This is a genomic window from Pelagibius sp., from assembly GCF_028289705.1.
Taxonomy (GTDB): Bacteria; Pseudomonadota; Alphaproteobacteria; order Kiloniellales; family Kiloniellaceae; genus Pelagibius.
The window spans coordinates 1-57,671 of sequence record NZ_JANQOI010000183.1 but is presented as its reverse complement, the minus strand read 5'-3'; the positions used below and the strand labels follow the sequence as shown (position 1 = coordinate 57,671).

The window sequence follows — 57,671 nt, the reverse complement described above, 5'->3', positions numbered from 1 at the left end:
CCGGGTTCCGACTCACCCTAGGGCCTGTTGACTCATGAGCGACGACGCGCCAAACGACGATACGGGACAGCCCAAACGCTACGGCGTCCTGATCGCCAGCAGCCAGTTTCCCGAAGAACCGAAGCTGAAGGATCTGGCCTGCCCCGAGAACGACGTCGACGGGCTCTCGGAGGTTCTCAACGATATCGCCATCGGCGGCTTCAGTGACGTCGAGGTGGTGAAGAACCAGCCCAGCCACCAGGCGCTGCGCAGCGTCCACAAGGTGCTGCGCAAGGCCGGGCGCGACGACCTGGTGCTGATCTACTATGCCGGCCACGGCAAGCTGGACCGCGCCGGACGCCTCCATCTCGCGACCACGGAGACCGTCAACGCGGAGCTTGAGACCACCTCGATCCCAGCACAGCGCATCCGCGACCTCATCGACAACGCCGACTCCACCAAGATCGCGCTGATCCTGGATTGCTGCTACAGCGGGGCCATCGAAAAGAGCTTCCTGCGCGGCGATGTCGAAGAGCAGTTGCATGCCGTTGCCGGCGGCCGCGGGACCTTCATCATGACCGCCTCCACCGACGTACAGACCGCGCGCGAGGAAGTCCGCGACGGCTATGGCGTTTTCACCAAACATGTCATCGACGGCATGCGCGGCGGTGCCGATGCCGACGGCGACGGCATCGTGACGATGAACGAGCTCTACGACTACGTGCACCGGCAGGTCCTGGCGGACAGCCATCAGGTGCCGATGAAATGGAACCTCAATGTCGAGGGCGAGATGATCATCGCCCAGACCGGCCGCAAGCCGCGCGAGGAACGGCGTGCGGCCATCCGCGCCCGGCTCTTCGTCCTGGCCGACAAAGGCCTGCTGCCCGACGAGGTGTTCACCAAGGCCCTCGAGGTCTCCAATCTCTCGTTCGCGGAAACCCGAAGCGGCGCGGGTGCACAGTACGACGGGCTGCTGGATCAGGTGCTCGAAGAAGATCTGCGCGTCGGGGACTTCCTCAGCGCATGGCTGAAGGTGCCGCCCGACGATACGCCGGAGCCGGAGCCCGAGGCGGAGCCGGAAGCGGAAGCTGCGTCTGAGCCTGAACAAGAGCCGGCAACAGACCGGCCAGCGGAACCGCAAAAGCCGGAACCCACGGCCGCCCCCAAAGACGAGGATCTGGAGCCGGAACTGCCGCCAAACTGGCAGCGGGCGCCGGTGGGCTGGTTCTGGAAGTTCATGGTCTTTCCCTACGAGGCCACGCAGGAGAACCTGGACCGCCATCCGCTCTATCGCTTGACCCACGGGCGCGCGGTCAGGGAACGGGAGATGGCCCGGATGGCCGCCGGACAGAAGGTCGGAACCAGTTGGGGCGACGTGCTGATCTTCGTTGTTTGGCTTGTATCCGTCATACCCGTCGCCGGCGGCCTCGGCGAGTTCTATCGGATCAACGATATCAGCTACTTCCACAGCTACGACAACGTCTGGCGCAGCGACTTCGAGTCGGGTGCCATGACCGGAACCCTGGCCTGGTCGGCCGCCGGCTGGCTTCTGATGAAGCGCGCCAGCTATCGCCTCAACGTCTTCGTCAAGGTCCTTTACTGGATCGGCATTCTCGGCGGCCTCTTCGCGACCGGTGTTTTCATCAGCGAGACGTGAACCGGCACGCGGCCGGACGGTCAATCCGTGAGGCTGCTGAGGGTCGCGATGCCGAGTTCTCTTGCCGCGGCATCGAGTTCGGCCAGGGTGTCTTCCGGGATGACCACACCGTGGCGCCGCTGGCGCTCTTCCGCCCGCGCCTCCAATTCGCCGGGATAGTGGATCTCCTTGACGCCGGGCGCCCGGGGGACGGCCTTGATGTCCGCGATCAGCCGCTCCATGTCCGCCGCGAAATCGGCGTTCGGGCGGAAGGCTTCGATGTTGAGGGCCATGACCAGGTGCCCGACGCCGCTGCGGCCCTCCGGCACGTAGGGCCCGACCACGGCCCCGCCGAAGCCGCTGCCGCTCAGCACGCCGGAAAGCACGTCCATCATGGCGGCGATGGCATAGCCCTTGTGACCGGCCATGGGCAGGATGTTGCCGGCAATCCCCGCAGCGGGATCGATGGTCGCCCGCCCCTCCGCATCGATGGCCCAACCCTCGGGGATGGTCTCGCCGCGCTGGCGGGCGAGGTAGAGCTTGCCGCGGGCCACCGCGGTGTTGGCGATGTCCAGCAGCATCGGCGGATGGCGCCCGGCCGGCGCCGCGATGGACCAGGGGTTGGTCCCGATGAGCTTTCGCCTGCCGCCCCAGGGCGCCATGGCCGGGCTGGCGTTGGTCGAGAGGAAGCCGATGCAGCCGTCCTCCGTGGCCGTGCGGGTGAAGTACATCGCCGTGCCGAAGTGGCCGGAGTTACGCACCGCGACCGCGCCGATCCCGTGACGCTTCGAGCGGTCGACCGCCTCGCGCATCGCCCGCGCCGTGATCACCTGGCCGATCCCGTCGCAGCCGTCAAGAACCGCGACCGCGCCGCCGTCCACCACGACCTCCGGCTTGGTCACCGCTCGCATGGCCCCGGACCTGAGTCGTTCGCCGTACCAGAAGGTGCGCATCACGCCATGGGACTGATGCCCCCAGAGATCCGCCTGGACCAGGGTGTCCGCCAGCAGCGCGGCGTCCGCCTCGGGCACGCCCATGGCCCTGTATGCCGCCGCCGCGAAGGCGGCCAGCCGCTCGGCTTGGATCGGATGGTCGCTCATCGCTGCTGTCCCCCGGGACCGGCGGGGAGCAGTTGTCCGGTTCTCCCCGCCCTCACCCCAGCATGCGGGTGCGGGCCGGATCGAACAAGGGTTCGGGCTGCAGTTGTACAGACCGGCGTTCGCCGATGATCTCCACTTCGAAGTGGCCGTTCCGGCTCGCCAGTTCGCTGGGTACGTAAGCCATGGCGACCGAGCGCTCGGCGAAATGGGCATAGCCGCCGGAGGTCACCCAGCCCACCACTTCGCCGTCGTGCCAGACGGCCTCGTCGCCGCTGACGTCGGCGACATCGGCATCGCTGCCGTTGGCATCGACGGTGAGGGTCACCAGCCGCAGCTTCGGGCCCCGCTCCTTGTCTTCCAGCACGGCATCGCGGCCGATGAAGGCGTTCTTGCGCAGGTCGACGAAGCGGTCCAGCCCCGCCTCCGCCGGTGTGTAGATCGGCCGGTACTCCCGCGCCCAGGTGCCGAAGCCCTTTTCCAGGCGCAGCGCGTTCAGCGCCCTGAGCCCGAAGGGCCGCAGGCCCAGGTCGGCCCCGGCCTCGGTGAGCTGATCGTAGAGCCGCAGCATGTAGTCCGGAGACACCCAGATCTCATAGCCCAGGTCACCGGTGAAGGAGATGCGGCCCACCCAGGCCGGCACCATGCCCAGGTCCATGCGGCGGAAGGCCATGAAGGGAAAGGCCTCGTTGGAGACGTCGGCGTCGGTCAGCCGCGCCAGCAGGGTGCGAGCCTTCGGCCCGGCGATGGAGAGGCCCAGCATCTCGTTGCGCAGGGAGCGCAGGGTCACGCCGTTTTCCGGCAGATGGCTTTCGAACCAGCGCAGGTGATAGCCCTCGGCGGCGCCGGAGCCGAAGATGAAGAAGCGTTCCGGCCCCACCTTGGCCACCGTGAAGTCGCCGATCAGCTTGCCGCGGTGGTTCAGCATGGGCGACAGCAGGATGCGGCCCTCCCGCGGCATGCGGTTGGCCAGGATTCCGCTCAGCCAGCCCTCGGCATCGGGGCCCGTGACCTCATACTTGGCGAAGCCGGAGGTCTCCAGCAGGCCCACGGCCTCGCGCACCGCGCGGCACTCCGCCTTCACCGGCTCGAAGGCGTTGGAGCGGCGGTAGCCCGGCTGCTCGACAGGCTCCGCGCCTTCCGGGGCGAACCAGAGCGCCTGCTCCAGGCCGTAGCCGACGCCGAAGACGGCGTTCCGCGCCTTGAAGCGCTCATAGATCGGCGTGGTGCGCAGCGGCCGGGCGGCGGGCAGTTCCTCGTTGGGAAAGGTGATCTGGAAGCGCCGGCCGTAGTTCTCCCGCACCTTGGCGTTGGTGTAAGCCATGGTGGCGAAGTCGCCGTAGCGCGAGACGTCCATGGCGAAAACGTCGAAGCCGGGATCGCCCTCGGTCATCCAGGCCGAAAGCGCCAAGCCGACACCGCCGCCCTGGCTGAAGCCGGCCATCACCCCGCAGGCCACCCAGTAGTTCTTCAGGCCGCGCACCGGCCCGACAAGCGGATTGCCGTCCGGAGCAAAAGTGAAGGGGCCGTTGATCACCTGCTTGATACCCGCCTCCGCCAGCGCCGGGAAATGCTCGAAGGCCACCTCCAGATTGTCGGAGATGCGGTCGAGGTCCGGCTGCAGCAGCTCGTGGCCGAAATCCCAGGACGTCGTCTTCTCCGACCAGGGCACGCCGTGCTTCTCGTAGGTGCCCATGACCAGGCCGCCGCGCTCCTGGCGCATGTAGATCTCGCCGCCGAAGTCGATGCAGTGGGGCAGCTCGGTCTCGCGGCCCGCGACCTCCGGCATCTCGTCGGTCACCAGATACTGATGCTCCATGGCCAGGACCGGCAGTTCCAGGCCCACCATGCGGCCGACCTCCCGCGCCCAGAGGCCGCCGGCGTTGACCACGTGCTCGGCCCGGATGGTGCCCTTGTCGGTGATCACCTCCCAGCCGCCGTCGGGCAGAGGCTGCAGGTCGGTGACCCGGGTGAAGCGCTCGACCTCCGCCCCGCCGATGCGCGCCGCCTTGGCATAGGCATGGGTCACGCCGGAGGGATCGACATGGCCTTTCAAGGGTTCGTAGAGGGCGCCGACGAAGCACTTTTCGTTGATCAGCGGCAGCTTCTCCTTGGCCTCGGCAATGGACACGAAGTCGTTCTCCATACCCAGCACCCGGGCCCGGCCCTGCGCCACCTTCAGGTAGTCCAGCCAGTTCTCGGAGTCCGCCAGCAGGAAGCCGCCGGTCAGGTGGACACCGCAGGACTGGCCGGAGATCTCCTCGATCTCCTTGTAGAGGTCGATGGTATAGCGCTGCAGCTTGGCGACGTTGGGGTCGCCGTTGAGGGTGTGCATGCCGCCGGCGGCGTGCCAGGTGGAGCCGGAGGTGAGCTCGTCGCGCTCCAGCAGGACCACGTCTTTCCAGCCCGCCTTGGTGAGGTGATAGAGCACGCTGCATCCGACGACGCCGCCGCCGATGACCACTGCCTGCGCATGAGATTTCATTTGCCTGCCTCGCTGCGTAGAAGCACTTTCCCGCGACCCTGCCAATTGTTGCCATCGGCCAGAGGCCGTCCAGAGCACACCGACGGCATCGGTTTATTCGATGGGCTTAATCGCTGCCGGTGAGGTCTAGCGCTGCCGTGCCCCCCGTTCCGGCCAACAAGCGACAACCAATGACGCCCGAATCCCTATCGACGCCCCGGCTACCCTTGGGGAGGGCCCTGGCCACCCTCTGCGCTGTCCGTGAAGCCCGACACGAAACCGGTCGTTCCCCGCCATTTTTCGCCGCATTGACGTCCACAAAATGACCGTGGCCGGGGGTTGGCGCCGCCCCTAGATTCGAGCCGTCCGTTGGGCTCCCGGGCCCGGCGGCGGCCGATGCATCACCCTTCTCAGGCGAAGACGAAGAGGCTCCCATGCCCGCACCGCTCAGCCGACGCGCGACCCTGCGGCTCGCCGCTGCCATGGCGGCGGCATCGGCGCTTCCGCCCCTGCCTGCCCAGGCCGCCCCTTCGGGCCTGCGTCTGGGCCCGGCGCGGCCCTTCAGCTTCAAGCGGCTGATCGCGCGCGCCGAGGCGCTCGCCAAGGCGGACTACCGGCTGCCCCACCGGCCCGCGCCGGAGGTCGTCGAAGAGATCGACTACGAGACCCACGGGAAGATCCGCTTCGATCCCCGCGTCGCGCTCTTCGCCGAAGGGCCCGGCGCCTATCCCGCGACCTTCTTTCACCTCGGCCGCTACTTTCCGAGTTCGGTCAAGATGCATGCGCTGGAGCGGGGCTTCTCCCGGGAGATCGCCTATGACCCGGCCTACTTCGAGATGCCCGAAGGCTCGGTCGCCCGGAGCCTGCCCCGGGACTCGGGTTTCGCCGGCTTTCGCCTGCAGGAGGCGCGCAACCGCCGGGATTGGCCGACCCAGGACTGGATTGCCTTCTTGGGCGCGTCCTATTTCCGCGCCATCGGCGCGCTGGGCCAATACGGGCTTTCGGCGCGCGGCATCGCCATAGACGTCGCCGCGCAGGGCCCCGAGGAGTTTCCGAACTTCACCGAGTTCCATATCGCCTCCGCCGCCGATCCCGATGCGCCGGTGAACGTCTTCGCCCTGCTCGACGGCCCCAGCATCACCGGCGCCTACCACTTCGCCATCCGCCGCGGGGCGGGGGTGGTGATGGAGGTCGAGACGGTGCTCTTCCTGCGCCGGGCGGTGGAGCGCCTGGGGCTCGCCCCCCTCACCTCCATGTTCTGGTTCGGCGAGGCTAACCGCCGCTACCAACAGGACTGGCGGCCGGAGGTGCACGACTCCGACGGTCTCGCCCTCTGGACCGGCGGCGGCGAGCGGCTGTGGCGGCCGCTGAACAACCCGGAACGCGTGGTCACCTCCAGTTTTCTCGACGAGAACCCGCGCGGCTTCGGCCTGCTGCAGCGCGACCGCAACTTCGAGCACTTTCTCGACGGCGTTCACTACGAGCGCCGGCCCAGCCTCTGGGTCGAACCGCTCGGCCCCTGGGGTCCCGGTGCCGTGCTGCTCGTCGAAATCCCCACCGACGACGAGATCCACGACAACATCGTGGCCTTCTGGGTGCCCCGGGAGCCGGCCAAGGCCGGCGACCGCCTGGGTCTCTCCTACCGCCTCCACTGGCTGGCGGAAGAACCCTACCCCGCGGAGACCATCGCCCAGGTGGTCGCCACCCGCATCGGGCGCGGCGGCGAGCCCGGAAAGCCTCGCCCGCAGGGTCTCACCAAATTCGTGGTCGAGTTCGCCGGCAACGCCCTGGAGGGCATCGCCCACGACGCAAAGCCGGAAGTCAATCTCACGGCGTCCAGGGGCGCGCTGTCCTACATCTTTGCCGAGCGCATTCCCGACAGCCGGCGCTGGCGCGCCCAGTTCGATCTTGAAGCCCCCGGCCGCGACCCGGTGGAGCTTCGGCTCTATCTTGCTGACGGCGATGGCAAGCCCCTGACCGAGACCTGGCTCTATCAGCACCGGCCTGAAGCCGACCCACCCGCCTAGAGCCCGGCGCTGTCGGCATAGCCGAAACGGCGGGCGACCGGGCCGGCCAGCCGTTCGATGGACTCTGTTTCGGCTTGCGTGAAGGCCGGCCGGTAATAGCGCGGCATCCGCATCGTCTCTGCCGCCTCGGCCACCAGATGCGCGCTTCCCTCGAGATGGCAATGATCGCAGACCGCGCTCAGAACCTCGAACGGGCGCTGGCAGAGATCTTCGAACCGCACCAGCTTCACCGCAGCCGCCAAGGCCGGCGCGGCCGCCAGCCGGTCGGCCAGATAGCCATAGAGGCTGGCCCAATAGCGCGCCCAGCCTTCGACCTCTTCGCCGCGGTCCCAGGCCTCCAGGATCACGGGCACGGCACCGTCGCCGAGGTTGACCGGGCGCCGGTCGAGGCCGAACTCGAAGTGGCCGATGCGGCGCATGTGATGGAGCGCCCGCGGATGCGCGCGCTCGCCCTCGCAGAACAGGCGGTGCTGCTTAACCAGCGAGGCGATCTGTCCATGCGGCGCCCGCAACGGCAGAACGAAGCGGGCATCGGGAAAGATCTTCAGCAGGTATTCCAGGCGCGTCACGTTGTAGTTGGCTTTGGCGAGATAGCGGGCACGGCCGCGCACCCGCAGCAGCTTGCGAATATGGTCGCGGTAGAAGCGCTCGAACTGCGGGTGGCTGGTTTCCGCGTCCAGCACATTGCAGTGCCGCGGATCGTGCAGTCCGGAAAAAAAGGCCATCCAGAGCACTTCCTCGAAGGCCTCCGGGTTTTCGGCAGTGACCGCGATTCCATCGGCATGGCTGCGTTCAGCGGCCTCGGCGCCATGGTTCGGGACGTAACTCAGGAACCGGTTCCACAGGAACGGCGTGAAGAGAAAGGGATAGTCCTTGTAGCGGTGGCTGGTGAGGCTGGGGTGACCCGCCAGCACCTCCAGCAGGATCGTCGTCCCGGAGCGCGCCAGGCCGCTGACGAAGATGGGTTTCTCCACCGCGATCCCGGCGATGTCCTCTCTGCGCAGACGGGTTTCCTGATCGCCCAGGCGCACCCAGAAATCGCGGTGGCGGGCCACGAACCGGCCGCAGTGATGCACCCAGGGTGTGACCCGGAATCCCGCGTAGCGGTCACCCTCGCCGGATTCTTCGGATTGCGGCATCGACCGGCTAGACCAGGCGGAAGACCACTTTGATCGCCAGGGAGGCGGCGACCAGGGCGGCGAAGAACACGGATTCCCAGCCGCGCAGCCAGTCCGGCCCGAAACCGAGAACATCCTGGCGCGGCAGGGCGATCTCGATCCGCTCCAGCGCGCCGTCGGGCGGCAGATAGCCGAGGGGATTGGCGATCAGCAGGTTCCACCATCGGCGTTTGTGCAGGCTGGTGACCGCCGCGGTCAGCGCCACCCTCTCGACCATCTGCCGGTCCGGATCGCTCACTTCGATCCGGGCGGCTGTGTCGCTCCCCGCTACCGGCCGGTCCTCCGCCTCGCTCAGCCAGCGGACGATCATGCCCGGCGGTTCGACGCTCAGGTGTACCGAGGTGACCCGGTCCGGAATGAAGTGGCCGTAGGCGCCGCTCAGCCAGACGATCATGAAGAGGATGGGGAGAGAGGCCAGGACAGCCGGCCCCAGAACCAAGCCGAGTTGCGCCAGCGCCCGTTTCTGCATCTGGACGATCAGGGGCATGGCCTCTTTGAGCTGGCCTTCGTAGGCTTCCAAGGCAAAGCGCGCTTCGGCCGCCGCTGCCTTGCCCTCCCGCAGGCGCTGCTGCGGCGACAGGACCGCGTAGAGCGCCATGGAAAGCGACGCCGCCACCAATCCCCAAACCGCCAGACGGCCGGCGGCGGGAATCAGCGGCGCGAGGGACCGGTCGAGCCCCGTGAGCAGCGGCGAAGCGAGGTCAAGCAGTCCAGTCATGGCACGTCATCGGCCGGGCATTTCGATCCAACCCCGCCACACTCAGGGCTTCTTCAGTCGAGCCTCGGGTCTTCGGTCCGCTCGGCCGGGAGCGGGCGCGGCGCGGCCGCCGCCGGCTGGCGCCGGCGCCTCAGCAGCCGCCGGAGCGGCCAGAACAAGAGAAACAGCAGCGCCGCGAGCACCGCGGCGAGGACGCCCCAAAGCGCGCCGAGCAGTGAAAGTCCGGCCCCCGGTCCGATATAGGCCAGCGCCGGCGCCGTCCAGCCCAGCGCCAAAAGCAGCGTCGTGGCTGTCACTCCGATGGCAGGGACACGCGACCGCTCTTGCATCATTGACTGCTCCTCTCCTTTTCTTGCTGCAGCAAGGCCTCGCGGAACCCGGGCTGCAGGCTTTCGGCAGCGATGCGCTGCGCCCAGGAAACGATGGGCAGGATCACCTGGTCCGGCTTCTCCGGGTGGCGGGCCCGGATGGGATTGATGAACTCCCAGACGATCCGGCCGTCGCGGGTCACCTCGAAGATCCGGCCGGCGGTGGATTCGGTGATCAGGGTGTTGCCGTTGGGCAGGCGCTGCTGGGCGGCCCGCACCTTGCTTTCGAAAGGGGTTTCGGCGCTGCCGGCGTAGCGCCAGACTTCGGCCCCGGTCATGGGATCGATCTCGATGACCCGCGACCAGCCGCCCCGGCCGTAGTGGCCCTGGTTGTCGAACAATAGGATGCGGCCGTCCGCCAAGACGTCGGGATCGTGCTGGCCCATCCAGGTTCCCCTGAGGGCCCAGACGATCCGCTCCTGCTCCAGGTCCAGCACCGCGATGGTGTCGATGTCGCGGAAGGACAGCAGCACCTGCCCCTCTTCGGCGAAGGGCAGAACCGAAGCGGCTTCGGCGTCGATCACGTCGATGTTGTTGGTGTGGATGAAGTCGTGCTTGTTGTACCAGGCGACCCGGTCCAGCAGGCGCGCGTAGTCCGAGTTCACCAGGGCATCCAGGATGGAAACCCGCTTCTCCTCGCGACCCTCCGGCGAGAGCACCACCACGAAGTCGTCCAGCCGTGGGACCGTCAGTTGCGGAAAGCCGGCGAAGGTCTTGCGGCGCATCTCGTGGATCAGCGTGTAGACGCGGCCGTCAGCGGCCACGTCCAGGTCATGATGGGTGCGCCCGTAATAGGTCCAGAGAACATTGGACTCCCGGTCCAGCTTCACCAGGCCGTAGCCCCAGGGCGTGTCCCCGGTGGCGACGAAGATCGCCAGCAGATCGCCATTGGGCAGCATCGTTGCCTTGCGCCAGTAGAGGAACTCGTCCGGCTGCGGAGCCTCCACGGGCGACGCTTCCGACCAGAAGGCGCTGTAGGGAAGCTGCCAGGAGTGGACGAGGAGACCGTCCATGGAAAAGAGGAAGGCCTCGCTGCCATGGCCGGAGGTATAGAGGGTGTAGCCGGGAAAGGCCTCGGCGCGGTCGTGGAGGGTGACGCCCTCTTCCGCGCGCCGTTCGGGCGCCCAGAAATCCGAGGTCAGCGGGTCCCGCGACTGATGGATCTTGTCCACCAGCGCCTTGCCGCCGCGGTAGGCGTCGCTCAGCTTTCCAGCCGGGTAGACGTTGCTCAGGATGACGAAGGCACCGCCCAGGAAGCTGAGGAACAGCAGCGCGATCACGAAGGCCGGAAAGGCGATACGGTCGATCAGTGATGGCGGCTCAGGCGCGCCGAACAGCCGTGTCGGGCCGAGAGGCTCCCGCTGGTACCCAGCGAAGTCCGACTCCAACCGGCTAGCCAAGATGCTGGCCCAAACACGATGAACTGACGCCGCGGTCCATGCCGGCCGGCGCACAAAGCATGAATTTCAAAGACCGATCCTCCTGAGAGAAGGACCGGTCCTGGGCATGCTTTATTCCCGCAGTAGGCGGGCTTTCACACCGGTTTCCCCGTGCCGGGACCGCGGCCTATCCCAAGACCCAGGTCTCCACGGTCTTATTGACGACCCAGGGGGCGACGCGCCGGTCGAAGTCCGCGAAGTGGGCGCTGGCCAGATGGCGGTCGAAGGCGGCGCGGTCGTCATAGATTTCGTAGAGGAAGATGCGGTCTTCACGCTCGGGGTCGAAACAGACATCGAAGCGGCTGCAGCTCTCCTCCTTGGTGAGGGAGTTGTGGGCCTGCTCCAAGACGGCGGTTCGGAACGCCCCCGCAGAGTCCGCCTTCACTTCGAAAATCACCGTCACAACGAACATGTCCCCTGCCCCTATCCGAACCGTTTCCTGAGTTCCGCCACCTGCTCCTGCGTCAGGGCGCGCACGGCGGCCCCTCTCAGCAGCAGGAACAGCTTGGCGGTTTCCTCCAACTCCTCTGTGGCGTAAAGCGCCGTCTCCAGGCTGGTGCCGGCGACCACCGGCCCGTGGTTGGCCAGCAGAACCGCATGATGCTTACCCGCCAGCCTGCCGACGGCCTTGGCCAGATCCTGATCGCCCGGCGGGAAATAGGGCACCAGCGGCAGGCGCCCGACCCGCATCACATAATAGGCGGTGATGGGCGGCAGCACGTCTTCGGGATCGATGCCGTCGAGACAGCTCACGGCCACCGAGTGCGTTGAATGAAGGTGAACCACGGCGGCGGCATCGGCGCGTTCGCGGTACATGGCGATGTGCAGGAAGGTCTCTTTCGTCGGCTTGTCGCCGGAAAGCCAATCCCCCGCAGCGTCCAGGCGTGACAGGCGGGCCGGATCGAGCGCGCCCAGGGAGGCGTTGGTCGGGGTCATCAGCCAGCCGCCGTCCGGCAGGCGCTGGCTGATGTTGCCGGTGCTGCCGAAGGTCAGGCCACGGTCGTAGAGGGAACGGCCGGTCGCGCAGATCGCCTCGCGCAGGCGGGCTTCCTCGCTCATGGCAGCAGATCCCAGGCCTTGAGGAAAAAGTCCGGGGCGCCGAAGTTGCCCGACTTCAGGGCAAGGGCCAGCGGCGGCTCGCCGGCGCTGCGGGTCCAGGGCACCCCCGGATCGATCTCCGGGCCGATTTCCAGCGCCTGGAGAGAGAGCCCATTGACCACCGCGCCGGAGGTCTCGCCACCGGCAACGATCAGCCGCCGCACACCCTGATCGACCAGACCACGGGCCACCTCGGCCAGGGTCTCCTCCACCAGCGCGCCGGCCTGGTCCCGCCCCAGTCGATCCTGCACGCCGCGGATGGTTTCCGGCGCGGCTGTCGAATAGATCATCAGCGGCCGGCTGCTGTCCTGCCGGCCGGCCCAATCCAGCAGCGCCGCGGCGGAGGTCTCGCCGCTGGAAAGTGAGAGGGCATCGACCCGGTAGGCGGGAATGCCGGCCTCCTCCGCCATGGCCACCTGCTCCTGAGTGGCCGCAGAGCAGCTCCCCGACAGAATGGCCGCCGGGCCTGCCGGTGCAGCAAAATTCCGAAGCGGGTCCTCGCCCCCCAGCAACCCCCGGTCGCGGAAGTTTTGGGGCAGGCCCATGGCAACGCCGGACCCGCCGGTGATCAGGGACAGTCCGGCCGCGGCCCTGCCGATGGCGACCAGATGGCTGTCGCTGATGGCATCGACGATGGCGATCTCCACACCTTCGTCCCGCGCGCGCTCGAAGCCCGCGGCGATGGCCTCGGCCCCGGCCTCGACGGTCTCGAAAGGAACGAGACCCACCTTGCGGTGCGTCTGCCGGCTGAGCACCGACACCAGGTTCGGATCGCGCATGGGGGTCAGGGGGTGGTCTTTCAGCGGGCTGTCCGACAGCAGGGTCGTCCCGACGAAGAGATGCCCCTGAAAGACCGCGCGCTGGTTGCCGGGAAAGGCCGGACAGGCTAGGGTGAAAGGACAGTCCAGGCGCGCCATTAGGGCTTCGGTCACCGGGCCGATATTGCCTTTGTCGGTGGAATCGAAGGTCGAGCAGTACTTGAAGAAGAGCTGCTTGGCGCCTCCGGCAAGCAGCGCCTCGGCACTGGCCAGGGACTCCGCAACCGCCTCCTCCGGCGGTGTGGTGCGCGATTTCAGCGCCACCACCACCGCATCCGCCGCCGGCAGGTCCGCCGCACGCTGCGGCACGCCGACGACCTGCACCGTTCGCATGCCCCCGCGCACCAGCATCAGGGCGAGATCGGTCGCCCCGGTCAGATCGTCCGCAATACAGCCAAGCAGCATCGAGTCCCCCGCAAGTCCTGAAGTCCGGCCACAGTGATGCCGAACCCCCGGAGGCGAACGACATCAGAAGCGATTGGGTCTGGAATAAATGCATTCATTAATGTATGCATTCAAGTATGATAAGCCCTGAAGAGGGGTCTTGGAGTTTCCGCAGTATCTCAGGAGGCGCCGCTCAAGGCCATGAGAAATCGGGATTCTTTTGGCGAGCGAAGTTGCGCCACCGAACGGGCTGAATTCGACGAGGTGATGCCATGACCAACGTGCCGAAGCTGGAAATCGCTGTCTTCGAGGGCGATGGGATCGGCACGGAGATCACCGCGCCCTGTCTGGATCTGCTGACTGCCGCCGCGGAACAGGTTGGCGGCTTCACGCTCGCCTTCACGCCTCTCCCGGCCGGGGCCGGCACCTACCGCATGGAGGGTATTGCCCTGCCGCAAGAGTCCCTGACCGCGGCTGCGGAAGCCGATGCCATCCTGCTGGCTGCCATGGGGCTGCCGGACATCCGTTATCCGGACGGCACGGAGGTGGCGCCGCAGTTGGAGCTTCGCTTTGCCTTCGGGCTTTATGCGGGCGTGCGCCCGGTGCGCCGTATCCCCGGCCTGGCGCCGGTGCTGACCGACCCGCGCGCGTCGGATCTGGATTTCGTGCTGATCCGGGAATCGACGGAAGGCCTCTTCGCATCCCGCGGTAAGGGTGTGATCGAAGACGACCGCGAGGCGCGGGATACGCAAGTCATCACGCGGCCGGTCTGCGAGCGCCTCTTCGACTTCGCCTTCGCCCTGGCGGCCAAGCGCCGGGCGGCGGGGCATCCCGGGCGCGTGACTTGTGTCGACAAAGCCAATGTGTTCAAGTCCTTCGCCTTCTTCCGTCAGGTCTTCGACGAGCGCGCGGCCTTGCACCGCGACATTCCGGCCGATCATGCCTATGTCGATGCCACCGCGCTGAACATGGTGCGGCGCCCCTGGGACCTCGACGTTCTGGTCACCGAGAACATGTTCGGGGACATCCTCTCGGATCTTGCCGCCGGCCTGATCGGCGGCATGGGCATGGCGCCTTCGGCGGACATCGGCGACGAGCATGCGGTGTTCCAGCCCTGCCATGGCAGTGCCCCCGACATCGCCGGCCAGGGCAAGGCCAACCCGACCGCCATGTTTCTTTCCGCTGCGATGATGCTGGAATGGCTGGCCGAAACCCGTGACGTCCCCCCTTGTGCCGAGGCCGGGGCGGCAATCCGCGCGGCCGTGGACCAGGCCTATGCCGGGGCAACCCTGATCCCCGCGGACCTGGGCGGCAGTTCCGGAACCGCCGAAGTCTCCAAGGCCGTGATGGACGCCCTCTGCCACCCGCAGGTTCCGGTGACCGCGGCCTTGTGAAAGAGGTCCCGGTGAGGAGCGCTTGTCTGTGAGGGTTGCGACCGTCGGCACCGGTTATTTCAGCCAGTTCCAGTACGAGGCCTGGAACCGGATGCCCGATGTCGATCTGGTGGCCCTCTGCAATCGCGGAGCCGAAGGCGCGCGCCGCGTGGCGGAGACCTATGGGGTCCCGGCGACCTACAGCGACCTGGCGGAGATGCTGGCCGAAGAGACGCCGGATCTGCTGGACATCATCACCCCGCCGGTCACCCATCTGGCGATGATCCGCACCGCCGCCGCCCACAAGGTCCCCATCATCTGCCAGAAGCCTTTCTGCCAGAACCTGGAGGAAGCGAAGGAGGCCATTGCCGTCTGCGACAAGGCTGGCGTCCTCTTGGTGGTCCATGAGAACTTCCGCTTCCAGCCCTGGCATCAGCAAGCCAAGGCGGTGATCGAGGCGGGCGAGCTGGGCGATCTCTATCAGGCGAGCTTCCGCCTGCGCCCCGGCGACGGCCAGGGGCCCGAGGCCTACCTCGACCGTCAGCCCTATTTCCAGAAGATGGAACGCTTCCTGGTGCACGAGACGGCGATCCATATGATCGACGTGTTCCGCTTTCTGCTCGGCGAGGTCGAGGGGGTCTACGCGCGCCTGGAGCGCCTCAATCCGGTGATCGCCGGCGAGGATGCGGGGATCATTCTTCTGGACTTCGAGAACGGTGCCCGCGGCCTCTTCGACGGTAACCGCCTGGCCGACCACGCCGCCGAGAATCGCCGCCTGACCATGGGCGAGATGCTGGTTGAAGGCTCCAAGGCAGTGCTGAGGCTCGACGGCGATGGCCACCTCTTCCTTCGGCGTCACGGCCACAACGCGGAACAGGAGGTCGCCTATGCCTGGGAAAACCGGGGCTTCGGCGGCGACTGCGTCTATCGGCTGCAGCGCCACGTGGTCGACCACCTGCTGGACGGTGGGCCGGTGATGAACCGCGCATCCGATTACCTCGCCAACCTGCGCATCGAAGAGGCGGTCTATGACTCGCATCGGGAAGGGCGCCGCCTGCGCCTGTAAGCGGGGTCAGCCGGCGAGAATTGGGTTCAATTTCCTAAACAATTTTGGGGGCCGCGTGGTGCTTCCGGTTGAAAATGAGCTAAGCTCTCGTCGAAGATTCGACTCACGGTGCGGCAACGCGAAACCGACGGAGAGCAGGGCCCTTGGCGACGACCGCCTTGAATGACAACAAGACCACCGGCCGCGGGGGGCAACGCCTCTCGCAGTCCGAGAGGGCCTACCAGGATCTGAAGCAGCGTATCCTGGACAATGAGATGCCGGCCGGCTTTCAGGCCTTGGAACAGGAACTCGCTGAGTTCCTGGGGATGAGTCGGACGCCGGTGCGGGAAGCGCTGATCCGCCTCGCCGACGAGGGCATGGTCGAGATCCGCCCGCGCCACGGCATGCGCGTTCTGCCCATCTCGGTCGCCGACATGCGGGAGATCTATGAGATTCTCACCGGACTGGAATCGACGGCGGCGGAGATCGTCGCCAGTCGCGGCCTGAGCGAGCAGGACCTGGCGGCCCTGCACGAGGCGGTCGGCGACATGGACACCGCCCTCGCCCGGGACGACCTGATCGGCTGGGCCGACGCCGACGAGCGCTTTCACAACCTGCTGGTGGAATACAGCGGCAATGAGCGCCTGCGCACCTGGGTCAACACCTGCCGCGACCAGGCGCACCGGGCCCGCATGGCAACCCTGCGCCTGCGGCCCAAGCCCGTCGCCTCAAACGAGGACCACGCCGCGGTTGTCGCCGCCATCGAGCAGCGCGACGGCGAGGCCGCGCGGCGCATCCACCACCAGCACCGGGTGCGCGCCGGTGCCATGCTGGTGGAACTCCTGGAACTCCACGGCATCACCCAGCTTTAAAGATCTCACTCAAATGAATGGTGTGATTTCAATGGCTTGCCGGCGCCATCCTTAACCACATCGTCACCCTCGGGCTTGTCCCGAGGGTCCATGGAAAGGCCGAGACCGGGACTTCGATGGATTGCCGGAACAAGTCCGGCAATGACAGTTTTTTGGGGTGCCAGAGAGCGGGAACCCATTGGCTGAGAAGGCTTCATCCTGGGCCAGGCATCAAGAAGCCCGGTCCATTAAGCCGCCCAGTCCAGCACCACCTTGCCGCTTTCGCCGGAGGCCATGACGTCGAAGGCCCGCTGGAAGTCGTCGATGCCGAAGCGGTGGGTGACGATGCGGTCGATGGAGAGGCCGGATTCCAGCATGGCGATCATCTTGTACCAGGTCTCGAACATCTCCCGGCCGTAGATCGCCTTGATGGTCAGGGCCTTGAAGATCACCGGGCTCCAGTCGAAGGGCCGGACCTGCGCGGGGATGCCGAGCAGCGCGATGCGCCCGCCCATCACCATCAGATCGACCATCTGGTCGAAGGCCGCCGGCGCCCCGGACATCTCGAAGCCGACGTCGAAGCCCTCCTTCATCTTCAATTCGGCCATCACGTCGCGCAGGTCTTCCTTGGCGACGTTGACCGTCCGCGCATCGGCCACCTGCTCGGCAAGGGAAAGCCGGTAGGGATTGACGTCGGTGAGCACGACATGGCGCGCCCCGACGTGGCGAGCCACCGCCGCCGCCATGACGCCGATGGGCCCGGCGCCGGTGATCAGCACGTCCTCGCCCACCAAATCGAAGGTCAGGGCCGTGTGCACGGCGTTGCCCAGCGGATCGAGGATTGCACCCAGGTCGTCGGAGAGATGGTCCGGCAACGGCACCACGTTGAAGGCCGGCAGCGCCAGATACTCGGCGAAGGCGCCGGGCAGGTTGACGCCGATCCCGCGGGTTTCCGGGTCCAGGTGATAGCGCCCGGCCCGCACGTTGCGACTGCGGCTGCCGATGACATGGCCCTCGCCGGACACCCTCTGGCCCAGGCTCAGGTGGCGGACATTGGCGCCCAGTTCGACGATCTCGCCGCAGTATTCGTGGCCGATGGTCATGGGCACCGGCACGGTCTTCGCCGCCCAGGCATCCCAGTTGTAGATGTGCACGTCGGTGCCGCAGATCGCCGTCTTGCGGATTTTGATCAGCACCTCGTCCGGCGCGACCGCGGGCTTCGGCTGGTCGCCCAGCCAGATGCCGGGTTCCGGCTTCTCTTTGATCAGGGCCTTCATCGTCGCCTCCTGACTGACAGGGAGATTGCTAGATTACACCCAGGTCCCGGCCTGTCGCGGTGAAGGCCGCGACGGCCCGGTCAATCTGCTCCGGCGCCAGGGCCGCCGACATCTGGGTGCGGATTCTGGCCTGGCCCTGGGGCACCACCGGATAGAAGAAGCCGGTGACGTAGATGCCATGATCGAAGAGCTTGGCCGCCATTTCCTGCGCGATCTCGGCCTCCCCCAGCATCACCGGAATGATGGGATGCTCGCCCTCGAGCAGCCGGAAACCGGCGTCCGTGAGGCCGGCACGAAAACGCCGCGCATTCTCGGTGAGCCTTGCGCGCAGGTCGTCGCCCTGACGCACCAGCTCGATGGCCTTGCGCCCGGCGCCGACGATGGGCGGCGGCAGGGAGTTGGAGAAGAGATAGGGCCGGGAGCGCTGGCGCAGCAGATCGATGATCGGCTGGGGCGCGGCCACGTAACCGCCGGCCGAACCGCCGAGCGCCTTCCCCAAGGTGCCGGTCAGGATGTCCACACCGACGCCGAAGTGGGCGCCGGTGCCCCTGCCCTGCGGCCCCAGCACGCCGGTGGAATGGCAGTCGTCGACGAACAGCAGCGCTTCGTACTGATCCGCCAGGCGCCGCATGGTCGGCAGATCGGCGAGATAGCCGTCCATGGAGAACACCCCGTCGGTGGCGATGATGATCCGCCGGGCGCCTTCCTGCCGCGCCTCGCGCAGCTTGGCTTCCAATTCGTCCATGTCGCGGTTGGCGTAGCGGTAGCGCTGGGCCTTGCAGAGCCGGATGCCGTCGATGATTGAGGCATGGTTCAGGGCATCGGAGATCACCGCGTCCTCGGCACCGAGCAGCGGCTCGAAGACCCCGCCGTTGGCATCGAAGCAGGCGGCATAGAGGATGGCATCCTCCTGGCCGAGGAAGGCCGCGATCTCCTGTTCCAGTAGGCGATGCTGGTCCTGGGTGCCGCAGATGAACCGCACCGAGGCCATGCCGAGGCCGTAGTGGTCCAGTGCCTCCTTGGCGGCGGCGATCAGCGCCGGGTGGTCGGCAAGCCCGAGGTAGTTGTTGGCGCAGAGGTTGATGACGGTGCGCTCGGACCCATCCTCGGCAACCCGGATGCCGGCCCCCTGGGGCGAGGTGATGGGCCGCTCGACCTTATAGAGGTGGGCCGCCCGGATACTGTCGAGCTCGGTTCGGATATCCTTCAACAGCATGGTCGTGGCCTCGGCTCAATTACGTGATAGTGGACATTATTCCGTTATTACGGATTTTTCAACGTTTATCGCGCGGCGCGGCCGCCCTTACCGCCGTCAGACGGTCAGCACCACCAGCAAGGCCTTGGCCGGCGCGCCGTCCCGCGCGGCGATGCGGTGGGCGACGTCGGCGCGGTAGCGCAGGGTGTCGCCGGCCTCCGCCGTCTCTTCGCGCAGGCCCGACTGCACGGCGACGCTGCCTTCCAGGATCGTCAGGTGCTCCATGCAGCCCGGCGCATGGGCATCGCTCTCCAGAGCGCCCCCGGCATCGAGTTGCAGCTCATACCACTCGACGCTGCCGGCCAGGGCCGGCGGACTCAGAATCCTTAGGCGGCAACGTTCGCCCTGGCTGTCGATTGTGGGGGTGCGCCGCGCCGGCAAGCGCTCCACCTGGCCACTGGCGGGCGGCCGCTCACCCTCGCCCCCCAGCAGCCCCGCGAAGTCGACGCCCAGAGCCTGGGTTAGATTCCACAGGGTGGCCAGGGTCGGATTGCTCTCGCCCCGTTCGATCTGGGACAGCATGGAGCGCGACACGCCGGAGCGCTGCGAGAGGTCGTCCAGGGTGAGTTGCTGGTCCTTGCGGGCGGTGCGCAGCATCTGCGCCACCTGGGAAACGATGCCCTCGGCATCCACGGGGTTCGGTCTGGCCATCTCTCCACTATAACGGAGAGAAATCCTTTATTCCAGACTGACCCAGCACCCCTCCTCCGCCGCGCGCAGCAGGGCGTGCATCACCCGCTCGGTCACCAGGGCGTCCTCGAAGTCGGGATAGAGCGTCTCCTCGCCGGCCAGGCCGCGCAGCAGGTGCGCCACCTCCACCATCTTCATCTCGTTGAAGCCGAGGCTGTGGCCGGGCGCCGGGATGAACTGCCCGTAGGGCGGATGGGCCGGGCCGCTGAGGATGGTCTTGAAGCCCTGCTGAGCCTTCGGCCCCTCGGCCTGATAGAGCTGCAACTCGTTCATGCGCTCCTGGTCGAATGCGATCATCCCGGCGCTGCCGTGCAGTTCCCAGGCGAAGCGCGACTTGCGGCCCCAGGCGATGCGGCTGGAGGCGAGGCTGCCGGAGAAGCCGGCGCGAAAGCGCACCATGGCCGAGACGGTGTCGTCGTTCTCCACCTCTCCTGTCTCGCCGGAGGTTCCTTCGAGGGGGCGCTCCTTGTGCATGGTGGTGAGCTCGGCTGTCACCGCCTCGATGGGCCCGCAGAGGAACTGCGCCATGTTGATGAGGTGGCTGCCGAGATCGCCGAGGGCACCGCTGCCGGCCTTGGCCTTTTGCATGCGCCAGCTATGGGGCAGTTGCGGATCGGCCAGGTAGTCCTCGTCGAAACAGCCACGGAAATGCACTGGCCGCCCGATGGCCCCCTCTTCGATCAGCCGCTTGGCATGGGAGATGGCGGGATTCTTTGTGTAGTTGTAGCCGACCAGCGACTTGACCCCGGCGGTGCGCACCGCCGCGGCCATGGCCTCCGCCTCCTCCAGGGTCAGCGCCAACGGCTTCTCGCAATAAATGTGCTTGCCGTTGCGCGCCGCCTCGATGGCCATGGCCGGATGCAGGGCGTTGGGCGTGGTGATGGAAACCACATCGACGGCCGGGTCGCTGACCAGGTCGCGCCAGTTGCCGGTGGCACGGGCGAAGCCGAGGGCGGCGGCCTGGCGCGACGCCTGGGCCTCGTTCACATCGCAGAGCAGCTCCAGCCGCGGTCGCGGCGAGAGGCCGAAAATCGTTGCAACGGTGGTGTAGGCAATGGCGTGGCACTTGCCCATATAGCCCGTGCCGATCAGCCCGACCCCAACTGACTCCAAGCGCAAAACCCTTCAGATCGGCCCGGACCCGCCGGGGCACAGAATTGCCCGGGGCCGGCCTGCCCTACACAGAGCCGGCCCCGGGCAGTTGGGAGGACTAGACTGTACCGCCGAGCGATGCGGAGAGCTGCTGCAGTTCCTTGCCGCCGGCCATCAGATTCTGCAGCTCGTCCATGGTGATCTCGTCCTTGGCAAAGTTGCCCAGGGTCTTGCCGCGGTTCAAGACCGTGAAGCGGTCGCCCACTGCCATGGCATGGCGCACGTTGTGGGTGATGAAGATCACCCCCAGGCCCTTGGAGCGCACCTGGTCGACATACTTCAGCACCATGGAGGTCTGGGCCACGCCCAAGGCCGAGGTCGGCTCGTCGAGGATCAGCACCTTGGCGCCAAAATAGACCGCCCGGGCAATGGCCACGCACTGGCGCTCACCGCCGGAGAGGGTGCCCACCGCCTGTTGCGGGTCACGCACGTCGATGCCGATCTTGTGCATCTCCTCGCGGGTCACCTGGTCGGCTTCGTCGAAGTTGATGAAGCGCAGCGGCCCGAAGCGCTTGATCGGCTCGCGGCCCATGAAGAAGTTCCGGGTCACCGACATCAGCGGGATCATTGCCAGGTCCTGGTAGACCGTGGCGATGCCGGCATCCAGGGCGTCGCGCGGCGAGTCGAAGTCGACGTGCTGCCCTTCCACCAGGAACTCGCCGTCGGTCGGCTTGTGAACCCCGGCAAGGGTCTTGATCAGGGTCGACTTGCCGGCGCCGTTGTCCCCGAGCAGGCAAAGCACCTGGCCCCGGCCGACGGTCATGGACACCCCGGCAAGCGCGATGACCGAACCGAAGTGCTTGACCACATTGCGGACGTCGATGAGGACGTCGGCGCCGTTTCCGGCCCCGTTGGAGCTTGTGTCAGTCATCTCACCGCTCCCCCGTCGCGCGCTTGCGAATGAAGTTGTTGAACAGCACCGCAGTCAGCAGCATGCCGCCCAGGAAGACCAGGTACCAGTCCTGGTCGATGGTGGTGTAGGTCAGGCCGATCAGCACCATGCCAAAGATGACGGCGCCAATGGCCGCGCCGATGGCCGAGCCGTAGCCGCCGGTCAGCAGGCAGCCGCCGATCACCGCGGCGATGATGGCCTCGAACTCCTTCTGGAAGCCGCGCCGCGCGTCGGTGGAGCCGGCATCGAGGACGGTGAGGATGGCAACCAGGGCGGCACAGCAGGCCGTGAGCATGAAGAGGATGGTCTTCACCCGGTTCACCGCGACACCGGAGTTGCGCGCCGCATTGGCATCGCCGCCGGCGGCGAAGATCCAGTTGCCGAAGCGGGTGCGCACCAGGACCCAGGTGGCAACGGCGGCGAAGAGCACGAACCAGATCACCTCCACGGGGATGCCCTGAACCATGGGCAGGCCGTTCTTGAAGGTGTCGATCATGCCCATGGAGGCGAACCAGGCGAACAGCCCCTCGAAGGCACCGCCGGAGAAGAGCTGCGCGAACCAGGAGTCGCCCACCGCGTCCTTGACCCCGCGCAACTGGGTCGAGCCGCCGGTGGCGAGCTTCAGCCCGACCAGCGTCATGCCGCGGAGAATGAACAGGAAGGCCAGGGTGACGATGAATGACGGCAGTCCGGTGCGCAGCACGATCTGACCGTTGAGCGCGCCCATGGCCGCCGCAAGAACAAAGGTGATCACAATGGAAAGCGGCAGTGGTATGCCCAGGACCACAAGGCAGGCGGCGAAGATCAAGCCCGCGAAGGCGACCATGGAGCCGACCGAGAGATCGAACTCCCCGCCGACCATGAGCAGCGCCGCGCCGATGGCCAGAATGCCCAACTGCGCGGCCGGCGCCATGAAGTTCATGATGCCCGCCAGGGTGAACATGTTGGCGTTGGCGGTGAACAGGAAGAAGACGGTGACGAGGATCAGGCCGGCGATGGCGCCCAGTTCGGGCCGCCGCATCAGCTTGGTCATCGTGGAGACTTCGCGAAGCCGCTCGTCGGCCTTCTCGGCCGTCTTGTCAGGGGGCTCGGCCGCAGCCTCGCTGCCGCCCTGCATCGTCTTTTCAACCATTTCCGTTCCTCCCTCGAGGGACTGCTCGCTGGCGTCAGCCGGTCTTGCGCCGATTCCTGAGTGCCGGGCCTGCGATACGCAGGGGTTCAGATCCGTTCAGTCTATCCTACTGCGCAACTATGGTTAACAGCCGCCGGCCGATCGGCGCCACAGTGTTGTGGCGCCGATGCGGACCGCAGTCTGGCTGTTAGCGAATGCCCTTCGCCGACAGCTCGACGACCTGTGCGGCCTTTTCCTGGGTGATCAGGTTCGGGCCGGAGGGCACGTTGCCGCCCGGGATCAGGCCGAACTTCGCGTGATTGGCCAGGAACACCACCGGCAGGTAGCCCTGCAGGTATTGCTGTTGGTCGATGGCGAAGACAGCCTTGCCGTCGGCAATGGCCTTCAGGAAGTCGGAGGAAAGGTCGAAGGTGCCGATCATGACAGAGTCGATCTTGCCGGCTTCGTCGGCCGCCGCCAGGGCCGGCTCGCCCGCGGTGCTCGCACCAAGGGCCATGATGGTGTCGACGCTGTCATCGGACTCCAAGGCCGCCTTGACCTTGGCCTTCACTTCGGCCGGGTCCTGGGAGACCGGCAGCACCTTGGAAGCACCGCCGAAGCCGTCGGCAAAGCCGGAGCAGCGCAGGTCGAGCGCCACGTTGCCGACTTCCTGGTTGATGCAGATGGCGCTCTTGCCGCCCAGCGCGGCCATCTTCTCACCGGCCGCCTTGCCGGCGTCATACTCTTCCTGGCCGACATGGAGCAGCGCCCCGAGGCCCTTGGAAACGTCGGAGCCCGAGTTCATGGAAACCACGGGGATGCCCGCGGCGACGGCTTTTTCAATCGACGGACCCAGGGCGTCGGCATCGGGGATCGAGACGATCAGCCCGTCCGGCTCCTGGTTCACCGCCGCGTCGATGAGCTGGGACATGACCACCATGTCGAAGGTCTCCGGCGCGCGGTAGTCGACGGTGACCGCCATGTCCTTGGCCGCCGCGTCAACGCCGTTCTTGACCACCGACCAGAAGGGATCGTTGGCCTGACCATGGCTGACGACAATGATGTTGATGTCCTGCGCCTGGGCGGCCGAGGCAGCCCCAAGAAAAGCGGCCGCAGCCGCCAGACGATGCAAAACTCTCATTCAATCCTCCCCTTACTGAGGTTCTGGTTATTGATCGCTGTGCCTTGAGTGAGCGCCACAGCCAATTCACTTGTCAAGGTTGCCCCGAACCAGCGGGATCGGGCCGAACTTCCCGCTGCGTCACGCCAATCGAGGTCTTCCGGTAGGCCCCCGGCGGAAACCGAACACCCGGCGGCGCAAGGCAAAGCCCTCGCAGCGGATGGTCTTTCCTGGCCAACGGCCATCGCAAATTGGGGCATCTCGCCTTCCCTGGATAAAATCCGGGTCTTCGGCCCGGGATTTCTCTGATTGCCTCAGACGTTCATTCTGGACAGAATAAACCGACCGCTCCGAATTTTCTAGAATTTTTATTCTCCTTCTGGTTCACTCCATTGAGTCATTAGATTTTGTGAACAGCAGGCAGGGACCCCGGGACCCGCAGAAAGGCAGCCCGCAGAAAGGCAGGGGGTGATGGCAAAAGCGGAACCGCTCGCAGACCCGAATGCGCCGCCGCGCGACTTCGCCGGGTTGCGAAGCCTGCTGATCGAACGGCATCAGAACCTGCCCAAGCGCCTTGCCCAGGTGGCCCGTTTCGCGGTCGCCCATCCCGACGAGATGGCCTTCGGGACCGCCGCCAGTATTGCCGAGCAGGCCGCCGTCCAGCCCTCGACCCTGGTGCGCTTTGCCCAGACCATCGGCTATCAGGGCTTCTCCGACCTGCAGGAGATCTTCCGCTCGCGCCTGAGAGAGCGCTGGCCGGACTATGAGGAGCGGTTGGAGAGCCTCAGCCACAGAGAACGCGACCGCGAGGGCGTGCCGGGCCTTCTCGACGGTTTCGCCCAGGCCGGCGCCACCTCCCTGATGCGCCTGCGCGAAAGCATAGATCCCGATCAACTGAGTAAGGCCGCCAGGCTGCTGTCGGCCGCCGACACGATCTATCTGCTGGGCCAGCGGCGGGCCTTTCCGATCTCCTCCTACCTGGCCTACGCCCTCGGCAAGCTGGGGGTGAAGAGCATCCTGATCGACAATGTCGGGACCCTGGGGGCCGAGCAGTCGGCCTTCGCCGGCGCCCAGGATGCGCTGATCTCCATCAGCTTCACCCCCTACGCCCCGGCCACCATAGACCTCACCCGGGTGACGGCGGCCCGCGGCGTGCCGCTGGTCGCCATCACCGACAGCCCGTTCAGTCCCCTGACCGCGTCGGCGGACATCTGGTTCGAGGTGGTGGAGGCGGACTTCGCCGCCTTTCGCTCCCTCTCCGCCTCTTTCTGCCTGGCCATGGCGCTGGCCGTTTCCATCGCTGAACACCGGCGCGGCGCCTGACGCTTCTTCTCTCTAGCCCTCTTTTGCTTGGGCCTTCTTCGCCGGCTCGGTTCCCCAACGGAAGCCATGCGTCTCACTCGAAGTGATGATGCCCGCTTTGCGCGAAGAATAATCGAATACTACGATCATAGGAAATCAAAATCTAAATAGTTTAGTTATAATCATAACAAACATACGTCAGTAACCATAATTACTGTATGCGATTTAAGTCTCTAGAAAGAACATGGAATAAAACAATTCTACCAATTTAATCATAATTTAAATTGTTCTCGCGAATAGTGCCGTCAATAACGCGCCCCAATAGGCGCCCCGCCTCCGTCAAGAAGAGGTCGGGATCTCTTTGCAGCAATCTCCTGGGCTTGACCGACCGCGCCTCTTGTCGGCGCGGTGGATGGAATACGCAGGCGGGCCGCGCCTCGCCGCTCAAACTTGGGGTTAGAGCAGATGTCCAGTGACCATGAACGTGACGTTTCAAAGCCTGAAACACCGCCCGAGGCGGCGAGTACACAAAGCCAGAAAGCCCTGCTTTCCTATTTCACCAACCTGAAGGTCGGATCGAAGATTGCGCTCGGTTCCGGCGTAATCTTGGCGTTCCTGATCGCCGTGGGTGGCGTGGGCCTTTACAGCCTGCTCACCACCGGCAGTGAATTCGGCACCTATCGGCAGACGGCGCGAGAGAGCAACCAGCTCGGGCGCATCCAGGCCAACCTGCTGTCGGCCCGCATCGCGGTGAAGAACTTCATTCTGGAGCAGGATGAAGGCGCAATCACCGTAACCAATCAGCGCATCACCGCCGTGAGGGAACAGATCGACGAGGCCAGGGCGCTTTTCGTCGACCAGGCCAAGCTCGCAGAGTTGCAAAACGCCGACCAGGAAATCAGCACCTATAAGTCCGCCTTCGAACAGGTGATCGCGCTGTTCCGCGAACGCAACGGCTATGTCAATCAGTTGAACAGCGTCGGTCCGCAGTCCGAACGCAGCCTGACCAAAATCATGGAGAGCGCCTATCGGGACGGCGACACCACCGCCAGCCACAAGGCGGGGCTGACCCTGCGTCATCTGATGTTGGCGCGGCTCTATTCCAACCGCTTCCTGGTGGACAACCTGCCCGCCTCTGAGGAGCGGGCGCTGAAGGAGATGGGTCTGTTCCAGCAGTCCGCCGATCAGATGCTGAGCGTTCTGGAGAATCCCACCCGCCGCCAGCTCGCCAGCGAGGTCTCGACCCTGGCCGAACAATACCGCACAGCCTTCGAAAGCGTCGTGACGACCATCTATTCCCGCAACGAAATCATCACGGGAACGCTGGACGTCATCGGCCCGCGCGTGGCGGACAACATGGAACACATCAAGCTGGCGAACAAAGCCTACCAGGACGAGATCGGTCCGAAGATCACCGCCGATCTCATCAATGCCAAGTGGACCATGGGGATCGTCGCCGTGCTTGCCGTGGTCATCGGCAGCCTGCTGGCCTTCGTGACCGGCCGCGGGATCTCCGGTCCGATCACCGCCATGACCGGCGTCATGACGCGTCTGGCTGACGGCGATAAGACAGTGGCCATTCCGGCGACCGATCAGACTGACGAGATCGGCGACATGGCCAAGGCGGTCCTGGTGTTCAAGGAGAACATGATCAAGGCCGAAGAGCTGGCGGCCGAACAGGAGAAGGAGCGTGCCGCCCGGGAAGAGCGGGCCAAGCAGATCGAGCAGCTGACCAAGGATTTCGATACCGAGGTCAGCCGGGTCATCTCCGCGGTCGGCGAGTCGGTCGGTCAGATGAGCGAGACGGCGGACTCCATGGCCGTCATGGCGCAGGATGCCAGTGAACGGTCGAGTTCGGTGGCCGCGGCCTCGCAGCAGGCCTCCGCCAACGTGCAGACCGTCGCTTCGGCCTCCGAAGAGCTGTCCTCGTCGATCAGCGAGATCTCCAATCAGGTGACAACCTCAACGAACACGGCAAACACCGCCGTGGCCGCGGCGGAAAAGGCCAGTGACAAGGTGCAGAGCCTGGTCGCGGCCTCCCAGAAGGTTGGCGAGGTCGTCGACCTGATCAACGATATCGCTGAGCAGACCAACCTCCTGGCCCTCAACGCCACGATTGAGGCCGCTCGCGCCGGTGAAGCCGGCAAGGGTTTCGCCGTGGTGGCGTCCGAGGTCAAGAACCTGGCCTCGCAGACCGCCAAGGCGACGATCGAGATCGGCGATCAGATCTCCGGCATGCACGGTGCCACCAACGAAGCGGTGGCCGCCATCGACGAGATCAACCGCACCATCGCCCAGATCAACGAAGTCGCCAGCACCATCGCTGCGGCAGTCGAGGAACAGGGCGCTGCCACCAGCGAGATCAGCCGCAACGCCCAGGAGGCCGCCAGCGGCACCCAGCAGGTGGACACCAATATCGCCTCTGTCAGCGAGGCGACCTCGAAGACCGGGCAGTCCGCCGGTCAGGTCTCCGAGGCTGCCAAGGAACTTGCCAGCCAGTCGGAGGTGCTGCGCGGCGAGATCGACAAGTTCCTCTCAGGCGTCCGCGCCGCCTGAGGAGCTTTTTTTGGGGGAGCCCCGGTCCTTGCGGCCGGGGTGCAAGGGAGGCCGCCGGGTCTGCACCACAGCCCGGCGGCCTTGCCTTTTGCTCAGGGATCCAGGCTGACCGGCCTGCCGCTGCGCCACGATTGGGTTGCCGCGTCGGCCAGGATCTGGGCCTTGAGGCCATCCTCGCCCGAAGGCGCCGGCGACCGTCCCGCGCTCACCGTCTCGATGAAGGCGGAAAGCTCGGCCTGATAAGCCTCCCGGTAGCGGTCCAGGAAGAACGGAAGCGCCGGATCGCGGCTATAACCGGAGGCCGAGGCCGCCTCGACCGTGGTCGCGCGCTGGTTTCCGGCGCGCAGCAGGCCCTCCGCGCCATGGACCTCGATCCGCTGGTCGTAGCCGTAGCTGGCACGCCTTGAGTTTGAGATCTGCACAAGCTTGCCGGTGGCGGTCTTCAAAGCCACCGTCGCCGTGTCCACGTCTCCCGCCTCGCCGATCGCCGGGTCCACCAGGCAGGAGCCCTGGGCGAAGACCTCCACCGGCTCTTCGTCCAGCAGGAAGCGGGCCATGTCGAGATCGTGGATCATCATGTCGCGGAACAGACCACCGGAACGCGCGATGTAGGAGGCCGGCGGCGGCGCCGGATCGCGCGAGAGGATGGTGACGATCTCCACCGCGCCAATCTCGCCGGTCTGCAGACGCGCCTTCAGCGCGGCAAAGCTGGGGTCGAAACGCCGGTTGAAGCCGATCATCAGCGGCCGGCCGACCTCGGCGACGACGGCCAGGCAGGCCCGGATGCGCTCCGCATCGAGATCCACCGGCTTCTCGCAGAAAACCGCCTTGCCGCCGCGCACCGCGGCTTCGATCAGTTCGGCATGGGTATCGGTCGGCGTGGCGATGACCACGGCATCGATGGCCGGGTCCGCCAGGACCGCTGCAATCTCGCGGGTGGCGGCGCCGGTCTCGGCCGCCAGCGCCTCGGACGCCGCGGGAACGGCATCTGCCACGGCGGCCAACGCGGCCTTGGGATGGGCGGCGATGTTACGCCCATGGATCTGGCCGATGCGGCCCGCCCCCAGCAAACCGATGCGTAGCATGCGGCGTTCTCCCCCTCGACGATAAAATAGAACCTGAATTCCATATTGACCCCTTATTAGATGTTATGTTTCATTCTTCCAAGCGCTCAAAAAGCGCGGCTCTCAAGAAAATATGACCGCGGGCCAGCACAGCCCGGGGGGTCAGCAGAAACGGGAGACGGCCGGACTATGGGCAATGCTGCTGCGCTGGACCTCATCACCATCGGGCGTTGCTCGGTGGACCTTTACGGCCAACAGGTCGGCGGACGCCTGGAAGACATGGGCAGCTTCGCCAAGTACATCGGCGGCTGCCCGGCCAACATCGCCGTGGGATCGGCCCGCCTCGGCCTCAAGGCCGGGTTCCTCAGCCGGGTCGGCGACGAGCACATGGGCCGTTTCGTCCGGGAGACCCTAACTGACGAGGGGGTCGATACCAGCCGCCTGAAAACCGATCCGGAACGGCTGACTGCGCTGGTCATCCTCGGCATCCGCGACGAGGACACCTTCCCGCTGATCTTCTACCGCGAGAACTGCGCCGACATGGCGATCAGCGAGGCGGATATCGATCCCGACTACATCGCCTCGGCCAAGGCGGTGGTGGTCACCGGCACCCACTTCTCCGCCCCCGGCGTCGAAGCGGCCTCGCGCAGGGCGGCGAAACTCGCCCGCGAGGCCGGCCGCAAGGTGGTCTTCGACATCGACTACCGCCCGGTGCTCTGGGGCCTCACCGGCCACGGCCTTGGCGAGGAACGCTTCGTGGAGAACGCCGAGGTCTCCAAGCACCTGCAGACCATCCTGCCGCTCTGCGACCTGATCGTTGGCACCGAGGAGGAGCTGCACATCGCCGGCGGCACCACCGATACCCTGGCGGCGATCCGCAAGGTGCGGGAGCTGAGTGAGGCCACCATCGTCTGCAAGCGCGGCCCCATGGGCTGCGTGGTCTTCCCGGACGCGATCCCGGATTCCATCGAAGACGGCATCAAGGGCCCGGGCTTTCCAGTGGAGGTCTATAACGTGCTGGGCGCGGGCGATGCCTTCATGAGCGGCTTTCTGCGCGGCTATCTGCGCGACGAGCCGCTGGAGACCTGCTGCAAATTCGCCAATGCCTGCGGCGCCTTTGCCGTGTCGCGCCACGGCTGCGCCCCGGCCGTGCCCTCCTGGACCGAGCTGACCTACTACCTGGAGAAGGGCAGCCGGCACCATGCGCTGCGCGAGGACCCGGACCTCAACCGGGTGCACTGGTCGACGACGCGCCGGCGCGAGCACCCCAATCTCTGCATCTTCGCCATCGACCACCGCAGCCAGTTCGAGGATCTGGCCAAGGATTGCGGCGCCGATCTCGCCGCGGTCGGGCGCTTCAAGTCCCTGGCGCTTTCCGCGGCCCGCAAGGTAGCCGGCGGGCGCGAAGGCTTCGGCTTCCTGATCGACGACCGGCTGGGCCGCGAAGCCCTGCATGCCGCCGCCGACGGCGACCTCTGGGTCGGCCGGCCCATCGAACTGCCCGGCTCCCGCCCCCTCGCCTTCGAGGAAGGCCCCGATCTCGGCGGCGCCCTCAACGAATGGCCGCAGACCACCTGCGTCAAATGCCTGGTGTTCTATCACCCTGACGACCCGGAGGATCTGCGCAAGGCTCAGGAAGACCAGGTGCTGCGGCTTTACGATGCCTGCCGCAGGACCGGCCACGAACTGCTTCTGGAAGTCATTGCCAGCCGCCATGGGCCCATCGATGACGGGACCCTCGCAAGGGCCATCGGGCGCTTCTACGACCTGGGTGTGGCCCCGGACTGGTGGAAGCTGGAGCCGCTGGCCGAGGATGCCGCCTGGCAGGCGGTCTGCCGAACCATTGAATCGCGCGATCCGCATTGCCGCGGCATACTGCTCCTCGGGCTGGAGCGGCCGGTCGACGAGTTGAACGCCTCTTTCGCCCTGGCGGCGCGCCATCCCCTGGTCAAGGGCTTCGCCGTGGGCCGCAGCATCTTCGCCGATCCCGCCCGGGCCTGGCTGAAGGGCGAGATCGACGACGCGGCAGCGGTGGAGGAGATGGCCAGGCGCTTCACCGCCCTGGTCACCGGCTGGGAACAGGCGGTGGCCGCCGAGGCCGCATAGCCTCCTGAAGCAAAAAGGGGCGACCAAACCCCCTAACATCAATACGTCCGACTGATCGAGAGCAAGACGATGTCCACCCTCCGCTTGACCATGGCCCAGGCCCTCGTGCGCTATCTGGCCGCCCAGAAGATCGAGTATAACGGCCAGCTCGTGCCGCTGTTCGGCGGCGTCTGGGCGATCTTCGGCCACGGCAACGTCGCCGGCCTGGGCGAGGCGCTTTACGCCGTCCAGGACCGCCTGCCCACCTACCGCGCCCACAACGAACAGGCCATGGCCCATGCCGCCATCGCCTATGCCAAGGCGAGCAACCGCCAGCGGGTGATGGCCTGCACCACCTCCATCGGCCCCGGCGCCACCAACATGGTGACGGCCGCGGCGGTGGCGCATGTGAACCGCCTGCCGCTGCTGCTGCTGCCCGGCGACGTCTTCGCCAACCGGCGGCCGGACCCGGTGCTGCAGCAGATCGAGAGTTTCCAGGACGCCACGGTTAGCGCCAACGACTGCTTCCGCCCGGTCTCGCGCTACTGGGACCGCATCACCCGGCCGGAGCAGATCCTGACGGCCCTGCCCCGGGCCATGGCGGTGCTGACCGACCCGGCGGACTGCGGCCCGGTGACCCTGGCTCTCTGCCAGGACGTACAGGCCGAGGCCCATGACTACCCTGAAAGCTTCTTCGCCGAGAAGATCTGGCGCTTCCGCCGGCCGCGCCCGGACCAGCAGGAGCTGACCCGCGCGGCCGCCCTATTGGCGGAGGCCGAGAAGCCGTTGATCGTCGCCGGCGGCGGCGTCCACTACAGCCTTGCCACCGACAGCCTGCAGGCTTTCGCCGAGCGCCACGGGATCCCGGTGGCGGAGACACAGGCGGGCAAGAGCGCCTTGGCCTGGGACCATCCGCTGAACCTCGGTTCCCTCGGTGTCACCGGCACCTCGGCGGCCAACGACTGCGCAGCGGAGGCCGATGTCATCCTGGCGGTGGGCACGCGCCTGCAGGACTTCACCACCGGCTCGCGCGCACTTTTCAACAACCCCGAGCGGCGGCTGATCCAACTGAACACCGCCGCCTATGACGCCGGCAAGCATCACGCCCGGCCCCTGGTGGCCGACGCCCGCGAGGGGCTCGATACCCTGAGCGCGCAGCTTTCCCAGTATCGCGCCCCGACCGACTGGCAGGACGCCATCAGCGCCCGCATCGGCGCCTGGAACCAGGCGGCGGAAGCGGTGCTTGCGAACGAAGGCGGTAACGGCAGTCTGCCGAGCGACGCCCAGGTCATCGGGGCCGTCAACCGCAGCGCCGACGACCAGGCCATCGTGGTCTGCGCCGCCGGCGGCCTGCCCGGGGAACTGCACAAGCTCTGGCGCAACCCGGCGGTCGGCGGCTATCACCTGGAGTACGGCTACTCCTGCATGGGTTATGAGATCGCCGGCGGCATCGGGGTGAAGCTGGCCCAGCCGGAGCGCGAGGTCATCGTCATGGTCGGCGACGGCAGCTATCTGATGATGAACTCCGAGATCGCCACGGCGGCCATGCTGGGGATCAAGCTCACCATCGTGGTGCTGGACAACCGCGGCTTCGGCTGCATCAACCGCCTGCAGCGCGGCACCGGCGGCGAGTCCTTCAACAACCTGCTGCAGCATGCCCGCCACGAGACCCTGCCGGACATCGATTTCCGCGCCCATGCCGAGAGCCTCGGCGCCGCAGCGGTGAAGGTCGACAGCATCGACGCTCTGGAGGCCGCGCTGCGCGAAGCCGGGCCCGCGGCGGGGCCGCGCGCCGTCGTCATCGACACCGACCCCTTGATCTCCACCGAGGCCGGCGGACATTGGTGGGACGTGGCCATCCCCGAAGTCTCCGAACGCAGCGAAGTGCAGGAAGCCTACCAGGCCTACGCCAGCGCCAGGGCGAAGCAGCGCCTGGCCGACTGAAGACGCGACCGCAGGCCCCGGAGAGAGAAGCAATACCCATGACCGTGAAACTTGGCACCAACCCCATCGCCTGGTCCAACGACGACCTGCAGAGCCTGGGCGGCGAGACGCCGCTGGAAACCTGCCTGCGGGAGGCCCGCGCCGCCGGCTTCGACGGCATCGAGATGGGCCACAAGTTCCCGCGCGATGCCGATACCCTGGGCCCGCTGCTGCAGCGCCACGAGCTCTCCCTGGTCTCCGGCTGGTACTCCAGCCACCTCTTGGAGCGGGACGCCGCCGCAGAGATCGAGGCCCTTGGGCCGCATCTTGCACTGCTGAAGGCCATGGGCTGCCGCCAGCTCATCTTCGCCGAGACCAGCAACGCGATCCACGGCCGCCAGGACGTGCCGCTGTCCCAGAGCCCGAGCGTCGGCGCGGCGGAGATGGAGACCTTCGGCGCCCGGGTCACCGAAGTGGCCGAGCACGTGCGCGACCAGGGCCTGCAACTCGCCTACCATCACCACACCGGCACCATCGTCGAAACCGAGGCCGAGACCGACGCCTTCATGGCGGCCACCGGCGATGCCGTGGGGTTGCTGCTTGATACCGGCCATGCCGTCCTTGTCGGTGCCGACCCGGCGGCGCTGGCCCGCCGCTACGCCCCGCGCATCACCCATGTGCACTGCAAGGACATTCGCGAGGACGTCATGCATCAGGTCCGGGCCCAGGACATGAGCTTCCTCGACGCCGTGGTCGCCGGGATCTTCACCGTGCCCGGCGACGGCTGCATCGACTTCGCTGCCGTGCTGGCCGCCCTGGGCGAGCCCAAGTATCAGGGCTGGCTGGTGGTGGAGGCAGAGCAGGACCCGGCCAAAGCCAATCCCGGCATCTATGCCGCCATGGGCCACCGTAACCTCGCCCGCTACGCGGCAGAGGCCGGCCTTGCATGAACCGCGGCCTGATGCTCGACAACTCCCATCCCTGGTTCGCGCCGCTCTATCGGCGGGTGCTCATCGTCGCCCTCTGCTTTCTCTGGCTGGTGATCGAGGCCATCGCCGAAGAACCCTTCTGGCAGATCGTCGCCTTCGCCGTTCTGGCCTATGCCATCTGGGCCTTCCTCTGGAAGTACGAGCCGCCGAAGGAGCAAGACGGTGAGTAGTGCCGTCAACTCGCCGGCGCTGCGACGCACGGCCAAGGTCGCGGGCCTGACAGCGATGCTCGCCCTTGCCAGCCAGGCCGCCGCCGTGCCCATCCCGGAGGCTTATAGGGACTCGGTTCAACAGACCCAGGCCCTCGCCAGGGCACTCTACGATAAGCAGCGGGCAGCCAGCGCGGCGGAAACTCTGTGGGGCAGCGATGCCCGGGAAAAAAGCGATCTTCGGGAGCGCGGCCAAATTGTTGAAGTGCTTGGTGACGGCCGCCTGCGGGTCAGCATTGCCCAGGGCGGCGCCAATGACCCCGTCGTCTCTCGGCAAGTCGCCGTGAAGGACGGCGCCATCCTGCCCGGCAGTGACACGCGCCTTCCGCAGGGCGCCGCGCCCTCACCGCGAGGGGCTCTGCTCTGGGCGGCCCGGGCCACGGCCCTGGGCGCGCTGCGCCGCCAGGCCCGGCTCGCGGGCATGATGCGCCACTTCACCGACCGATGCCCGGGCTCCTTCCGGACGGTGACCCTTGCGATCGGCGATGGCGCGGCGGCGGAAGCGATTTACGTCTATTTTCTTTGGGAGCCGCGAGAACCCGGATTCATGGTGCTTGGCGGCCACTTCAGGGTCGAGCTCACGCCGGGCGGCGAGGACATCGTTGCGATCAGGGAAAGCGAACTGCAATGCCAACACCTGCTCTCGGCTGGCAGTGGCATCGACCCTGACGATATTGCCTTTCGCCTCGCCATCACCCATGCCGATGCGGACCATCCCAACGAGATTCAGGTTCTCTCGACCATCGGCACACGGAACTCGCTGTCCGTAAGCACCCCGGAGAGCGGCATTCTCTGGCGGGTCGCCAGAGGCCGGATCCGTTTCATCGAATACATATCCTAATGAAGACAAAGCCGGGACAGGCGCTGTCCGTCCGGCAGACTGAAGAAAGAGAGTTCGATCATGCCCAATCTTCTGGTGAAACCTCGGACCCCCGATGCCGACGGCGAGGTGCTTTCCGTCTCGCCGGAGAGCGCCGGCTGGCGCCATGTCGGCTTCAAGGTCTTCAAGCTGCAGCCCGGCCAGAGCCTGTCCCGCGAGACCGGCGAGGAAGAGGTCTGCCTGGTGCTGGTGACCGGCAAGGCGAACATCGAGGCCGGCGGCGAGACCTTCGCCGGCCTCGGCGAGCGCATGTCGGTCTTCGAGGACAAGGCCCCCTACTCCGTCTACGTGCCCAACGGCCAGCGCTTCACCGTCACCGCCGAGACCGATGTGGAACTGGCGGTCTGCTCGGCCCCCGGCAAGGGCAGCCACCCCGTGCGCCTGATCCGACCAGAGGACGTGGGCTTCGAGGAGCGCGGCAGCGGCTCCAACCGGCGGCTCATCTACAACATCCTGCCGGAGAGCGAGCCCGCCGACAGCCTGCTGGTCGTGGAGGTGATCACCCCCAGCGGCAACTGGTCGAGCTATCCCCCGCACAAGCACGACACCGAGAACATCCCCACGGAGTCGAGCCTGGAGGAGACCTACTACCACCACCTCAACCCGCCCCAGGGCTTCGCCTTCCAGCGGGTTTACACCGACGACCGCTCCATCGACGAGACCATGGCGGTGGAGGACGGCACCTGTGTGATGGTCCCCCGCGGCTACCACCCCGTCGGCGCGCCCCACGGCTACGACCTCTACTATCTCAACGTCATGGCCGGCCCGGTGCGCCAGTGGCACTTCAAGAACGACCCCGCCCACGAGTGGATCGTGAAGAAGTAGACCTCCGCCATCATCCCTGCCGATCCGCGGTATCGGAAAATGTGATGCCTTCAGCGCTTTCTGGACGACAGCGGGAGTTTGGGCGCAGATAATCCCCTGAAACGCTGTTTCGAAATGAGCGGCTCAACTTCAGCGGTCTACCGAACACTATCCAGACCCAAGTCGTCACCCTCGGGCTTGTCCCGAGGGTCCATGGATGGACCGAGACCCGGACAGCGATGGATTGCCGGAACAAACCCGGCAATAACGCTATGGCAAGGTGACGGTTCGTAGTGCTTTGACTAACGAGCGCTCGTTTCAAGACAGACACTGATCATCCGGTTGGATCTTCCCGCATGGCCCGCTATTCGGTCTTTTCTCTGCTGAAGAACGCCGTGACCGGCAACCGCGGCTGGCAGCGGGTTTGGCGCTCGCCGGAGCCCAAGCCGGCCTATGACGTGATTATCGTCGGCGGCGGCGGGCACGGCCTGGCCACGGCCTACTATCTCGCCAAGGAGCACGGCATCACCAACGTGGCCGTGCTGGAGAAGGGTTGGCTGGGCGGTGGCAACGTCGGGCGCAACACCACCATCGTGCGCTCCAACTACATGCTGAAGCCCAACGCCCGCTTCTACGAGCATTCCATGAAGCTCTGGGAGGGGCTCTCCCAGGATCTGAACTACAACGTCATGTTCTCCCAGCGCGGCGTGCTCAACCTCGCGCACACGCCGGGCCAGATGGACAGCTATGCCCGGCGCGGCAACGCCATGCGCCTCAACGGTATCGACGCCGAGCTGTTGGACCGGGACGCCGTGGCCAAGTTCGTGCCGGGGCTGGACATGTCCCGCAACACCCGCTTTCCCATCGAGGGCGGCCTGCTACAGCCGCGCGGCGGCACGGCGCGCCACGACGCGGTGGCCTGGGGCTATGCCTACGGCGCTGACCGCCAGGGCGTCGACATCGTCGAGAACTGCGAGGTCACCGGCTTCCTGCGCGAGGGCGGGGCCATCGTCGGCGTCGAGACCAGCCGCGGCACCATCCGCGCCGGCAAGGTGGGGGTGGCGGTCGCCGGCAACTCCTCGGCAGTGCTGGAGAAGGCGGGCCTCAACGGCCTGCCCATCGAGAGCCACGTGCTCCAGGCCTTCGTCTCCGAACCACTGAAGCCGCTCATCGACACGGTGGTGACCTACGGCGCCGGACATCTCTACATCTCCCAGTCCGACAAGGGCGGCCTGGTCTTCGGCGGCGACATCGACGGCTACAACTCCTACGCCCAGCGCGGCAACCTGCCCGTCGTCAAGCACGTCGCCGCGGCGGCGGTGACCATGTTCCCCAACCTGGCGCGCCTGCGGCTGCTGCGCAGTTGGGGCGGCATCATGGACATGTCCATGGACGGCAGCCCGATCATCTGCAAGGGGCCCGTCGAAGGGCTCTACATCAACGCCGGCTGGTGCTACGGCGGCTTCAAGGCGACGCCGGCCTCGGGCTGGTGCTTCGCCTGGACCCTGGCCAAGGAAGAGCCCCACCTGCTGAACGCCGCCTTCACCCTCGACCGCTTCTGTCAGGGCCGGGTGATCGACGAGCGCGGCGCTGGCCCGCAACCGCGGCTGCATTGAGAGGACCGCGCCCATGCTGATCCCCTGCCCCCACTGCGGCCCGCGCGATGTCGGCGAGTTCACCTACGGCGGCGATGCCACCAAGGAGCGGCCGGACCCCGGCAGCGCCAGCGCGAGCGATTGGTGCGACTACGTGTTCGCCCGCGCCAACCCGCGCGGCCTTCACCTCGAGTACTGGCACCATGCCCAGGGCTGCCGGCTCTGGCTGAAGGTCACCCGCAATACCGTCACTCATGCAATCGAGGGCGCGGAGATCGTCGGGCCCTGGGCGGAAGCGGACCAGGACAAACGCCGCAGCGATGAAGGCCAGGACGTGGCATGAGCGGCTATCGTCTCGACAGCGGCGGCCTGGTCGACCGCGACCGGCCGCTGAACTTCACCTTCGACGGAAAGTCTTACCGCGGCTTCGCCGGCGATACCCTGGCCTCGGCCCTGCTGGCCGCCGGCGTCGACATCATGGGCCGCAGCTTCAAGTATCACCGGCCCCGGGGCCTGTTCTCCGCCGGCGTGGAGGAGCCCAACGCCCTGGTCACTCTGCGCGCCGGTGCACGCAGCGAGCCCAACTGCAAGGCGCCTGTCGTGGAGCTTTTCGAGGGCCTGGAGGCCAAGAGCCAGAACCGCTGGCCCTCCCTCGGCCTCGACGTCATGGCGCTGAACGGCCTGGCCGGGCCGCTGCTCTCCGCCGGCTTCTACTACAAGACCTTCATGGGCCCGACCCGCAAGGCCTGGATGATCTATGAACACTTCATCCGCAAGGCGGCGGGCATGGGCGCGGCCACACGGCTGGCCGACCCGGACCGCTACGAGGAGACGAATGCATTTTGTGACCTGCTGATCGCCGGCGCCGGCCCCGCTGGGCTGATGGCGGCCCTGGCCGCCGCCGGCAGCGGTGCCCGGGTCGTCCTCGCCGACGAGCAGGCGGCCATGGGCGGCAGCCTGCGTGGGTCGGCCCTGCAAGTCGGTGACAGCAGCGGCGATGCTTGGTGCCGCTCGGCCCTGGCGGTGCTGGCGGCCCTGCCCAACGTCACGCTGCTGCCCCGCACCACGATCTACGGGTATTACGACGACAACACCTTCGGCGCCGTGGAACGGGTGGCCGACCATCTGGCGGCCCCCACCGAGGGCATGCCGCGCCAGCGTCACTGGACCATCCGTGCCAAGCGCCTGGTGATCGCAAGCGGTGCCATCGAGCGGCCGCTGGTCTTCGCCGACAACGACAAGCCGGGCATCCTGCTGGCCGACGCCGCGCGGATCTATGTCGAGCGCTTCGGGGTCGCGCCTGGCCACCGGGTGGCGCTATTCGCGAACCACGACGGCGCCTACCGCACCGTCGAGGCGCTGTCTGCCGCCGGGATCGAGGTGGTGGCCGTGGTCGACCCGCGGCCCGAGATCGGCGCCGCCGCGCGCGCCGTTGCCGAAGCCTCCGGCGCCGAGTTGCTGACCGGCCAGGTGGTGACCCGGGCCCGCGGCGGCCGGAAGCTGACCGGCATTGAGGTCCGGCCCTATGACCCTGCCGGCGGCGTACAGGACCGGCTGCCCCGGACCTTGGCGGTCGATTGCCTGGCGGTGAGCGGCGGCTGGACGCCGACCATCCACTTGGCCAGCCAGGCCAGCGGTCCCGCGCGCTGGCACGAGGGACTGGCCGCTTTCCTGCCCGGCGAGCCCACCCAGCCCTGGCTCGCGGCCGGCGCCTGCAACGGCGAGATGGCCACTGCCGCCTGTCTTGCCGCCGGTGCCCGTGCCGGTACAGAAGCGGCCCGCGCCTGCGGCTTCGCCATCAGCCCGGTTTCCCTCCCCGCCGTTATGGAGGAAGTCTTCTGCGACGCCGTGCTGCCGGTCTGGGATGCCCGCGCGCCCTCCAAGAACGGCGGCAAGGGCAAGGCCTTCGTCGACCTGCAGCACGACGTCACCGCCGCCGACGTCAGCCTCGCCCACCGCGAAGGCTTCCGCTCGGTGGAGCACCTGAAGCGCTACACCACCCTCGGCATGGCCACCGACCAGGGCAAGACCTCCAACATGGCGGGCCTCGCCCTGATGGCGCAGGAGAGCGGGCTGGCCATTCCGCAGGTTGGCACCACCCGCTTCCGCCCGCCCTACACGCCGGTGACCCTGGGGGCGCTGGCGGGCCAGGCCCGCAGTGCCCACTTCCGCCCGCTGCGGCGCACGCCCATGCACGACTGGCACGTCGCCCAGGGCGCCGACATGATGGAGGTGGGAGTCTGGCAGCGCCCGCGGGTCTACCGCCGCGACGGCGAGAACGTGGAGCAGGCCTATATCCGCGAGGCGCGGCAGGTGCGCGCGGCAGTCGGCATGGCCGATGTCTCGACCCTCGGCAAGATCGACGTGCAGGGACCGGACGCCGCCGAGTTCCTGAACCGCGTCTACTCCAACGGCTTCCTGAAGCTGCCCGAGGGCAAGGCGCGCTACGGGCTGATGCTGCGCGAAGACGGCTTCCTCTGGGACGACGGCACCACCTGGCGCTTGGGCGAACACCGCTTCCTCATGACCACCACCACCGCCAACGCGGCGCCGGTGCTGGCACAGCTCGAGTTCCTGCTGGCCGCGGTCTGGCCCGAGCTGAAGGTGGCGGTCACCTCGGTCAGCGAGCAGTGGGCGGCCATGGCGATCTCCGGGCCGCGCACCCGCGATGTCCTGGCCACCGTGGTCGACGACATCGACATGTCGAACGAGGCATTTCCCTTCATGGGGGTGCGCGAAGGCAAGCTGGACGGCATTCCGGTACTGGTCGCGCGACTCAGTTTCTCCGGCGAGCTGGCCTATGAGGTCTACTCCGGCGCCCACTTTGGCGAGGCGGTCTGGCGCAAGATCATGGCGGCGGGCGAGCCCTTCGGCATCGTCGCCTACGGGCTGGAAGCCCTGGGCACGCTGCGCATCGAGAAAGGCCATGTCGCCGGGCCCGAACTGGACGGCCGCACCACGGCGGAGGACCTGGGCCTCGCGGGCATGACCTCCCGCAAGAAAGCCTACATCGGCAGCGCCATGATGGACCGCGAGGGCCTGGTGGAGCCGCGGCGCCTCAAATTGGTGGGCCTGGTTTCCCGCGACGGCCAGCCGATCCGCTCCGGCTCTCATCTGGTCGAAGCGAACGGCGCCTCGGCGCCGCCGCGCAGCCTCGGCCACATCACCTCCTCCACCTACAGCCCGGCCCTGGAGAAGTACATCGCCCTCGGCCTCCTGGAGAATGGGCGCGACCGCATCGGCCAGCACCTGGTCGCCAGCTATCCGCTGAAGGGCCACGAGGTGGGCGTGGAGGTGGTCGCCTCCCACTTCTTCGATCCGGAAGGGAGCCGCATGCATGTCTGACCGGATCTCTCCCCTCCAGGGCCACACCGACCCCCGGATCGTCGCCGCCGGCCAGGGCGAGGCCGGCGTCGTTCTCAGCGAACGGCCCATCGTCAGTTTGGTCCAGGTAGCCGCCTGGCCCGACAGCCTGGAACAGGTGGAGGACGCGCTGGCCTCCCTCACCCACTGCGCGCCGCCGCAACGGCCCTCCGGCTCCAGCAGCCGCGAGGCCACCACCATCATGGCCATCGGCCCGGGCCGCTTCCTGATCGAGAGCGGCGACCCGGCCTTGCCGGACAAACTGGGCGCGGTGATCGGGGCGGACCTCGGCGCGGTCACCGACCTCGGCCACGCCCGCTGCTGCATTCGCGTCACCGGTCCGAAAGCCACCTGGGTGCTGGCCAAGGGCCTCGCCCTCGATCTGGATATCGAGCGCTTTCCCCCGCTGGAGGTGGCCCAGTCGGTGATCCACGAAGTCGGCGTGCTGGTGCGTCGGATTTCGGCTGACAGCTTCGACCTTTATGTCTTCCGCGGCTTCGCGCTATCGTTCTGGGACTGGCTCACCGAGGCGGCATCGGAAACCGGTTATCGCGTCGACCCGCCCGGCAGCGCCTGACCACGGCCGCGCAGCGGCCTTCGTCCCGGGGGCCGCTTCGGCTGATTTCTTATGGACCTGCCGCAAGGCTTTGATCTAAAGGCGATTCGTGTCTTCGTCCTGGTGACCGAGACGGGCGGAATGACCCAGGCGGCGAAACGCCTGGGCCTCACCCAATCCACCGTCTCCCAGATCGTCGGCAACCTCGAAGAGGCTCTGGGCTGCGCGCTCTTTGACCGCTCGGTGCGGCCTCTCGCCCTCACCGCCGCCGGTACTGGTCTCTACGAGCGCGGCCGGGTGATGCTGGCCGAAGCCGGAGAGCTTCTGCGCAGCCTTCGGGACCGGGAGACGGAACCGCTGAGCAGCCTGACCCTGGCCATGGCCGACAGCGTCGCCAATGCCGTCGGCCCGGCCCTGGTGGCCGAACAACGGCCCCTGGCCAAGCGCTGGCGCATCTGGGCCGGCATCTCTCCCGACAATCACGCCGCGCTGATGAACCACACGGTGGACGCAGTGGTCACCACCACCGACGAGCTGGACGGCATCGAGGGCCTTGAGGCCCACCCCATCCTCACCGAGCCCTTCGTCCTGGCGTTGCCGGCAAGCTACGGCGGGCCGGTCGATCCGCTGGAGACCCTGACCGCATTGCCCTTCGTGCGCTACTCCCTACGCTCGGGCATCGGCCGCCAGATCGAAGGCCAGCTCAACCGCCTGCGCCTCAACGTGCCCATCGGGGCCGAGTTCGACACCGCGGCCAGCCAGCTTGCCGCCGTCGCCGACGGCATGGGCTGGAGCCTCTCCACCCCGCTCTGCCTGCTGCACGAGCGCGGGCGCCTCGACCGCCTGCGCATCGAGCCCATGCCCCGCGGGCGCTTCTCAAGGCCGGTGTCCCTGGTCGCCCGGCGCGGCGATCTCGGCACCACCGCCACCCTGTTGGCCGAGGCGACCCGGAACATCCTGAAAGACCGCTGTCTGCCGGACCTCTTCGCCGCACTCCCTTGGCTCTCCGAAGAGATCGTCTGGCCGGAAGAGCCACTTGCCAACGCGGCGCGAACCAAAACAGCACAATGACGGACAAGACCAGCGAGCAATACTGGAAAACCGAACTCGCGCGACCGGCAATAGTCGCTGTGCTGGGCGGACAACCAGCGAACGACCCCACGGCCTCCTGGTTCGGGCGTGTCGTTGTGGGCGCCAAGGGTGAAACCTGGCCCTCTTACCGTGGTCAGCCCCTCGCCCCGATCTGCCAGATCAACCTCACCGAATGCCGCGATCGACCGGCGCCTCTTGATGGCATCGCTTTGCTGGCCGCCTTTGTTACTCCAGACTTCGCCTATATCGAGGACTTCCATGCGGAAGAGCCGATGGAAAGCGAAGGGATCGGTTGGTGTGTTCGAAGCTATGCGTCGCTGGATGATCTGGTGCCCTTGACGGCTCCTGAACTCGACCGTTGCCCACGCCCTTTTCCGATTTCCTTTGGCAAGGCCGTCGATGACTATCCGACACACGATCTCCTGCCGGACGACATGCCGGAGAACCTTAAGGACCGATACTACGAACTCGGCTGGGAGCAGAACCGGGTCAATACCAAGCTCGGCGGCTGGCCAAGCTGCTGTCAGTCGGAACCTTGCTGGGACTACGCTCCAGGAATGCAAGGGTTCGAGTTCGCGTGGCAGATCGCAAGTGAACCCAAGGCGCAGTGGTCCTGGGGCGATGGCGGCGTTGTCTGTTTCGGGCGGCACAAGACACAGCGGAACCGGTGGGCATTCGATTGGCAATGCTTTTAGGAGGCATTTCTAGGTCTGCCTCAAACAGTCATTACTCAACGACGAATGTGAGATAGCTGGAATGGGACGTCTGGAGGGAAAGCGCGCCGTCATCACCGGCGGGGGCAACGGCATCGGCGCCGCCTCGGCGGTCCTCTTCGCCCGCGAAGGCGCCAAGGTCACCATCCTGGAAATCGACCGGGAGGCCGGGGAGCGCAGCGCCGCTGCCGTGGAAGCCGCCGGCGGCGCGTGTCTGTTCCTGGAGACCGACATCACCCGGCCCGAGGCGGTGGAGACGGCGGTCGCCCGTTCCGTCGCCCACTTCGGCGGACTGGAGGTGCTCTACAACAACGCCGGCGGCGCCACCGCCCGCGACGGCAGCTTTCTGGACATCGCGCCGGAGGAGTTCTGGCGCACCATCTCCGTCGATCTCTACGGCACCTTCCTCTGCAGCCGCCTCGCAGTTCCTCACATCCGCGCGGCCGGCGGCGGTGCGGTGATCAACACCACCTCGATCCGCGCCATGAAGGGCACTGAGGGCGCCGACGCATATTCCTCGGCCAAGGGCGGCATCGTGGTTCTGACCAAGGCCATGGCGCTCCAGTGTCTGCCCATGGGCATCCGCGTCAACGCCATCGCGCCGGGCCCGGTGCTCACCGAGCGCACCCGCGGCCTCGGCATGACCGAAGAGGCCGACCAGCAGTGGCAGGTGCGCCCGGGCCGGCCTGAGGAGGTCGCGGCCCTGGCGGCCTTCCTCGCCTCCGACGACGCCAGCTACGTCAACGGCACCATCATCCCCGCCGACGGCGGTGCCGCGGCGTTTTAGGGAAGCGCAAAAAAACGCTCACCAATTCTCAATCGTCATGCTTGGGCTTGTCCCGAGCATCCATGGTTCTGCCCGCTAAGAGGCAAGCTATGGAGATCAAGGCCGATGAGCCCGTGCGGCTGAACGATGGACCCTTGTGACAAGCCCAAGGGTGACAATTGAGAAGGGCTCCTAAGTGTCTAACTCGTACGCAACTTGGCGATTGCGGTGAGCAGGCCGCTGGTGGAGGCGTCGCGGCCACTGATAGCGGCCTCGCCCTTCACCATGGGCAACAGTTCGCCGGCCAGTTGCTTGCCCAGCTCGACGCCCCACTGATCGAAGGAGTTGATGTCCCAGATCCGGCCCTGGACGAAGACCTTGTGCTCGTAGAGGGCGATGAGCCGCCCCAGGGTGCGGGGGTCGAGCCGGCGGTAGATGAGCGTGTTGCTGGGCCGGTTGCCGGCGAAGACCTTGTGGGGGGTCAGCGCCGCGATCTCCTCGTCGGACTTGCCGGCGGCGGACAGTTCGGCGCGCACTTCCTCAGCCGTCTTGCCACGCATCAGGGCCTCGCTCTGGGCGAGGCAGTTGGCCAGCAGCATGGGATGATGATCGCCCAGTTGCTCCTGCGCTTCCGCCGCCACCAGGAAGTCGCAGGGGATGACACTGCTGCCCTGATGGATCAGTTGGTAGAAGGCGTGCTGGCCGTTGGTCCCCGGTTCGCCCCAGACCACCGGCCCGCTGTCCAGGCCGACCGCCCCCCCGCCAAGGGTCACGGACTTGCCGTTGGACTCCATGTCGAGCTGCTGCAGGTAGGCGGCAAAGCGCTCGAAGCGCTGGTCGTAAGGCAGGACGGCGTGCGATCCGAAACCCCAGAGGTTGCGGTACCAGACGCCGAGCAGGGCCAGGACGGTCGGCAGGTTCTCTGCCAGCGGCGCCGTCCGGAAGTGCTCGTCCATCTCGAAGGCGCCCTGGAGGAACTCGCTGAAGCGCGCCGGGCCGATGGCGATCATCACCGGCAGGCCGATGGCCGACCAGACGGAGTAGCGCCCGCCGACCCAATCCCAGAAGCCGAAGGTGCGCTCCGCGCCGATGCCGAAGGCGGCCACCGCCTCCAAATTGGTCGAGATCGCCGCGAAGTGCGCGCCCACCGCCTCCTCGCCCAGGGCCGCCACCAGCCAGGACCGCGCCGAGCGGGCGTTGGTCATGGTCTCGAGGGTGGTGAAGGTCTTGGAGGCGACCAGGAAGAGGGTGCGCCGCGGATCGAGCCGCTGCAGGGTGTCGGAGAGATGGGCGCCGTCGACGTTGGAGACGAAGTGGCACCGCAGCTCGGCCCTGCCGTAAGGCGAGAGCGCCCGGGTCACCATGGCGGGCCCGAGGTCTGAGCCGCCGATGCCGATGTTCACCACGTCGGTGAAACGCTCCCCGGTGGCGGCGGTCAGGGCGCCGTCGCGCACGCCGTCGGCGAAAGCGGCCGTGGCCTCAAGCACTGAACGCACGTCGCCCATGACATCGCGGCCGTCCACCAGCACCACGCGGTCGGAGCGGTTGCGCAGCGCCGTGTGGAGCACCGCCCGCCCCTCGGTCACGTTGATCTTCTCGCCGGCGAACATGGCATCGCGCGCCGCTTCCACACCGGCCGCCCGCGCCAGGGCCAACAGCCTCTCCATGGTCTCGGCCAGGATGCGGTTCTTGGAGTAGTCGAGCAGCAGATCGTCGAGCCGCAGGGAGAAGCGCTCGAAACGCTCCGGGTCCTCGGCGAAGAGATCGCGCAGGTGGCGATCCTTGATGGCGCCGTGGTGCGCGCGTAGATCTGCGAAGGCCGTCTCGACAGCGGAACTCATGATCCTGGTCTCCCCCTTACCCCGTCAGCACCGCCGCGTCCCGCGCCAGCGCCTCGATCTCGCTCCAGGCGCCGGCCCTCACCGTGTCGGCCGGCGCCACCCAGGAGCCGCCGACGCAGACCACATTGGGCAGGGCCAGATAGCGGCCTGCCGAGTCCCGGCCGATACCGCCGGTGGGGCAGAAACGGATGGCGGCCAGCGGCGAGGCCAGGGCCTTCAGATAGGCCGCGCCCCCGGCCGGTTCGGCGGGAAAGAACTTCTGAAAGCGGTAACCCTGCTCCAAAAGCGCCATGGCCTCCGACGCCGAGGCGGAACCCGGCAGCAGCGGCACCGGGCAGTCGGCGGCGGCGGCCAGCAGGCCGGGTGCCGCCCCCGGCGAGACCAGAAAGCGCGCCCCGGCGTTCACAGCCTGATCGAGTTGGTCGGCGTTCAGCACCGTTCCGGCGCCGACCACCGCGCCCTCGACGTCTTCAGCCACCGCCTTCACGGCATCGACCGCCGCGGCGGTGCGGAAGGTGATCTCGATGGCCTTGAGGCCGCCGGCGACCAGCGCCCGCGCCAGCGGGACTGCCGTCGCCGCGTCGTCGACTACCAGCACCGGCACCACCGGCGCCAGCTTCAGGACCTCTTCGATCCCGGCTTGCATCTCGCTCATAGCCCGGCTCCGAAGACATGAGCGCCCAGGTCAGCGGGTCCGGCAGCGGCGCGGAAGGGCGCGAAGAGTTCCCGGCCCAGCCCGGCGTGACTGTCGGAAAGATCCTCGCTCGCCGCATCCCGTGCGTCCCAGTCCGCGCGCGGGACATCGACCGTCACGGTTCCGGCGGTGGCATCCAGGCGCACAACATCGCCGTCGCGCAGCTTGGCGATGGGCCCGCCGGCGGCGGCCTCCGGCGTCACGTGGGTCGCCGCCGGCACCTTGCCGGAGGCGCCGGACATGCGCCCGTCGGTGACGAGCGCCACCTTGAAGCCGCGGTCCTGGAGCACGCCCAGCAGCGGCGTCAGCTTGTGCAGCTCCGGCATGCCGACGGCCTGCGGCCCCTGGAAGCGCACCACGGCGACGAAGTCCTTCTCCAGTTCGCCCGCCTTGAAAGCGGCCATGAGTGCTTCCTGGGAATGGAAGATCACCGCCGGCGCCTCCACCAGATGGCGCTCCGGCTTCACGGCGGAGACCTTGATGACGGCACGGCCCAAGTCGCCATCCAACACCTTCAGCCCGCCGTTGGCCGAGAAGGCCTTGGCGACCGGCGCCAACACCGCCTCGTCGTGGCTCGCGCCGGCGCCCTCTTGCCAGGCGATGCTGCCGTCGTCGGCAAGCTTCGGCTCCTGGCGGTAGAGGTCCAGTCCCTGCCCCCAGACCGTGGTCACGTCGCCGTGCAACAGCCCGGCATCCAAAAGCTCGGAGATCAGGAAGCCCATGCCGCCGGCGGCGTGGAAGTGGTTCACATCCGCCAGGCCGTTGGGATAGATGCGGCAGAGCAGCGGCACCACATCGGACAACGCGGAGAGATCGTCCCAGGTCAGCTCGATCCCGGCGGCAGCGGCCATGGCCACCAGATGCATGGCGTGGTTGGTGGAGCCGCCGGTGGCGTGCAGCCCGACGACGCCGTTGACGATGGCCCGTTCGTCGATCATCTCGCCCACCGGCGTGTAGGCATTGCCGAGTGCGGTGATGGCCAGCGCCCGCCTTGTGGCCTCCGCCGTCAGGGCATCGCGCAGCGGCGTGTTGGGATTGACAAAGGAGGCGCCGGGCAGGTGCAGGCCCATGATCTCCATGAGCATCTGGTTGGAGTTCGCGGTGCCGTAGAACGTGCAGGTGCCGGGGCCGTGGTAGGACTTGGCCTCCGCCTCCAGCAGTTCGGCGCGGCCGACCTTGCCCTCCATGTAGAGCTGGCGGATGCGCGCCTTCTCGTCGTTGGGCAGGCCGGAGGTCATGGGCCCGGCGGGCACGAAGACCGCCGGCAGATGCCCGAAGGAAAGCGCCGCGATCACCAAGCCGGGCACGATCTTGTCGCAGACGCCGAGGAAGACCGCCGCGTCGAACATGTTGTGGGAGAGGCCCACGGCGGCGGACAGCGCGATCACATCGCGGGAGAACAGCGAGAGCTCCATGCCCGGCTGGCCCTGGGTGACGCCGTCGCACATGGCGGGCACGCCGGCAGCGACCTGGGCCACGGCCCCGGCCTCCCGCGCCGCTGCCTTGATCAGTTCGGGAAACCGCTCGTAGGGCTGATGGGCGGAGAGCATGTCGTTGTAGGCGGTGACGATGGCGAGGTTGGGCACCACGTCCCCCTTCAGCGCCGCCTTGTCCGACAGGCCGCAGGCGGCAAAGCCATGGGCCAGGTTGCCACAGGAAAGCGTGGTCCGCCGCGGCCCGCTTTCGCTGAGGCGCCGGATGCGGTCGAGATAGGCCGACCGCTTGGGCTGGCTGCGCTGGCGCAGGCGCTCGGTCACGTCGGCCACGCGCTCGTGCAGGGTCATCGAACCTCTCCTTCGCTTTCGCATGTGCTGGGTGCCCCGGCTCAGGGGCACCAGAAGACTTGCAGCGCGACCTCCGGGTGCCGTAGCACGGCGCGGATGGGCAGGGCTTCGAGCGCCCCCGGCTCCATCGCCCCTGCAAGCACCTCGGCTTTTTCCCGGCCTTCGATGTGAAGATAGACCGCCCCCGCCCCGGCAACCACCGGCAAAGTCAGGGTGATGCGCGGCTCGCCGGCGCCTTCGGCACGCATGGGCAGGACCGGCGCCTCGCCCTCGGGGTCCAGGGCCTCGGCAAGCCGGTCGCCGCCCGGGAAGAAGGATGCAGTATGCCCGTCGGCGCCCATGCCGAGGACCACCGCATCGAGGGGCCGCGGCAGCGCCGCAATGCGGTCGGCAATCGTGGCAGCACCTTCCTCCGGGGTCGGGCTCTCGTCCACCAGACCGACGAAGCGTGCTACCAAGGCCTTGCCCTGCAGCAGGCCACGCCGAACGAAACCTTCATTGGAGCGTTCGTGGTCCGCCGGGACCCAGCGCTCGTCCACCAGCGTCACAGTAACCTTGGACCAGTCCAGGTCCTGTTCCGCCAGGGCGGCGAAGAAACGCGCCGGCGTGCGCCCGCCGGAAACGGCGAGAACCGCCCCTCCCCTCTCCGCGATCCCGTCGCGAAGCCGCCCGGCCACATCCGATGCCAGGCCCTCAGCCAGGGATTGGGCGTCGGGGAAGTCCCTGCGCGCCAAATCGCCCACGGTCAGAAGGCTTCCTCGTGCCAGGTGCGTCCGTCGCGCTCGATCAGGGCGACCGAGGCGCTGGGCCCCCAGGTGCCGGAGGTGTAGGGCTTGGGCGCCTCGCCTTCCGCCTTCCAGGCCGCCAGGATCGGGTCGATCCAGTGCCAGGCCGCGTCCACCTCGTCGCGCCGCATGAACAGCGTCTGATCGCCGCGGATCACATCCATCAGAAGGCGCTCGTAGGCATCCGGATTGCGCGCCTCGAAGGCCTCGGCAAAGCTCATGTCCAGGGGCACGTGCTTCAGGCGCATGCCGCCGGGCCCCGGGTCCTTGATCATCAGCCAGAGCTTCACGCCCTCGTCGGGCTGCAGGCGGATGACCAGTTGGTTGGCGACCACGCTGCCGGCGTCCTTGGTGAAGATCGAATGGGGAATCGGGCGGAAGGCGACCACGATCTCCGAGACCCGCGCGGCCAGGCGCTTACCGGTGCGCAGGTAGAAGGGCACGCCCGACCAGCGCCAGTTGGCAATCTCGGCTTTGAGCGACACGAAGGTCTCGGTCGCGGAAGTCTCGCCGCCGATCTCGTCGGCATAGGCCCCGACGGCGCCGCCGTTGGAGGCACCGGCAGCGTACTGTCCGCGCACCGTCAGGCGGTCGGCATTGTCGACGCCAATGGGCTGCAGCGCCTTCAGCACCTTCAGTTTCTCGTCACGCACCGCATCGGCGTCCATGGACATGGGCGGCTCCATGGCCACCAGGCAGAGGAGCTGCAGGATGTGGTTCTGCACCATGTCGCGCAGAGCGCCGGCGGTGTCGTAGTAGGCGCTGCGCCCCTCGACGCCGATGGTCTCGGCCACGGTGATCTGGACGTGGTCGATGTGGGCAGCGTTCCACAGCGGCTCCAGCAGCGCGTTGGCGAAGCGCAGCGCCATGAGGTTCTGCACCGTCTCCTTGCCGAGGTAGTGGTCGATGCGGAAGATCTGGTGCTCGTCGAAGACCGCGCCCACCGCCTCGTTCACCACCTGGGCGGTGTCGAAATCCTTGCCGATGGGCTTTTCGATCACCACCCGCGTCTTGTCGTGGATGAGCCCAGCCTTGCCGATGTTCCGGCAGATCGGCCCGAAGAGGTCGGGGTTGACCGCCAGATAGAAGGCGCGCACGAAGTCCTCGTCGTTGCCGAGGCGCGAGCGCAGCTCGCTCCAGCCGCCCTCGCCCGTGCCGTCGACGGTGGCATAGGCGACACGCTGGAGGAAGTGGTCGACACACTGGGCGTCCCGCTCCTCCGGCGCCACGAAGCGCTCGATGGCTTCGCGGGTCGCCGCCCGGAAGGCATCGTCGGACATCTCCCGGCGCGAGACGGCGAGAATGCGGCTCGGCCCGACGATCTGGCCGGCGCGGTCGCGCTGAAAAAGCGCCGGCAGAAGCTTGCGGTAGGCCAGGTCGCCGGTGCCGCCAAACACCACCAACTCAAAGGGATCGACGGGAATGGTCTGTGCAGTCAAAGCAAGAGTCCGCTTGAAGTTCGGTCAGTAACTATTCTGAAAAGAACCACTTCTTAGGCATCGGACAAGGCAGATAGGCGCTGTGGAAGCCCCACCCAAGGCCAATAACTCAACCTAGTTGATAAACCGCGCCCTTCATACCCGATTGCCACGCCGCCTGCCAAGTCCTTTCTTGTGCGCTGCACAAAAAAGAGGCGGCCCGTTGATGGCCTCCCCGGCCGCCCCCATGTCACCCTCGACAGGTGAACGCAAGGGAGGCGAAAGCCAATGGCACAGGCCAAGCAGTTCCAGTCACGCAACAGAATGGCTGCCGCTGTCGCCGGCGGCCTGCTCGCGTTCGCCACGCCCGCGCTGGCTACCGGCGCCAATGCCGCCGCGCAGTCGGAACGCTCCGCCCAGGCCGACTTTCGCATCGTCACCCTCGCCGAGGGACTGAACCACCCCTGGGGCATGACCTTCCTGCCCGACGGCGGCGTGCTGATCACCGAGCGCAGCGGCCAACTGCGGCTGTTCAAGGACGGCAAGCTGGCGCCCGATGCAGTCACCGGTGTGCCTCAGGTGGCGGCGCGGGGCCAGGGCGGCTTGCTGGACGTAGCCCTGCATCCCGCGTTTGCGGAGAACGGCCTTGTCTACCTCTCCTACGCCGGAGCGGGCGACGGCGGCGCCAGCACCGAGGTCGCGCGGGGGCGGCTCGACGGCATGGCCCTGCAGGACGTCGAGGTCATCTTCCGCGCCCTGCCCAAGACCGGCGGCAGCGGGCACTTCGGCTCCCGCCTCGTGTTCGACCGCGACGGCACTCTGTTCATATCCCTTGGCGACCGGCGGCAGATCCGCGAACCGCAGAACCCCGCAAACCACATCGGCAGCGTGATCCGCGTGAACGACGACGGCAGCGTGCCGGACGACAACCCCTTCGTCGGCCAGTCGGACAAGCGCCCGGAGATTTTCTCCTACGGCCACCGCAACGTGCAGGGCATGGCGCTCAGGCCCGAAACCGGCGCCATGTGGGCCCACGAGCACGGGCCGCGCGGCGGCGACGAGGTCAATGTCCTGAAGGCCGGCGCCAACTACGGCTGGCCGGTCATCACCTATGGCATCGACTACAGCGGCGCCATCATCTCCGAAAAGACCGAGGCGCAAGGCATGGAACAGCCGGTGGTCTATTGGGACCCCTCCATCGCCCCCAGCGGCATGGCCTTCTACGACGGCGACAAATTCCCTGAGTGGCAAGGCGACCTCTTCGTCGGCGCCCTCGCCCACCTCCACCTCCGCCGCCTGGAACTGGAGGGCGACCGGGTGGTGGACCAGGAAGTATTGCTGAAGGACTTCGGCGAGCGCATCCGCGACGTGCGCTCAGGGCCCGACGGCTACCTCTACGTCCTCACCGACAGCAGCGACGGCCAACTGCTGCGCCTGGAGCCGCTGTGACCGCGTGAGCCTCTAGGAACCAAGGGACCCAGAGGACCGTGATCAGCCTGCGCCGATCATCGGTTCATATCATGACCTGCCTCCTTGCCAGGAGGACCGGCTGGTAGCACTGACCCATCTTGGTCAAACAGCGCGTATCGATTAATCAAAGCTCCAATAGTGGCCCTTAATCAAAAAATCTGTCCTTTGGCTCATTCTGGATCAGCCCATGTCGAAACTTCAGTTCTAATCAGACATCCAGCGGATCGAGAGCAGCTTCTCAGAATGACCCGAAGCGATCATTTGGCTTTCGCCAGCAGAATGACCGCGATGCTTAACTCATCGGACTTTTGCGAACTCAGCTATCGCGACGCAGCATACCTTCGCAAGCGCAGTGAGTCCTGCACTGCAGCGGTTTTTCTATTTGCGGACATCAGCTTGCAATGACGTCGCCGAAACCCAAACGGACCTTTCGTTGCGGCTACGGCAAGACTGGCGCCATTTATCTGATCGGGCACTACAGCACAGCGTCACATTTCCTGTATCGCGGTGCGGACTAGGCGGAACAAGCGACCCAGGAGAAACCTCTAGCGACCGTACTGCCGAGCTTGGACGAGACCGAACACTGCTGGCATGTGCTGGCGGACCTCTTCGTGTGCAAAGAAGGCGGCGAAAGTTCGGTCCACAAACCGGACAAAGAGACTTCCAGGATCGTCAGCGCATCCATTGCGAAGAACCGCTAGGTGCTGCGGAGACTGGCCAATCGACAAGCGGCACTATCGCATCGGGGCATAACCCGATCCCGTGTGCTAGTTGCTTGTCAGCGCCCCGAGGCGATCCACTGCATCGGCGCATTCCTTACGGCTCTGCTCCCCGCAAGATGCGTTCAGCCGCGCGATCACGTTGGCGATCGCCGAGGGGAAGGCGATCTTGGTGTCCTCCACGATGTATTCGAACAGTTCCTTGTACTGCTTTGCGTTGTTCACGCTGTAGAAAAAGGCGCGCGGCAGATAGGCCCGCAAATCGTTCTGAAGCTCCTTGTTGCTTTCGAACTGATCGGGCAACTGGATCGGGTCCAGCGGGAAGGTCTGGAGCCTTTCCCCCCCAGTCACGTCGAAATAAAGATAGGCGTTTTCGACATAGCGCGGCAGGACCTGACCGACATTGGGGTTCTTCCTGCGGCAGGTGACCGTCTGCGCCAGACCGCCGAATTTGTAGAACTCGGGATCGCTCCATTCGGAATCCCGATATGCGAAGACGGTGAAATCCAGCGCCACGGGCTCACCCTCTGACTCCGTGCCGACCCCGATCTCGGAGGCGAGCAGTCCCACATAATGCGTGCCTTCCGCGTTCAACTCGACATCTCCGATACCGAACAGATCAATCGCCTTCAGCGACCAGTTCAGGCTGTTGACATCCCATTCAGACGGCTGGGTTTCATAATCGTTCTTAGGCACCCTGATCGGCGGCTGAACCGGGCGCGTCAGACCGCAGCCGGTCGAAATCTCCGAAGCATAGCCGTCGTGAATTTTCAGCCGTGGGTGCACACGACCCAGGACGCGGGTGGTGTAGCCGCGCGCCTCATACTGGTCGAAGGCGTCCTGCGTATGCACGATCCGCAGTTCCGATTGCGGATTGTACAGAACCAGCCGTTCGTCGTCGTCTTCCTCGATCTTGAAGGAAAACCCGATTCCGACCTCGGCCTCTGACGTGCAAGCCAGATCCCGGCACCCGGTATAGGATTGATGCGTCACCACATCCGTGGTGTCCCGCGTTCCGAACGCGTTGGTCGAGATTTCGCCGCCCAACACCGTCACAGGGATCCCGTGATGCGTGGTGCCCTCAAGATACCCCGACCGTCCTGGCTTTGTGCTTCTTTCCAGATTATAGATGATCGTCATGCCAGGCAGGAACGTCGCGATCCGGTTCACTTCCTTCTCTGCCCCCGAATAGCTTTTGCCACCCCTCAATTCGTTGTTGCCGATATTGGACAGGACGAATGTGCCGCCCACGATCCAGCGCCCACCTTCAGGGATGCCCCTGGGTGTATCCTGGGCCGAGGCAACAGACACCGCACAAATGAAAACAAGGCTGCAAAACATGCATTTCATGAGTGGAAATTCTGCCTTTATCTGAAGTTCTGCGCCATCTCGTCCAGCGTGGCGCCGAAGGCGGCTGCGAAACCGTCAATGTCGTCCTGGCTCACCTGAGACGGCGCCGCGTAAATCGCCTCGGCCAGGCCTTTCAGATCAAGCAACTCCGGAAATCCGGCGTCCGGGTAGTGAACCTTGAGCTCAAGGAAGATCGCATCCAGCTCGGTCAGGAAGGACGCGACATTGCTCTGACATGCATTCTTCGCCACGGTGCGCGGGCTCCGTGTGCAGTCCAGCGCCAGATAGGCGTCGGAAAACCGTTTGGTCAGCGAGGTCAATTGGTCATTTCGGAACGTGTTCAGCGCATCGCGTTTCGATGCCACTTCGATCTGATTGTCGACCATCGCGATCAGGAATTGCGCGAAAAATACGATCACAACGCCGGTGAGCACCGCTTTGAAGGTGATCTCCACCAGGCTTTGGAGCAGTGTCTCTTTTTTACCCGACCAGAACGACACGCTTTACCCGTTTACCCCAAGTAAACCTTGCGCATGACACGCAGCCGCACAGGACATTGCTCCAGGTCAGTCTTGCTAGCAGCGCTGATATTTCGGGTTACAGGCCTCGGCCGGGACCGTAGCAATGGTCGTAACCGTAGCAATGGTCGTAAAGGTGATCGCCACTGCAAAGAGTGCTGCGAACCATCTGTTTGCATTCCGCGTCATCGAGAGCTCCATACCAATAAAATTACATCAAATGGCTCCTACAATTTATCCGAGAGTTCGCGAATCGTCAATCTTGGTTGACCCGCACGCAAAGCCTGCTAGCTCGGTCCAGAGATGGACGGCCATCGCAGTACCGACTTCTCTCGTTTAAGACAGACGATGTCCGTGCGGCCGTGGGATTGGAGCCGGTAACTTGATCGGCGGTTCTCTCTGGCAGCCTGCGAAATGTCGCCCGACGATATGCTGCGCCTTGCACGAATGGCGGCTCTCTTTGCTACGCGACGGCGCTGAAGCCTTCGCGCTTGCAGAACTTCTGGTGCTGCGTGCGCGCGCAGCGAGAAAACCCAAGTTAGGGGTTGGGCTCAAACCAGCCATTCACTGCACCATCAGCGAATGACCGGTTCTGGCACTTTGGTGACATGACCCGCGAAGAGGACAAGGTCCGCAGTTGCCCCGATAGCTGACATCGGCGCAAGATTCCGGTGATCATGGCTTGTGAGTACAGACTCCAACGCCGCGGGGCCTCGCCTGCCGCCCAACACCGGGCGAAGACCATGGCATCGGCCCCGCGAAGCTGCGAGGATGCGCGGTCCTTCGCGGACCCGCCTTCTTGCTCTCCCTGCCTTCGGTCCCCTGTATGTCGAAACCGGCGCTGCGCACCCCTGAGTTCGTGATCCTCTTTTCGCTGGTGACCTCGATCACGGCGCTGACCATCGACGCCATCCTGCCGGCGTTGCGCCAGATCGGCGAGGCCCTTGCCGTGGCCGACCCGAGGGACACGCAGCTCATCGTTTCCTTCTTCATTCTGGGCATGGTCTTCGGCGACCTGATCTTCGGCCCACTGTCCGACGCCATCGGGCGCAAGAACGCGATCCAGACCGGTCTGCTGATTTTCGTTGCCGGGACCATCGTGTCGATGGCGGCGACCTCCCTGGAACAGATGCTGCTCGGGCGGGTCATCCAGGGCATCGGCGTCTCCGGGCCCAAGATCGCCTCCCGCGCCCTGATCCGCGACCTCTACGAGGGCAGGGCCATGGCGCGGATCATGTCCTTCATTTTCATGGTCTTCATTCTCACCCCCATGCTGGCCCCCGCCCTGGGCCAGGCGGTGCTCCTGATCGCCGACTGGCCGGCGATCTTCCTGCTGTTCCTACTGCTGGCCGCCATCGTGGCCCCCTGGCTCGGCCTGCGGCAGCCGGAGACCCTGGCGCCGGAGCGGCGCATCCGGGTGTCGGTTTCGGCGCTTCTGAACAACGGCGCACTGATCGTCCGCCATGCCAAGGTCATGGCTTACACCCTCGCCGCCGGGCTGATGTTCGGGGCGCTCTTGCTCTATCTCAGCACCGCCCAGGCGCTGTTCTTCGACCTCTACAGGATTGCCGATCTCTTTCCCCTCTACTTCGCCGTCCTGGCTTCGGGCGTCGGGCTTTCCTCCTACGCCAACGGGCGGCTGGTCATGCGCTATGGCATGCACCGCCTCTCGGTGATCGCGCTGCTGGGCATGATCGGTTTCGGCGGCGCGCTGCTGGGGGTCGCGCTGCTGAACGGCGGCGTCCCGTCCTTTATCGCCTTCATGGCGCTCTGCTTTGGGATGTTCAGCTGCATCGGCATTCTGTTCAGCAACCTCAACGCCATGGCGATGGAGAACCTGGGGCGGGTCGCCGGCCTCGGCGCCTCTCTCGTCTCCTCGATTTCCAGCCTGGTGGCCGTGATCGTCGCCGTCGCCGTGGGCCGCTTCTACGACCAGACGGTGGTGCCCCTGACCGCCGGCTTCATCCTCGCCGGCCTGCTCTCCCTGGCCCTGGTGCTGGGCGCCCGGCACAGCACCGCCGGGGATATCTAGGCGAAGGCGCCCAGGACCGCGGCGAGATTGCGCCCGAGGACAGGCGAGAGATAACCGCCCTCCTGCACCAGCACCGTGGGCAGGCCGAGACCGTCGATGGCCGCGCCGATGCGGCTGAAGCCCTGGGTGGTGACGGCGAGGCCCTTGAGAGGGTCCTCCTCCGAGGCGTCGAGGCCGAGGGCGACGACCAGCGCGGCGGGGGCGAAGCCGTGCAGGGCTTCCGCCGCCACGGCAAGAGCGGTCAGAACGTCCTCGTCGCCGGTCCCAAGCGCCAGCGGGAGGTTGAGGTTGGCGCCCTCCCCCGCGCCGCCGCCGCGTTCGCCGGCATGGCCCCAGAAGAAGGGATAGAAGTCGGTGGGGTCGGCATGGACCGAAACGGTCATGACGTCGCCCCGCTCCCAGAAGATCGATTGGGTGCCGTTGCCGTGATGGACGTCGACGTCGAGCACGGCGACACGGCCCAACCGTTCACTGAGATACTGGGCGGCGATGGCGGTGTTGTTCAGGAAACAGAAGCCGCCGGCCATGTCGGCATAGGCGTGATGGCCGGGCGGACGGCAGAGCGCATAGGCGGCACGCTCCCCGCCCACCACCGCCTGGGCCGCGCTCACCGCCACATCCGCCGCCCGCAAGGCGGCTGCGAAGGTCCCCGGACCGATGGGACAGGCGGTGTCGGCCATGTGCCAGCCGGCGCGGCCGACGATGCTCTCGGGATAGCCGCCGGCCTCGTGGCGGTTGGGATGGACGTTGGCGACAATCTCCGCCGAGGCGTCGCCCAAGGCGACCCAGGCCGCCGGCGCCTCCTCCAGGAACCGCAGGTAGGCCTCGCTGTGGACGGCGGCGATCGGACCGCGCCCGAAGCGCCGCGGCGCCAGGACCTCATGACCGCCCGCGATCAAGGCCTGATGGAGGCGCTCGGCGCGTTCCGGCACCTCCGTGCTCTCCCTGATCTGGCCGCGCACCAGAAAGAACTTCGGATGATGCTCCGCGTGCTGCGGATCGTAGTAAGCTTTCATCGAACCGGCCCCCAGCTCAGGCGGTCTCTGCACGACTCCCGCCGCCTTAGAGCAGATCCTGGTTCGATGGAATCGTGGGAGCGATCCATCGAGCCTGGTGAATCTGCTCTAATTCTTAAGTGTAGAGCGGATTCACATGCTTAGACGCAAACACGAGAGTGTTTCCGTCTAAGCA

At 66.5% G+C, this 57,671-nt stretch carries 48 protein-coding genes (1 of these 48 running past the window's edge); 23 read left to right on the top strand and 25 right to left on the bottom strand.

The genetic code is table 11. The features are described from left to right. On the top strand, positions 1 to 21 hold the end of the coding sequence (locus tag Q0996_RS23535) for a hypothetical protein (RefSeq protein WP_299625942.1). The gene continues 363 nt to the left of window position 1, outside the view; the window shows 21 of its 384 coding nt (coding positions 364-384); its start codon lies off the left edge, out of view; the stop codon is at positions 19 to 21. Between the two features lie 13 nt (positions 22 to 34). Further along, positions 35 to 1,636, top strand: a complete 1,602-nt coding sequence (locus Q0996_RS23530) for a caspase family protein (RefSeq protein WP_299625939.1) — start codon at positions 35 to 37, stop codon at positions 1,634 to 1,636. A gap of 20 nt (positions 1,637 to 1,656) precedes the next feature. On the opposite strand, the gene Q0996_RS23525 is transcribed toward Q0996_RS23530, so the two are convergent. Both Q0996_RS23525 and Q0996_RS23520 read right to left on the bottom strand, forming a co-directional pair. Continuing rightward, a complete protein-coding gene (locus tag Q0996_RS23525; protein ID WP_299625936.1) occupies positions 1,657 to 2,715 on the bottom strand; it encodes an Ldh family oxidoreductase in 1,059 nt (352 codons plus the stop codon). 52 nt (positions 2,716 to 2,767) lie between these two features. Then, entirely contained in the window at positions 2,768 to 5,197 is a 2,430-nt protein-coding gene (locus Q0996_RS23520; protein ID WP_299625933.1) for an FAD-dependent oxidoreductase, read from the bottom strand. A 413-nt stretch (positions 5,198 to 5,610) separates the two neighbouring features. Between Q0996_RS23520 and Q0996_RS23515 the strand changes: the two genes are divergently transcribed. Beyond that, positions 5,611 to 7,203, top strand: a complete 1,593-nt coding sequence (locus tag Q0996_RS23515; RefSeq protein ID WP_299625930.1) for a glucan biosynthesis protein — start codon at positions 5,611 to 5,613, stop codon at positions 7,201 to 7,203. On the opposite strand, the gene Q0996_RS23510 is transcribed toward Q0996_RS23515, so the two are convergent. The 7 genes from Q0996_RS23510 to otnK all read right to left on the bottom strand — a co-directional run bounded on the left by Q0996_RS23510 (position 7,200) and on the right by otnK (position 13,227). Then, a complete protein-coding gene (locus Q0996_RS23510) occupies positions 7,200 to 8,342 on the bottom strand; it encodes a sulfotransferase (RefSeq protein ID WP_299625927.1) in 1,143 nt (380 codons plus the stop codon). The genes Q0996_RS23515 and Q0996_RS23510 overlap by 4 nt on opposite strands. A 7-nt stretch (positions 8,343 to 8,349) precedes the next feature. Next, positions 8,350 to 9,099, bottom strand: coding sequence for a hypothetical protein (locus tag Q0996_RS23505; protein ID WP_299625924.1), 750 nt, complete (start codon positions 9,097 to 9,099; stop codon positions 8,350 to 8,352). A 53-nt stretch (positions 9,100 to 9,152) separates the two neighbouring features. Then, positions 9,153 to 9,395, bottom strand: coding sequence for a hypothetical protein (locus Q0996_RS23500; RefSeq protein WP_299625921.1), 243 nt, complete (start codon positions 9,393 to 9,395; stop codon positions 9,153 to 9,155). Positions 9,396 to 9,427: 32 nt separating this feature from the next. Then, positions 9,428 to 10,867: an arylsulfotransferase family protein gene (locus Q0996_RS23495; protein ID WP_299625918.1), complete on the bottom strand. Its 1,440-nt coding sequence runs from the start codon at positions 10,865 to 10,867 to the stop codon at positions 9,428 to 9,430. Positions 10,868 to 11,033: 166 nt separating this feature from the next. Continuing rightward, the gene (locus Q0996_RS23490) at positions 11,034 to 11,318 is read right to left on the bottom strand and encodes a putative quinol monooxygenase (RefSeq protein WP_299625915.1); all 285 of its coding nucleotides are present in this window, start codon (positions 11,316 to 11,318) and stop codon (positions 11,034 to 11,036) included. 11 nt (positions 11,319 to 11,329) lie between these two features. After that, on the bottom strand, positions 11,330 to 11,965 hold the full coding sequence (otnC, locus tag Q0996_RS23485; protein ID WP_299625912.1) for a 3-oxo-tetronate 4-phosphate decarboxylase: 636 nt from the start codon (positions 11,963 to 11,965) through the stop codon (positions 11,330 to 11,332). Beyond that, positions 11,962 to 13,227, bottom strand: coding sequence for a 3-oxo-tetronate kinase (gene otnK, locus Q0996_RS23480; protein WP_299625909.1), 1,266 nt, complete (start codon positions 13,225 to 13,227; stop codon positions 11,962 to 11,964). The genes otnC and otnK overlap by 4 nt, the downstream gene beginning before the upstream one ends. Before the next feature lie 251 nt (positions 13,228 to 13,478). Between otnK and Q0996_RS23475 the strand changes: the two genes are divergently transcribed. The 3 genes from Q0996_RS23475 (at position 13,479) to Q0996_RS23465 (ending at position 16,496) form a co-directional block, all read left to right on the top strand. Then, positions 13,479 to 14,600 (top strand): isocitrate/isopropylmalate dehydrogenase family protein, encoded by a 1,122-nt coding sequence (locus tag Q0996_RS23475; protein WP_299625905.1) that lies wholly within the window; start codon positions 13,479 to 13,481, stop codon positions 14,598 to 14,600. Between the two features lie 28 nt (positions 14,601 to 14,628). Next, positions 14,629 to 15,645 (top strand): Gfo/Idh/MocA family protein, encoded by a 1,017-nt coding sequence (locus Q0996_RS23470; protein WP_299625902.1) that lies wholly within the window; start codon positions 14,629 to 14,631, stop codon positions 15,643 to 15,645. 143 nt (positions 15,646 to 15,788) lie between these two features. Further along, a complete protein-coding gene (locus tag Q0996_RS23465) occupies positions 15,789 to 16,496 on the top strand; it encodes a GntR family transcriptional regulator (RefSeq protein ID WP_299625899.1) in 708 nt (235 codons plus the stop codon). Positions 16,497 to 16,723: 227 nt separating this feature from the next. Here Q0996_RS23465 and tdh read toward each other — a convergent pair whose 3' ends face one another. From tdh to Q0996_RS23430, 7 genes are all read right to left on the bottom strand, one after another. Beyond that, a complete protein-coding gene (tdh, locus tag Q0996_RS23460; protein ID WP_299625896.1) occupies positions 16,724 to 17,752 on the bottom strand; it encodes an L-threonine 3-dehydrogenase in 1,029 nt (342 codons plus the stop codon). Positions 17,753 to 17,780: 28 nt separating this feature from the next. Then, entirely contained in the window at positions 17,781 to 18,968 is a 1,188-nt protein-coding gene (kbl, locus tag Q0996_RS23455) for a glycine C-acetyltransferase (RefSeq protein ID WP_299625893.1), read from the bottom strand. Between the two features lie 96 nt (positions 18,969 to 19,064). Further along, on the bottom strand, positions 19,065 to 19,658 hold the full coding sequence (locus Q0996_RS23450) for a helix-turn-helix domain-containing protein (RefSeq protein WP_299625889.1): 594 nt from the start codon (positions 19,656 to 19,658) through the stop codon (positions 19,065 to 19,067). Between the two features lie 27 nt (positions 19,659 to 19,685). Next, positions 19,686 to 20,810, bottom strand: coding sequence for a Gfo/Idh/MocA family protein (locus Q0996_RS23445; RefSeq protein WP_299625886.1), 1,125 nt, complete (start codon positions 20,808 to 20,810; stop codon positions 19,686 to 19,688). Positions 20,811 to 20,907: 97 nt separating this feature from the next. Next, positions 20,908 to 21,720 (bottom strand): ATP-binding cassette domain-containing protein, encoded by an 813-nt coding sequence (locus Q0996_RS23440; RefSeq protein WP_299625883.1) that lies wholly within the window; start codon positions 21,718 to 21,720, stop codon positions 20,908 to 20,910. A 1-nt stretch (position 21,721) separates the two neighbouring features. Next, positions 21,722 to 22,873, bottom strand: a complete 1,152-nt coding sequence (locus Q0996_RS23435; protein ID WP_322096791.1) for an ABC transporter permease — start codon at positions 22,871 to 22,873, stop codon at positions 21,722 to 21,724. 187 nt (positions 22,874 to 23,060) lie between these two features. Then, the gene (locus Q0996_RS23430; protein ID WP_299625880.1) at positions 23,061 to 23,993 is read right to left on the bottom strand and encodes a sugar ABC transporter substrate-binding protein; all 933 of its coding nucleotides are present in this window, start codon (positions 23,991 to 23,993) and stop codon (positions 23,061 to 23,063) included. 450 nt (positions 23,994 to 24,443) lie between these two features. Between Q0996_RS23430 and Q0996_RS23425 the strand changes: the two genes are divergently transcribed. After that, positions 24,444 to 25,295, top strand: coding sequence for a MurR/RpiR family transcriptional regulator (locus Q0996_RS23425; RefSeq protein WP_299625876.1), 852 nt, complete (start codon positions 24,444 to 24,446; stop codon positions 25,293 to 25,295). A 444-nt stretch (positions 25,296 to 25,739) separates the two neighbouring features. Then, a complete protein-coding gene (locus Q0996_RS23420; RefSeq protein ID WP_299625873.1) occupies positions 25,740 to 27,830 on the top strand; it encodes a methyl-accepting chemotaxis protein in 2,091 nt (696 codons plus the stop codon). A 92-nt stretch (positions 27,831 to 27,922) separates the two neighbouring features. Here Q0996_RS23420 and iolG read toward each other — a convergent pair whose 3' ends face one another. Beyond that, positions 27,923 to 28,915 (bottom strand): inositol 2-dehydrogenase, encoded by a 993-nt coding sequence (gene iolG / locus Q0996_RS23415; RefSeq protein WP_299625870.1) that lies wholly within the window; start codon positions 28,913 to 28,915, stop codon positions 27,923 to 27,925. Positions 28,916 to 29,083: 168 nt separating this feature from the next. Here iolG and iolC point away from each other — a divergent pair, with 168 nt between their 5' ends. The 13 genes from iolC (at position 29,084) to Q0996_RS23350 (ending at position 43,890) form a co-directional block, all read left to right on the top strand. Continuing rightward, entirely contained in the window at positions 29,084 to 31,000 is a 1,917-nt protein-coding gene (gene iolC / locus Q0996_RS23410; RefSeq protein ID WP_299625867.1) for a 5-dehydro-2-deoxygluconokinase, read from the top strand. A gap of 69 nt (positions 31,001 to 31,069) precedes the next feature. Further along, positions 31,070 to 32,923, top strand: a complete 1,854-nt coding sequence (iolD, locus tag Q0996_RS23405) for a 3D-(3,5/4)-trihydroxycyclohexane-1,2-dione acylhydrolase (decyclizing) (protein WP_299625864.1) — start codon at positions 31,070 to 31,072, stop codon at positions 32,921 to 32,923. A gap of 38 nt (positions 32,924 to 32,961) precedes the next feature. After that, the gene (iolE, locus tag Q0996_RS23400) at positions 32,962 to 33,852 is read left to right on the top strand and encodes a myo-inosose-2 dehydratase (RefSeq protein ID WP_299625862.1); all 891 of its coding nucleotides are present in this window, start codon (positions 32,962 to 32,964) and stop codon (positions 33,850 to 33,852) included. Further along, positions 33,849 to 34,061, top strand: a complete 213-nt coding sequence (locus Q0996_RS23395; RefSeq protein ID WP_299625859.1) for a DUF3329 domain-containing protein — start codon at positions 33,849 to 33,851, stop codon at positions 34,059 to 34,061. The genes iolE and Q0996_RS23395 overlap by 4 nt, the downstream gene beginning before the upstream one ends. Then, on the top strand, positions 34,054 to 34,941 hold the full coding sequence (locus tag Q0996_RS23390; RefSeq protein WP_299625857.1) for a hypothetical protein: 888 nt from the start codon (positions 34,054 to 34,056) through the stop codon (positions 34,939 to 34,941). The genes Q0996_RS23395 and Q0996_RS23390 overlap by 8 nt, the downstream gene beginning before the upstream one ends. Before the next feature lie 60 nt (positions 34,942 to 35,001). Beyond that, complete coding sequence (iolB, locus tag Q0996_RS23385) at positions 35,002 to 35,805, top strand: 5-deoxy-glucuronate isomerase (RefSeq protein ID WP_299625854.1); 804 nt, start codon at positions 35,002 to 35,004, stop codon at positions 35,803 to 35,805. Positions 35,806 to 36,140: 335 nt separating this feature from the next. Beyond that, positions 36,141 to 37,400 (top strand): sarcosine oxidase subunit beta family protein, encoded by a 1,260-nt coding sequence (locus Q0996_RS23380; protein WP_299625851.1) that lies wholly within the window; start codon positions 36,141 to 36,143, stop codon positions 37,398 to 37,400. A gap of 13 nt (positions 37,401 to 37,413) precedes the next feature. After that, positions 37,414 to 37,722, top strand: coding sequence for a sarcosine oxidase subunit delta (locus tag Q0996_RS23375; RefSeq protein ID WP_299625848.1), 309 nt, complete (start codon positions 37,414 to 37,416; stop codon positions 37,720 to 37,722). After that, positions 37,719 to 40,724, top strand: a complete 3,006-nt coding sequence (locus Q0996_RS23370; RefSeq protein ID WP_299625845.1) for a sarcosine oxidase subunit alpha family protein — start codon at positions 37,719 to 37,721, stop codon at positions 40,722 to 40,724. Before Q0996_RS23375 ends, Q0996_RS23370 begins: the two co-directional genes overlap by 4 nt. After that, a complete protein-coding gene (locus Q0996_RS23365) occupies positions 40,717 to 41,319 on the top strand; it encodes a sarcosine oxidase subunit gamma (protein ID WP_299625842.1) in 603 nt (200 codons plus the stop codon). Before Q0996_RS23370 ends, Q0996_RS23365 begins: the two co-directional genes overlap by 8 nt. A gap of 51 nt (positions 41,320 to 41,370) precedes the next feature. Next, positions 41,371 to 42,369: a LysR family transcriptional regulator gene (locus Q0996_RS23360; protein WP_299625839.1), complete on the top strand. Its 999-nt coding sequence runs from the start codon at positions 41,371 to 41,373 to the stop codon at positions 42,367 to 42,369. Beyond that, positions 42,366 to 43,085, top strand: a complete 720-nt coding sequence (locus tag Q0996_RS23355) for a DUF1963 domain-containing protein (RefSeq protein ID WP_299625836.1) — start codon at positions 42,366 to 42,368, stop codon at positions 43,083 to 43,085. Before Q0996_RS23360 ends, Q0996_RS23355 begins: the two co-directional genes overlap by 4 nt. A gap of 61 nt (positions 43,086 to 43,146) precedes the next feature. After that, entirely contained in the window at positions 43,147 to 43,890 is a 744-nt protein-coding gene (locus tag Q0996_RS23350) for an SDR family NAD(P)-dependent oxidoreductase (RefSeq protein ID WP_299625833.1), read from the top strand. Between the two features lie 179 nt (positions 43,891 to 44,069). On the opposite strand, the gene pgi is transcribed toward Q0996_RS23350, so the two are convergent. Genes pgi through zwf form a run of 5 tightly spaced genes read right to left on the bottom strand, consistent with a single transcriptional unit; the run spans position 44,070 to position 50,412 of the window. Next, entirely contained in the window at positions 44,070 to 45,710 is a 1,641-nt protein-coding gene (gene pgi, locus Q0996_RS23345; RefSeq protein WP_299625830.1) for a glucose-6-phosphate isomerase, read from the bottom strand. 16 nt (positions 45,711 to 45,726) lie between these two features. Further along, positions 45,727 to 46,365, bottom strand: coding sequence for a bifunctional 4-hydroxy-2-oxoglutarate aldolase/2-dehydro-3-deoxy-phosphogluconate aldolase (eda, locus tag Q0996_RS23340; RefSeq protein ID WP_299625827.1), 639 nt, complete (start codon positions 46,363 to 46,365; stop codon positions 45,727 to 45,729). After that, on the bottom strand, positions 46,362 to 48,188 hold the full coding sequence (gene edd, locus Q0996_RS23335; RefSeq protein ID WP_299625824.1) for a phosphogluconate dehydratase: 1,827 nt from the start codon (positions 48,186 to 48,188) through the stop codon (positions 46,362 to 46,364). The genes eda and edd overlap by 4 nt, the downstream gene beginning before the upstream one ends. A gap of 41 nt (positions 48,189 to 48,229) precedes the next feature. After that, a complete protein-coding gene (gene pgl, locus Q0996_RS23330; protein WP_322096790.1) occupies positions 48,230 to 48,931 on the bottom strand; it encodes a 6-phosphogluconolactonase in 702 nt (233 codons plus the stop codon). A 2-nt stretch (positions 48,932 to 48,933) separates the two neighbouring features. Further along, on the bottom strand, positions 48,934 to 50,412 hold the full coding sequence (zwf, locus tag Q0996_RS23325) for a glucose-6-phosphate dehydrogenase (protein ID WP_299625821.1): 1,479 nt from the start codon (positions 50,410 to 50,412) through the stop codon (positions 48,934 to 48,936). A 267-nt stretch (positions 50,413 to 50,679) separates the two neighbouring features. Between zwf and Q0996_RS23320 the strand changes: the two genes are divergently transcribed. Then, positions 50,680 to 51,840, top strand: a complete 1,161-nt coding sequence (locus tag Q0996_RS23320) for a PQQ-dependent sugar dehydrogenase (RefSeq protein ID WP_299625818.1) — start codon at positions 50,680 to 50,682, stop codon at positions 51,838 to 51,840. 788 nt (positions 51,841 to 52,628) lie between these two features. Here Q0996_RS23320 and Q0996_RS23315 read toward each other — a convergent pair. Beyond that, the gene (locus tag Q0996_RS23315; RefSeq protein WP_299625815.1) at positions 52,629 to 53,930 is read right to left on the bottom strand and encodes a hypothetical protein; all 1,302 of its coding nucleotides are present in this window, start codon (positions 53,928 to 53,930) and stop codon (positions 52,629 to 52,631) included. 17 nt (positions 53,931 to 53,947) lie between these two features. Beyond that, positions 53,948 to 54,430 (bottom strand): hypothetical protein, encoded by a 483-nt coding sequence (locus Q0996_RS23310; RefSeq protein ID WP_299625812.1) that lies wholly within the window; start codon positions 54,428 to 54,430, stop codon positions 53,948 to 53,950. Between the two features lie 844 nt (positions 54,431 to 55,274). On the opposite strand from Q0996_RS23310, the gene Q0996_RS23305 reads away from it, so the two are divergent. After that, entirely contained in the window at positions 55,275 to 56,480 is a 1,206-nt protein-coding gene (locus Q0996_RS23305) for a multidrug effflux MFS transporter (RefSeq protein WP_299625809.1), read from the top strand. On the opposite strand, the gene Q0996_RS23300 is transcribed toward Q0996_RS23305, so the two are convergent. Further along, the gene (locus tag Q0996_RS23300) at positions 56,477 to 57,496 is read right to left on the bottom strand and encodes a histone deacetylase family protein (RefSeq protein ID WP_299625807.1); all 1,020 of its coding nucleotides are present in this window, start codon (positions 57,494 to 57,496) and stop codon (positions 56,477 to 56,479) included. The two genes, Q0996_RS23305 and Q0996_RS23300, sit on opposite strands and share 4 nt — an antisense overlap. Positions 57,497 to 57,671 lie beyond the last annotated feature (175 nt).

Excerpts from the sequence above, each read along its gene's own strand:
- Q0996_RS23530 (WP_299625939.1), top strand. The coding sequence starts at position 35 with ATGAGCGACGACGCGCCAAACGACGATACGGGACAGCCCAAACGCTAC.
- Q0996_RS23525 (WP_299625936.1), bottom strand. The coding sequence starts at position 2,715 with ATGAGCGACCATCCGATCCAAGCCGAGCGGCTGGCCGCCTTCGCGGCG.
- Q0996_RS23520 (WP_299625933.1), bottom strand. The coding sequence starts at position 5,197 with ATGAAATCTCATGCGCAGGCAGTGGTCATCGGCGGCGGCGTCGTCGGA.
- Q0996_RS23515 (WP_299625930.1), top strand. The coding sequence starts at position 5,611 with ATGCCCGCACCGCTCAGCCGACGCGCGACCCTGCGGCTCGCCGCTGCC.
- Q0996_RS23510 (WP_299625927.1), bottom strand. The coding sequence starts at position 8,342 with ATGCCGCAATCCGAAGAATCCGGCGAGGGTGACCGCTACGCGGGATTC.
- Q0996_RS23505 (WP_299625924.1), bottom strand. The coding sequence starts at position 9,099 with ATGACTGGACTGCTTGACCTCGCTTCGCCGCTGCTCACGGGGCTCGAC.
- Q0996_RS23490 (WP_299625915.1), bottom strand. The coding sequence starts at position 11,318 with ATGTTCGTTGTGACGGTGATTTTCGAAGTGAAGGCGGACTCTGCGGGG.
- otnC (WP_299625912.1), bottom strand. The coding sequence starts at position 11,965 with ATGAGCGAGGAAGCCCGCCTGCGCGAGGCGATCTGCGCGACCGGCCGT.
- otnK (WP_299625909.1), bottom strand. The coding sequence starts at position 13,227 with ATGCTGCTTGGCTGTATTGCGGACGATCTGACCGGGGCGACCGATCTC.
- Q0996_RS23475 (WP_299625905.1), top strand. The coding sequence starts at position 13,479 with ATGACCAACGTGCCGAAGCTGGAAATCGCTGTCTTCGAGGGCGATGGG.
- tdh (WP_299625896.1), bottom strand. The coding sequence starts at position 17,752 with ATGAAGGCCCTGATCAAAGAGAAGCCGGAACCCGGCATCTGGCTGGGC.
- kbl (WP_299625893.1), bottom strand. The coding sequence starts at position 18,968 with ATGCTGTTGAAGGATATCCGAACCGAGCTCGACAGTATCCGGGCGGCC.
- Q0996_RS23450 (WP_299625889.1), bottom strand. The coding sequence starts at position 19,658 with ATGGCCAGACCGAACCCCGTGGATGCCGAGGGCATCGTTTCCCAGGTG.
- Q0996_RS23440 (WP_299625883.1), bottom strand. The coding sequence starts at position 21,720 with ATGACTGACACAAGCTCCAACGGGGCCGGAAACGGCGCCGACGTCCTC.
- Q0996_RS23435 (WP_322096791.1), bottom strand. The coding sequence starts at position 22,873 with ATGGTTGAAAAGACGATGCAGGGCGGCAGCGAGGCTGCGGCCGAGCCC.
- Q0996_RS23430 (WP_299625880.1), bottom strand. The coding sequence starts at position 23,993 with ATGAGAGTTTTGCATCGTCTGGCGGCTGCGGCCGCTTTTCTTGGGGCT.
- Q0996_RS23425 (WP_299625876.1), top strand. The coding sequence starts at position 24,444 with ATGGCAAAAGCGGAACCGCTCGCAGACCCGAATGCGCCGCCGCGCGAC.
- Q0996_RS23420 (WP_299625873.1), top strand. The coding sequence starts at position 25,740 with ATGTCCAGTGACCATGAACGTGACGTTTCAAAGCCTGAAACACCGCCC.
- iolG (WP_299625870.1), bottom strand. The coding sequence starts at position 28,915 with ATGCTACGCATCGGTTTGCTGGGGGCGGGCCGCATCGGCCAGATCCAT.
- iolC (WP_299625867.1), top strand. The coding sequence starts at position 29,084 with ATGGGCAATGCTGCTGCGCTGGACCTCATCACCATCGGGCGTTGCTCG.
- iolD (WP_299625864.1), top strand. The coding sequence starts at position 31,070 with ATGTCCACCCTCCGCTTGACCATGGCCCAGGCCCTCGTGCGCTATCTG.
- iolE (WP_299625862.1), top strand. The coding sequence starts at position 32,962 with ATGACCGTGAAACTTGGCACCAACCCCATCGCCTGGTCCAACGACGAC.
- Q0996_RS23395 (WP_299625859.1), top strand. The coding sequence starts at position 33,849 with ATGAACCGCGGCCTGATGCTCGACAACTCCCATCCCTGGTTCGCGCCG.
- iolB (WP_299625854.1), top strand. The coding sequence starts at position 35,002 with ATGCCCAATCTTCTGGTGAAACCTCGGACCCCCGATGCCGACGGCGAG.
- Q0996_RS23380 (WP_299625851.1), top strand. The coding sequence starts at position 36,141 with ATGGCCCGCTATTCGGTCTTTTCTCTGCTGAAGAACGCCGTGACCGGC.
- Q0996_RS23375 (WP_299625848.1), top strand. The coding sequence starts at position 37,414 with ATGCTGATCCCCTGCCCCCACTGCGGCCCGCGCGATGTCGGCGAGTTC.
- Q0996_RS23370 (WP_299625845.1), top strand. The coding sequence starts at position 37,719 with ATGAGCGGCTATCGTCTCGACAGCGGCGGCCTGGTCGACCGCGACCGG.
- Q0996_RS23365 (WP_299625842.1), top strand. The coding sequence starts at position 40,717 with ATGTCTGACCGGATCTCTCCCCTCCAGGGCCACACCGACCCCCGGATC.
- Q0996_RS23360 (WP_299625839.1), top strand. The coding sequence starts at position 41,371 with ATGGACCTGCCGCAAGGCTTTGATCTAAAGGCGATTCGTGTCTTCGTC.
- Q0996_RS23355 (WP_299625836.1), top strand. The coding sequence starts at position 42,366 with ATGACGGACAAGACCAGCGAGCAATACTGGAAAACCGAACTCGCGCGA.
- Q0996_RS23350 (WP_299625833.1), top strand. The coding sequence starts at position 43,147 with ATGGGACGTCTGGAGGGAAAGCGCGCCGTCATCACCGGCGGGGGCAAC.
- pgi (WP_299625830.1), bottom strand. The coding sequence starts at position 45,710 with ATGAGTTCCGCTGTCGAGACGGCCTTCGCAGATCTACGCGCGCACCAC.
- eda (WP_299625827.1), bottom strand. The coding sequence starts at position 46,365 with ATGAGCGAGATGCAAGCCGGGATCGAAGAGGTCCTGAAGCTGGCGCCG.
- edd (WP_299625824.1), bottom strand. The coding sequence starts at position 48,188 with ATGACCCTGCACGAGCGCGTGGCCGACGTGACCGAGCGCCTGCGCCAG.
- Q0996_RS23320 (WP_299625818.1), top strand. The coding sequence starts at position 50,680 with ATGGCACAGGCCAAGCAGTTCCAGTCACGCAACAGAATGGCTGCCGCT.
- Q0996_RS23315 (WP_299625815.1), bottom strand. The coding sequence starts at position 53,930 with ATGAAATGCATGTTTTGCAGCCTTGTTTTCATTTGTGCGGTGTCTGTT.
- Q0996_RS23305 (WP_299625809.1), top strand. The coding sequence starts at position 55,275 with ATGTCGAAACCGGCGCTGCGCACCCCTGAGTTCGTGATCCTCTTTTCG.
- Q0996_RS23300 (WP_299625807.1), bottom strand. The coding sequence starts at position 57,496 with ATGAAAGCTTACTACGATCCGCAGCACGCGGAGCATCATCCGAAGTTC.